At 42.4% G+C, this 57,671-nt stretch carries 47 protein-coding genes, 1 tRNA gene and 1 pseudogene (1 of these 49 running past the window's edge); 25 read left to right on the top strand and 24 right to left on the bottom strand.

Going from position 1 to position 57,671, the window contains the following annotated elements; genetic code table 11:
* From AC5JM2_RS03190 to AC5JM2_RS03210, 5 genes and pseudogenes are all read right to left on the bottom strand, one after another.
* Nucleotides 1-385, bottom strand: a 385-nt coding sequence (locus AC5JM2_RS03190; RefSeq protein ID WP_495833469.1) for a hypothetical protein, incomplete at its 3' end; no start/stop codon positions are given.
* Nucleotides 354-731, bottom strand: coding sequence for a hypothetical protein (locus AC5JM2_RS03195; protein ID WP_495833470.1), 378 nt, complete (start codon nt 729-731; stop codon nt 354-356). The genes AC5JM2_RS03195 and AC5JM2_RS03190, both read right to left, overlap by 32 nt.
* 280 nt (nt 732-1,011) lie before the next feature.
* A complete protein-coding gene (locus AC5JM2_RS03200) occupies nt 1,012-1,428 on the bottom strand; it encodes an alr0857 family protein (protein ID WP_495833471.1) in 417 nt (138 codons plus the stop codon).
* Nucleotides 1,429-1,463: 35 nt separating this feature from the next.
* A pseudogene (locus AC5JM2_RS03205) lies at nt 1,464-1,631 on the bottom strand (HNH endonuclease); the annotation flags it as partial.
* Between the two features lie 82 nt (nt 1,632-1,713).
* On the bottom strand, nt 1,714-1,950 hold the full coding sequence (locus tag AC5JM2_RS03210; protein ID WP_495833472.1) for a hypothetical protein: 237 nt from the start codon (nt 1,948-1,950) through the stop codon (nt 1,714-1,716).
* Nucleotides 1,951-2,032: 82 nt separating this feature from the next.
* Here AC5JM2_RS03210 and AC5JM2_RS03215 point away from each other — a divergent pair, with 82 nt between their 5' ends.
* From AC5JM2_RS03215 to AC5JM2_RS03225, 3 genes are all read left to right on the top strand, one after another.
* Complete coding sequence (locus AC5JM2_RS03215; protein ID WP_495833473.1) at nt 2,033-2,368, top strand: ribbon-helix-helix domain-containing protein; 336 nt, start codon at nt 2,033-2,035, stop codon at nt 2,366-2,368.
* A 732-nt stretch (nt 2,369-3,100) separates the two neighbouring features.
* Nucleotides 3,101-5,119 (top strand): GAF domain-containing sensor histidine kinase, encoded by a 2,019-nt coding sequence (locus tag AC5JM2_RS03220; RefSeq protein WP_495833474.1) that lies wholly within the window; start codon nt 3,101-3,103, stop codon nt 5,117-5,119.
* A 9-nt stretch (nt 5,120-5,128) separates the two neighbouring features.
* Nucleotides 5,129-5,713, top strand: coding sequence for an SRPBCC family protein (locus AC5JM2_RS03225; protein WP_495833523.1), 585 nt, complete (start codon nt 5,129-5,131; stop codon nt 5,711-5,713).
* 55 nt (nt 5,714-5,768) lie between these two features.
* On the opposite strand, the gene AC5JM2_RS03230 is transcribed toward AC5JM2_RS03225, so the two are convergent.
* Nucleotides 5,769-5,841: transfer RNA gene (locus tag AC5JM2_RS03230), tRNA-Glu, on the bottom strand.
* A gap of 383 nt (nt 5,842-6,224) precedes the next feature.
* Between AC5JM2_RS03230 and AC5JM2_RS03235 the strand changes: the two genes are divergently transcribed.
* Complete coding sequence (locus AC5JM2_RS03235) at nt 6,225-8,147, top strand: cation:proton antiporter (RefSeq protein ID WP_495833475.1); 1,923 nt, start codon at nt 6,225-6,227, stop codon at nt 8,145-8,147.
* 6 nt (nt 8,148-8,153) lie between these two features.
* Here AC5JM2_RS03235 and AC5JM2_RS03240 read toward each other — a convergent pair whose 3' ends face one another.
* Both AC5JM2_RS03240 and AC5JM2_RS03245 read right to left on the bottom strand, forming a co-directional pair.
* Nucleotides 8,154-8,810 (bottom strand): cytochrome b N-terminal domain-containing protein, encoded by a 657-nt coding sequence (locus AC5JM2_RS03240; RefSeq protein ID WP_495833476.1) that lies wholly within the window; start codon nt 8,808-8,810, stop codon nt 8,154-8,156.
* 96 nt (nt 8,811-8,906) lie between these two features.
* Nucleotides 8,907-9,602: an esterase/lipase family protein gene (locus AC5JM2_RS03245; RefSeq protein WP_495833477.1), complete on the bottom strand. Its 696-nt coding sequence runs from the start codon at nt 9,600-9,602 to the stop codon at nt 8,907-8,909.
* 319 nt (nt 9,603-9,921) lie between these two features.
* Between AC5JM2_RS03245 and AC5JM2_RS03250 the strand changes: the two genes are divergently transcribed.
* The gene (locus AC5JM2_RS03250) at nt 9,922-11,856 is read left to right on the top strand and encodes a hypothetical protein (protein WP_495833478.1); all 1,935 of its coding nucleotides are present in this window, start codon (nt 9,922-9,924) and stop codon (nt 11,854-11,856) included.
* 94 nt (nt 11,857-11,950) lie between these two features.
* On the opposite strand, the gene petJ is transcribed toward AC5JM2_RS03250, so the two are convergent.
* The 3 genes from petJ to psbV form a co-directional block, all read right to left on the bottom strand.
* Nucleotides 11,951-12,334 (bottom strand): cytochrome c6 PetJ, encoded by a 384-nt coding sequence (gene petJ / locus AC5JM2_RS03255; protein WP_495833479.1) that lies wholly within the window; start codon nt 12,332-12,334, stop codon nt 11,951-11,953.
* 361 nt (nt 12,335-12,695) lie between these two features.
* Nucleotides 12,696-13,115 carry a plastocyanin gene (gene petE, locus AC5JM2_RS03260; RefSeq protein ID WP_495833480.1) on the bottom strand — a complete coding sequence of 140 codons (420 nt, stop codon included), beginning with the start codon at nt 13,113-13,115 and terminating at the stop codon, nt 12,696-12,698.
* A gap of 501 nt (nt 13,116-13,616) precedes the next feature.
* Complete coding sequence (psbV, locus tag AC5JM2_RS03265) at nt 13,617-14,108, bottom strand: photosystem II cytochrome c-550 (protein WP_169265504.1); 492 nt, start codon at nt 14,106-14,108, stop codon at nt 13,617-13,619.
* A 1,074-nt stretch (nt 14,109-15,182) separates the two neighbouring features.
* On the opposite strand from psbV, the gene AC5JM2_RS03270 reads away from it, so the two are divergent.
* Nucleotides 15,183-16,856, top strand: coding sequence for an iron uptake porin (locus tag AC5JM2_RS03270; protein ID WP_495833481.1), 1,674 nt, complete (start codon nt 15,183-15,185; stop codon nt 16,854-16,856).
* Between the two features lie 326 nt (nt 16,857-17,182).
* On the opposite strand, the gene AC5JM2_RS03275 is transcribed toward AC5JM2_RS03270, so the two are convergent.
* From AC5JM2_RS03275 to AC5JM2_RS03285, 3 genes are all read right to left on the bottom strand, one after another.
* Entirely contained in the window at nt 17,183-18,919 is a 1,737-nt protein-coding gene (locus tag AC5JM2_RS03275; RefSeq protein ID WP_495833482.1) for an Rqc2 family fibronectin-binding protein, read from the bottom strand.
* Between the two features lie 266 nt (nt 18,920-19,185).
* Entirely contained in the window at nt 19,186-22,233 is a 3,048-nt protein-coding gene (locus tag AC5JM2_RS03280; protein ID WP_495833483.1) for a two-partner secretion domain-containing protein, read from the bottom strand.
* Nucleotides 22,234-22,738: 505 nt separating this feature from the next.
* A complete protein-coding gene (locus AC5JM2_RS03285; protein WP_495833484.1) occupies nt 22,739-24,046 on the bottom strand; it encodes a glycosyltransferase family 4 protein in 1,308 nt (435 codons plus the stop codon).
* A 994-nt stretch (nt 24,047-25,040) separates the two neighbouring features.
* Here AC5JM2_RS03285 and AC5JM2_RS03290 point away from each other — a divergent pair.
* Nucleotides 25,041-25,433, top strand: a complete 393-nt coding sequence (locus AC5JM2_RS03290) for a hypothetical protein (RefSeq protein ID WP_495833485.1) — start codon at nt 25,041-25,043, stop codon at nt 25,431-25,433.
* Nucleotides 25,434-25,504: 71 nt separating this feature from the next.
* Here the strand turns inward: AC5JM2_RS03290 and AC5JM2_RS03295 are convergent, their stop codons facing one another.
* Both AC5JM2_RS03295 and AC5JM2_RS03300 read right to left on the bottom strand, forming a co-directional pair.
* A complete protein-coding gene (locus tag AC5JM2_RS03295) occupies nt 25,505-26,008 on the bottom strand; it encodes an RNA recognition motif domain-containing protein (RefSeq protein ID WP_495833486.1) in 504 nt (167 codons plus the stop codon).
* A gap of 829 nt (nt 26,009-26,837) precedes the next feature.
* Nucleotides 26,838-27,527 carry a group II intron maturase-specific domain-containing protein gene (locus tag AC5JM2_RS03300; RefSeq protein ID WP_495833487.1) on the bottom strand — a complete coding sequence of 230 codons (690 nt, stop codon included), beginning with the start codon at nt 27,525-27,527 and terminating at the stop codon, nt 26,838-26,840.
* Between AC5JM2_RS03300 and AC5JM2_RS03305 the strand changes: the two genes are divergently transcribed.
* The 3 genes from AC5JM2_RS03305 to AC5JM2_RS03315 all read left to right on the top strand — a co-directional run bounded on the left by AC5JM2_RS03305 (nt 27,427) and on the right by AC5JM2_RS03315 (nt 29,420).
* The gene (locus AC5JM2_RS03305) at nt 27,427-27,654 is read left to right on the top strand and encodes a hypothetical protein (protein WP_495833526.1); all 228 of its coding nucleotides are present in this window, start codon (nt 27,427-27,429) and stop codon (nt 27,652-27,654) included. The two genes, AC5JM2_RS03300 and AC5JM2_RS03305, sit on opposite strands and share 101 nt — an antisense overlap.
* Before the next feature lie 671 nt (nt 27,655-28,325).
* Nucleotides 28,326-28,631 (top strand): urease subunit gamma, encoded by a 306-nt coding sequence (ureA, locus tag AC5JM2_RS03310; RefSeq protein WP_495833488.1) that lies wholly within the window; start codon nt 28,326-28,328, stop codon nt 28,629-28,631.
* Nucleotides 28,632-29,078: 447 nt separating this feature from the next.
* Complete coding sequence (locus AC5JM2_RS03315; protein ID WP_495833524.1) at nt 29,079-29,420, top strand: urease subunit beta; 342 nt, start codon at nt 29,079-29,081, stop codon at nt 29,418-29,420.
* A 50-nt stretch (nt 29,421-29,470) separates the two neighbouring features.
* Here the strand turns inward: AC5JM2_RS03315 and AC5JM2_RS03320 are convergent, their stop codons facing one another.
* Nucleotides 29,471-30,484, bottom strand: coding sequence for a WD40/YVTN/BNR-like repeat-containing protein (locus tag AC5JM2_RS03320; RefSeq protein WP_495833489.1), 1,014 nt, complete (start codon nt 30,482-30,484; stop codon nt 29,471-29,473).
* Nucleotides 30,485-30,827: 343 nt separating this feature from the next.
* Here AC5JM2_RS03320 and AC5JM2_RS03325 point away from each other — a divergent pair, with 343 nt between their 5' ends.
* From AC5JM2_RS03325 to ureC, 6 genes are all read left to right on the top strand, one after another.
* Complete coding sequence (locus AC5JM2_RS03325; protein ID WP_495833490.1) at nt 30,828-32,405, top strand: nuclease/transposase family protein; 1,578 nt, start codon at nt 30,828-30,830, stop codon at nt 32,403-32,405.
* Nucleotides 32,406-32,475: 70 nt separating this feature from the next.
* A complete protein-coding gene (gene ureG, locus AC5JM2_RS03330; RefSeq protein WP_495833491.1) occupies nt 32,476-33,153 on the top strand; it encodes an urease accessory protein UreG in 678 nt (225 codons plus the stop codon).
* Nucleotides 33,150-34,028 (top strand): urease accessory protein UreD, encoded by an 879-nt coding sequence (locus AC5JM2_RS03335; RefSeq protein ID WP_495833492.1) that lies wholly within the window; start codon nt 33,150-33,152, stop codon nt 34,026-34,028. The genes ureG and AC5JM2_RS03335 overlap by 4 nt, the downstream gene beginning before the upstream one ends.
* A complete protein-coding gene (locus AC5JM2_RS03340) occupies nt 34,025-34,573 on the top strand; it encodes an urease accessory protein UreE (protein ID WP_495833493.1) in 549 nt (182 codons plus the stop codon). The genes AC5JM2_RS03335 and AC5JM2_RS03340 overlap by 4 nt, the downstream gene beginning before the upstream one ends.
* Nucleotides 34,570-35,298 carry an urease accessory protein UreF gene (locus tag AC5JM2_RS03345; RefSeq protein ID WP_495833494.1) on the top strand — a complete coding sequence of 243 codons (729 nt, stop codon included), beginning with the start codon at nt 34,570-34,572 and terminating at the stop codon, nt 35,296-35,298. Before AC5JM2_RS03340 ends, AC5JM2_RS03345 begins: the two co-directional genes overlap by 4 nt.
* Nucleotides 35,299-35,600: 302 nt before the next feature.
* On the top strand, nt 35,601-37,334 hold the full coding sequence (gene ureC / locus AC5JM2_RS03350; RefSeq protein WP_495833495.1) for an urease subunit alpha: 1,734 nt from the start codon (nt 35,601-35,603) through the stop codon (nt 37,332-37,334).
* Here ureC and AC5JM2_RS03355 read toward each other — a convergent pair.
* The 3 genes from AC5JM2_RS03355 to AC5JM2_RS03365 form a co-directional block, all read right to left on the bottom strand.
* Nucleotides 37,331-38,923: a B12-binding domain-containing radical SAM protein gene (locus AC5JM2_RS03355; protein ID WP_495833496.1), complete on the bottom strand. Its 1,593-nt coding sequence runs from the start codon at nt 38,921-38,923 to the stop codon at nt 37,331-37,333. The two genes, ureC and AC5JM2_RS03355, sit on opposite strands and share 4 nt — an antisense overlap.
* A 370-nt stretch (nt 38,924-39,293) precedes the next feature.
* Nucleotides 39,294-40,427: an SAM-dependent methyltransferase gene (locus tag AC5JM2_RS03360; protein ID WP_495833497.1), complete on the bottom strand. Its 1,134-nt coding sequence runs from the start codon at nt 40,425-40,427 to the stop codon at nt 39,294-39,296.
* Nucleotides 40,428-41,234: 807 nt separating this feature from the next.
* A complete protein-coding gene (locus AC5JM2_RS03365; protein ID WP_495833498.1) occupies nt 41,235-42,140 on the bottom strand; it encodes an acyl-CoA desaturase in 906 nt (301 codons plus the stop codon).
* A gap of 1,458 nt (nt 42,141-43,598) precedes the next feature.
* Between AC5JM2_RS03365 and AC5JM2_RS03370 the strand changes: the two genes are divergently transcribed.
* Nucleotides 43,599-45,218: a GMC oxidoreductase gene (locus tag AC5JM2_RS03370; RefSeq protein WP_495833499.1), complete on the top strand. Its 1,620-nt coding sequence runs from the start codon at nt 43,599-43,601 to the stop codon at nt 45,216-45,218.
* A 167-nt stretch (nt 45,219-45,385) separates the two neighbouring features.
* On the opposite strand, the gene prfC is transcribed toward AC5JM2_RS03370, so the two are convergent.
* The gene (gene prfC / locus AC5JM2_RS03375) at nt 45,386-47,017 is read right to left on the bottom strand and encodes a peptide chain release factor 3 (RefSeq protein ID WP_495833500.1); all 1,632 of its coding nucleotides are present in this window, start codon (nt 47,015-47,017) and stop codon (nt 45,386-45,388) included.
* A 135-nt stretch (nt 47,018-47,152) separates the two neighbouring features.
* Here prfC and AC5JM2_RS03380 point away from each other — a divergent pair, with 135 nt between their 5' ends.
* The 8 genes from AC5JM2_RS03380 to AC5JM2_RS03415 all read left to right on the top strand — a co-directional run bounded on the left by AC5JM2_RS03380 (nt 47,153) and on the right by AC5JM2_RS03415 (nt 54,349).
* On the top strand, nt 47,153-47,494 hold the full coding sequence (locus AC5JM2_RS03380; RefSeq protein WP_495833501.1) for a DUF4870 domain-containing protein: 342 nt from the start codon (nt 47,153-47,155) through the stop codon (nt 47,492-47,494).
* A gap of 355 nt (nt 47,495-47,849) precedes the next feature.
* Complete coding sequence (hemB, locus tag AC5JM2_RS03385) at nt 47,850-48,830, top strand: porphobilinogen synthase (RefSeq protein WP_495833502.1); 981 nt, start codon at nt 47,850-47,852, stop codon at nt 48,828-48,830.
* A gap of 365 nt (nt 48,831-49,195) precedes the next feature.
* Nucleotides 49,196-49,540 (top strand): helix-turn-helix domain-containing protein, encoded by a 345-nt coding sequence (locus tag AC5JM2_RS03390; RefSeq protein ID WP_495833503.1) that lies wholly within the window; start codon nt 49,196-49,198, stop codon nt 49,538-49,540.
* 258 nt (nt 49,541-49,798) lie between these two features.
* Nucleotides 49,799-50,782: an alpha-ketoacid dehydrogenase subunit beta gene (locus AC5JM2_RS03395; protein WP_495833504.1), complete on the top strand. Its 984-nt coding sequence runs from the start codon at nt 49,799-49,801 to the stop codon at nt 50,780-50,782.
* 179 nt (nt 50,783-50,961) lie between these two features.
* The gene (secD, locus tag AC5JM2_RS03400) at nt 50,962-52,380 is read left to right on the top strand and encodes a protein translocase subunit SecD (protein WP_495833505.1); all 1,419 of its coding nucleotides are present in this window, start codon (nt 50,962-50,964) and stop codon (nt 52,378-52,380) included.
* Nucleotides 52,377-53,312, top strand: a complete 936-nt coding sequence (secF, locus tag AC5JM2_RS03405; protein WP_495833506.1) for a protein translocase subunit SecF — start codon at nt 52,377-52,379, stop codon at nt 53,310-53,312. The genes secD and secF overlap by 4 nt, the downstream gene beginning before the upstream one ends.
* A gap of 42 nt (nt 53,313-53,354) precedes the next feature.
* On the top strand, nt 53,355-53,768 hold the full coding sequence (locus AC5JM2_RS03410) for a hypothetical protein (RefSeq protein WP_495833507.1): 414 nt from the start codon (nt 53,355-53,357) through the stop codon (nt 53,766-53,768).
* 107 nt (nt 53,769-53,875) lie between these two features.
* Nucleotides 53,876-54,349 (top strand): GNAT family N-acetyltransferase, encoded by a 474-nt coding sequence (locus tag AC5JM2_RS03415; protein WP_495833508.1) that lies wholly within the window; start codon nt 53,876-53,878, stop codon nt 54,347-54,349.
* Here AC5JM2_RS03415 and AC5JM2_RS03420 read toward each other — a convergent pair.
* From AC5JM2_RS03420 to AC5JM2_RS03430, 3 genes are all read right to left on the bottom strand, one after another.
* Entirely contained in the window at nt 54,309-55,232 is a 924-nt protein-coding gene (locus tag AC5JM2_RS03420) for a sensor histidine kinase (protein WP_495833509.1), read from the bottom strand. The genes AC5JM2_RS03415 and AC5JM2_RS03420 overlap by 41 nt on opposite strands.
* The gene (locus tag AC5JM2_RS03425) at nt 55,229-55,357 is read right to left on the bottom strand and encodes a hypothetical protein (RefSeq protein ID WP_495833510.1); all 129 of its coding nucleotides are present in this window, start codon (nt 55,355-55,357) and stop codon (nt 55,229-55,231) included. Before AC5JM2_RS03425 ends, AC5JM2_RS03420 begins: the two co-directional genes overlap by 4 nt.
* 422 nt (nt 55,358-55,779) lie before the next feature.
* A protein-coding gene (locus AC5JM2_RS03430; protein WP_495833511.1) for a PhoX family protein crosses the window boundary here: on the bottom strand, nt 55,780-57,671 show its 3' portion. 469 nt of this gene lie beyond the right edge of the window; only the last 1,892 of its 2,361 coding nucleotides appear in the window; its start codon lies off the right edge, out of view — the gene reads right to left on this strand; it ends in the stop codon at nt 55,780-55,782.

Genomic DNA, 57,671 nt, shown 5'->3' on the forward strand with positions numbered 1-57,671 from the left:
TCGAGGTTTTGGGATTGAGATATTTATCCTCTTTTTTTGGCGAAGGTATTGCTATATGTATCAATTTATCAATCATTTTATCTAGGAAAGCAATACTAATCCTTACATAAGGATCGCCCAATCGCCAGTCAGGTAAGTGCGCTTTGCACAATTCCTCAGCATGTCTTGCCCAAAGACTCTGTGAAATGATAACTCTGCTCCTTGGGAGCAGGGAAGGCGTTTTGAAACAAACGCCTTGATCCTTACAGGTATTTTCTATGCCTTCGGCACGGCTGAGCACAAAGCGCACGCACTCACGTTCGCTGTAAGTCCTATTCGCAGGACTTACGGCGCGAAGCATTCGTAACCATGTGTTAGGACACATCTTTTTCATCCGATATTTCATCTACCGCAATTTCCCAAGGTATACCCTCTTTAGATGGAGGACAGAAACGGATTTTGGCAGTGTCAGAAAATAGCTTTAATTTGTTAGCCATCTGAGGAATAGCATTTGCTATATGCCAGTAACTTTCCATGTCATAGCTAACAATGATCAGTATTAAAGTGCCACCGTTTATTTGAAAATACCAGTGACAATTAGACAATAAAGATCGAGTCATTGAACCACAAGCTTTGAAAAAGCGTTTGCAGATAGCTTCTTCTAGTTGTCTTCGTAATAACTCATCAAGTTGTGTCACCCGAGTTGGAGGCAAATCATCTGGAGAAAGAGGAGGAAGAAAACGTCTGCTCATGGCACAAAATATTTACTATCAACGGAATAGCTTATACATAAATTCGCATTCAATTATGAGGGAACCTCAATTTCTCCAGATTTTTTTCCAAATTATAATAAGAAAATTCATAAAAATGGAATATTTTTTAACACATTGAAAATCTCTTTCCTTGTTCTATTTGTTATTAAATACACGCTCTAACTTATTCGATTGTACTTGTATAAGTGAGCTATAGGCATAAAAAAAGAACAATGACAGTTGTCAGCTTTCAGCAACCAGACTGAAAGCCAACAATTCATTATTCGCTCATCACAGAGGCTCTGTGTTGAGCTTCTTGCCAAAGTTTGTGGAGGAAAAACTCAGTAGGTGAAGCAGAGTGTTCACCATAAGATGAATCGCTGCTCGCGGTGATAAAAATGCCATCAGCATCTTGAGAACCATTTGATAGCCAATAACCTCGCAGAGTCACTTCCACACACTCATGATCACAATTGACAAGAGCGATAATTTCACTGTTCTCTCTATTGACAAGAGCTTTAAGTATTTCTACTCCTGGCAAATTAACAGGAAGTAAAAAGGAAGCAGTGCTGGGTTCAACACATAGAGATTGACCCACTCGCAGTGCCAAAATCACTCGCGCTTGCACCCATTCTTCCAACGATTGAACTAAACACTCTAAACAAAAACTCGCTTCAGTGTATGTTAATTTCAGCATTGCTTATGCTCTCCTGTTATTCCAGGTTTGCTTGAGCTGGGTGAGTGAACTTCCGATCCGCTTTGGCTAGAAAAATATAGTGGATCAGCTTTACCTGTTACTAACAATACAATCGCTTGCTCGATATTAACCCGACACAGTGGCAAATCATTTAGAGAAAACACCACCACGGATTGTTCTAAAACTTGCATCGCGCTTGTCACAGCTTGACTCCTTATAAACAAACCCCCGCTTCTTATTGAGTGGAAGCGGGGGTTAGAATTTGACCTTTAAGTCTTGGTGCTTCTATATCGGTACAGCATCCTGTTGCTTGTACATCCCGCTTCGTAGTTCTAGTTTTGCTACTGCATTCAGTGCACGAATGCTGGCATATTGAGAATCATAATTGCCTTGTGTGATTTGCCATTTATTCCAGCCACCGTCTCCCATAAATAAATACTCCACTCCCACAGCGGCTGATTCCCAACTAAATCGGCAGTTGACAACACGCAAGGAAGTAGAGATGGGGTAAACGGATTTCACAGAAAATTTCACCTATTGAACATTCCTTTAAACATACTACACTTGTATTACTATCCTGTCCATACTTTAAGGAGAAAAACTGATGCATACAATAGCTCGCACACCAACCACCGATATGGAAGTCACCAGCATCCGTCTAGAACGGGAATTGAAAGATAAACTCAAAGAATTAGCTGGAAATCAGGGATATCAAGCTCTGATTCGAGACATCCTCTGGAATTATGTGCAGCAAAAATCAGGTGAGTGGAAGCCCCGATTTTCGCGAGCCGATATTCGGGCTAGCATAGCCGCAACAGCACAACAAGAAGAACGCTGTGTACTAACAGGTCAACTCATTCAAGCAAAACAACCTATGTTACTAGGACTGACAAGAAATGGCGATATGGTTCCTCTGAGTGTCGAGAGTTTAGCTGGTTAAACTTTTTTTCTTTGTGAATGCAGCTCAGTTGTTCTATGTGATACTGCAACGGGCTGCATTCAGAATTTTGTTTTCTCTTATTTATCAGTAAATTTAATAGTTTAAGATATCAAATTATTAGACTCTTTAGTCCAATAGATTTGGATGCCTTGCAAAAGACTGAGGCTGTTTCAGTCGCAGGAGTTTCAACAACACTGAGGTATAAAAACCCTAAAGCTGGGTCAAAAGTAAAATTTTGTAAACAATTATGAGTAAGACTATAAATACCTAAAAAAAATTTGGCTTTTTGTAAAAGTAAGTCACACAGTTTCTCTAAAACTTTGTGGTGATAAGATTTTCTTCTACCTACACTAGCAGGGTTCATCCCACTCACAAAATGCATAATGATAAAGAAAAATACCTTCTTGCTAGAAATATATCAGTGTTAACGCGGATACATTTTACAGAGCTTTCGCCTTAAAACCAGAGAAATTACGGTTTGTATATGGAGGCTGGCAGGATATTCTAAGTCTAGGTTGGCTAGTTATTGAAGACGAACATACCCGAAATTCTTTGACGACAGCGTCTTGATTAATTTTTAATATTTTTTACATAAAAAGAAAATTTCTCACAAAGGATTTGACCATCTCCAATAGAAACGGGCTATAACAGGTAGCACAAGCTTTGGGTGAATCATGTTCCGAGAGGTTGCTTACGAAGAAAATGGGGTCAATATTCAAGAGTGTGGCAAGAATGAACAAACCTTTATCACCGTCCAAGTGTTTAGATGAAGTAAATCTACACAAACAATACTCGGTTAAGCTGATGCCGCATCAGGAAGATCCTGTCTACCAGTTAGTAAACAAAATTAACAAAATAATTGCCAATAGCTCAACTCCGACAAGGATGCTGCAAGATCTTGCCAAAGTCATAGGAGTTGCCTTTCAAGTCGATGGTTGTAGCTTAGTGACAGTATCAGGAGAAGTATCGAGTGAGGCAATAACTGCTAGCTGGTGTGCCCAAGAGAACTTAGAGTTGTCTGGTGCAGAAGATGAAATGTTTTCAATGGAAGAGCACTTAGACGTGGCGGTAATCGAATGTGCGTCTGAAAGATTCACCATTGAGGATATTCCAACCATTCAAAAATGTTTGGCTATTGGACGTCAATCTTTGCCACCGACAATCAAGGCGGTTTTAGCAATACCCACTCGATTTGGTGGTAAAAATAACGGTGTGATTAGTCTGATTAAATCGCAGCCATACATTTGGCGGGAATCAGAAAAACAGCTCTTAAAAGCTGTCGAGTCGTGTTGCGCGATCGCATTTTCTCAAGTCGCACAAACACAGCAGATTGCTGATCAAAATCACTACCTGCGAACTTGTGTACAGCATCAAAGCTTAATCAAGCGGCTAACTATTATAAGTCGCACCAATCTGGAGATTAATCAAATGCTTCGGCTGGCGCTCGCTTCCACAGCTGAGGCTCTCGAAGCAGATCGTGGTCTGCTTATACTGCTCAAGTATACCGATCCATTGTTTAGAAATCGACGACAACAACAAATTCCCCAAGCAAAAGCCTCTGTTGTGGCTCAGTGGAATGGAACGACAGAAACTCCCCTAATAAATCAGTTAGATATTTCACAAATTTCCTTTTCTCTAAGGGACTGTGGTCTATGCCAGCGTGCTTTCGTGAACTCTGGAAATCCATTAATTCTTAATAATGATGATACAAACTTAAAAGATACTTTAACAGTTAACCCAGTATTTGCTATAGAAGCGCTGCCTGTAGTGCTATTAATGCCATTAGAAATTCAAGGTAAAGTATTAGGATTTTTAGTGTTACAGCAAGCAGTAGCTCGCGATTGGCAAGCAACAGAATTAAATATAGTACAAATGGTCTGTGCTCAACTCAGCAACGCCATAATTCAAACACAAACACTACGCCAAGTCCAAACATTGGTAGATGAACGTACAGCACAACTGCAACGTAGTTTGGAAGTTCAAGCAAGACTTTACGAAGTGAAGCGTCAACAGACAGAACAATTACAAAAGCTTAATGATTTGAAGGATGAATTTTTAAGCAATATTAGCGATCGCTTGCGTCATCCACTGACAAGGATTAGTGTGGCTATCCGTAACTTACGTCAAATGGGGCAATTAAACGAACGTCAGACCAAATACGCCCATATGATCGAGCAAGATTGCACCGATGAGATTCATTTAATTAATGATTTATTAAAACTCCAAGAATTAGCCACTCATAATGAACGTCCGCAGTTAGAAACGACTGATTTAAATACAAGAATTCGTGATTTATCTGCCACTTTTGAGGCTAAACTAGCAGATAAGGGCATAAGCCTTTCCCTAGATTTTCCAGATTCGCCACTCACAGTGCAAACTGAAAGAGAGAGTTTTGACCGTATTTTGCAGGAGTTATTAACAAATGCTAGTAAATACTCAGAACATGACACTGTTGTCCATTTGCACGTCACTCATCAAGTCAATCAAGAGGTTGACCAAGTTATGATTAAAGTGAGCAACATCGGACGTGGCATCTCAGAAGAAGAAGCTAGTTACATATTTGACAGGTTTCGTCGGGGGAAAGGGAGATGGACTCCAGGGGCAGGCTTGGGACTTGCTCTGGTCAAGTCTTTAGTTCAACATCTCAATGGGACAATTGCAGTAGAAAGTACGCCCATAGAGGATTCTAGCTTCAGTACAATCTGCTTTACCCTGACACTGCCCCAATTTTCTGATAAAAATGACTCATAACTTGTGAAAGTGACTGAAGAACACAACATACAAGAGGGACTGGATTTGTCTGTTATTAGCGACGACATCGATCTAGAACGAAATGGAGCGACTCAAGCAGATGATTTACAAGCTGTAGACGTCGAAATCGAGAAAATAGCAGAACGAGTGCGACAAATCACGGCTTCGCTTCAAATTTCCCAACCAGTAGAACAAGTCTGGAAAGTACTCACAGATTATGAAGCTTTAGCTGACTTCATCCCCAATCTGACAAAAAGTCGCCTCCTTGAGCATCCTCAAGGAGGTATTCGTTTAGAACAAATAGGCGCTCAGCGGTTTCTACGCTTTAACTTTTGTGCCCGTGTTGTTCTGGACTTAGAAGAATCTTTTCCCAAGGAAATTAATTTCCGCATGGTAGAGGGAGATTTCAAAGACTTCTCTGGTAGCTGGCTATTAAAGCCTTACTCCTTTAGTGAAGATATGGGAACATATCTTTACTACACCGTGAAGGTTTGGCCTAAACGTACTATGCCAATCGCAATCATCGAGCGTCGTATAAGCGACGATATGCAGTTGAACCTTCTTGCCATTCGCCAACGAGTGTTAGAAGCATAAATAAAGAGCGAAGTAGAAATATTTGCAGATTTTCTACTTCGCTCTTTATTTTTTATACCCCCAGGGGAATTCGAATCCCCGTCGCCTCCGTGAAAGGGAGGTGTCCTAGGCCTCTAGACGATGGGGGCGCTAGATCCACACTTTCCATAATATATCTATTTTTCTTATTGATGTCAACAGCTTTTAAAAAAAACTTTCTAGCAAAATGAAAAATAGGGACATTCTAACTGTTTACCAGCAAAAATACTTAATAATAAGAATGGAGAATTCAGAGTATAGAAGAACTCCAGACTCTATAGCAGGGGTTGGGAACAAGGTTGCTTTGCCTGATAGTCAGAGGCAATCATCACTCTTAATTCACAACTCCAGCAAAAAAAGTATAATTAGTAACTAAATATGAAATCAGAACTCGATTTGGTCAGAAACTTTGGATGTGATGTTGCACGCAGTAAAATTAAGATTTACTATTCTTTACAAAAGATTTTGAAATATTTCGGTCAAAATCTACAGCATGGAAGCATCTTTTGAAATCACCCTGCAAATCGTGATTGCCGTGTTTGCAGGTATTTGCGCCCAGGTGCTGGCTGCATCCCTTCGGATACCCAGCATCGTCTTTTTGCTGATGTTTGGCATCCTGCTTGGCTCTGATGGCTTTGGGCTGTTAGACCCTCATATGCTAGGCACTGGTCTGGAAGTTATCGTCGCTTTGGCAACAGCAATTATTCTGTTTGAAGGCGGACTTAGCCTGGATCTTGAAGAGTTAAGCAAAGTTTCGACTAGCCTGCAACTGCTTGTGACCTTGGGAACGATGATCACGCTGCTTGGCGGTAGTATGGCTGTGCACTGGCTGGGTGAATTCCCTTGGCCAATTGCTTTTCTCTACGCTTCCTTAGTTGTGGTCACAGGACCAACTGTTGTTAGTCCTCTGCTCAAACAAATCAATGTGGATCGGCAGGTTGCAACGCTTTTGGAAGGGGAAGGCGTTCTTATTGACCCAGTAGGAGCTATCCTCGCCGTCGTGGTGCTCAACACGATATTAAACGACCATACCGACTTCATGACGGCAATGATCAGTCTCACGCTGCGCTTGGGTGTTGGTGGAATCATTGGTGCAGCAGGTGGCTGGCTGATGTCCTTAATTTCCAAACGTGCCAATTTTCTCTCGTTTGAACTAAAAAACCTGGTTGTTCTGGCGGGATTATGGGGCTTATTTGCTTTATCGCAAATGATTCGTAGCGAGTCGGGATTAATGACAGTTGTCGTTGCAGGAGTCGTTTTTGGAGCTTCCTCAGTGCCAGAAGAACGATTGTTGCGCCGTTTCAAAGGTCAACTGACTATTCTCAGCGTTTCGGTGTTGTTCATTTTGCTCGCTGCTGACTTATCTATTGCGAGTGTCTTTGCTTTGGGTTGGGGTGGTGTGTTCACGGTGCTGGTCTTGATGTTTGTCGTTCGCCCGATAAATATCCTCTTTTGTACTTGGAACAGTGAATTTAACTGGCGCCAGAAATTGTTTTTAAGTTGGGTTGCCCCACGCGGAATAGTTTCTGCCTCCGTTGCTTCTTTGTTTGCAATTTTACTGACTGATCGCGGAATTAACGGTGGTGAAGCTATCAAAGCTTTGGTGTTTCTCACAATTATTATGACTGTGTTCTGTCAAGGGTTAACGGCTGCTTGGTTTGCCAAGTGTCTGGAAATCACCTCAAAAGACACCATAGGGGCGGTGATTGTCGGTTGTAACCCCTTGAGTTTATTAATTGCTCGGTTGTTCCAAGAATGGGGAGAACCAGTGGTGATGATTGACACTGACGCACAACGTAGTGAACAAGCCCAAGCACAAAATCTGAGAGTTATCTCCAGCAGCGCCTTGGATACTGGTGTATTGGAAGAAGCAGGACTTGGCTCAATGGGAACTTTTTTAGCAATGACTAGTAATGGTGAGGTTAATTTTGTCTTAGCACAACGTGCGGCAGAAGAGTTTAATCCGCCGCGTGTCTTGGCTGTTTTCCCTCGTGATCCACAAGCAACAACCTCTACGAATGAGAATACGGTTAGTCAGGCTTTGATTCCAGATTTACCAATTAAAACCTGGAATGATTATGTGAATGACGGACAGGTTAAGTTGGGGACAACGACGCTGAATGAATCTAGTTTTGACCTTCAACAAGAGCATTTGAAGGCATTAATTAGAGCTGGCGAATTGATACCGCTATTGGTAGAACGAGAAGAACATCTTCAAGTTATGCCCGCAGCGCAAGAGTGGGAAGTTGGCGATCGCATTATCTACCTATTACACGATCCCAGACCACAATTATTAAAACGCTTGTCGGGTGCTAGCCAGTCCACTCGCCTCGCCCTTGAAAAATTACCGAAGGTTGAAGAAATACCGTTGGCAAAACTCTCTCAACTTTCTCGCAGCGATGCTCCCACACCTTAAAATTTATTATCCCTGAGCATTGGCTGGTTGCTGCTGTACTTTATCAGTCTGTGGGAGCGTTCCTTCTGAATACATTTTTTTCAATTGCAATTCTAGCCACAGCACACTCAATAAATGCACAACAGATAGAACTATGGCAGTAACCGAGATCAGATAACTATGTATTGTGTAAAGGTGCTGCACAGTGATGGTACTAATCGCTCCACCACCAGTCAAAATATCTCGCAGTATTGAACCAACCAAAGGAATAGCTTCTATGGTTCCCAGTTCGATGTTAAAACGCCAAAATCCTTCTTGATCCCAAGAGAGGATCATTGCTGTCCAACCCAATCCAATCGCACTTAGGGTAAAGAAAATCCCACTGATCCAAGCAGTCAGCCAACTCTTGCGAAATTGTCTGCTGACAAACATGATCACAACTTGGATCAGAGCAATGACAACAACTGCGTTACCAGCTATCTGGTGCGCTTTGTGGAATAACCAACCGTATGGAACTTCTGTGTCAATGATTTTCAATGACTGGTAAGCTCGACCTGCTGCTGGTTCATAGTAAAAGGACAACAAAATTCCGGTCGTAGCACCAACCAGGGTTAAAGTGATGATGACTACCGATAATATTGTTGTGATTCGCCGCAGAACCACATCTGACTGTGTGTTGTCCATGGCTAAGCACTTCCTTAATTATCTTTACTTGTATTACGAGTCTAACTAAGAATTATTAAGAATAGTTAGTTTTTGATAAGAATTAAAAAATATTTTTTATACTAAGTATTGAACCCAAGCTTTCAATGGTTCTGGTGAACCGTACCACAATCCAGAGCTTTTAGGAGAATGCCTGACTCCTTCTATAACAAGATTTTGGGCCCCTTCAAGATGAGCCGCTTCAATGGGTATAATTCCGTCACCCCACGTGTTACCTTTCCCACAAGTTAACTGATAGCTACTGTAAGCTAACCAACTGCCCCTCCGCCTTTGCCCAAAGATAGTTTTTCCAGCTACACAAACGTAGCGAACATTTTTGTAAAATGTTCCAGGATAGTTTTGATTAACAAAATCCAAATTCCAGCGTGTCCAGCGTTCTTGGCTGACATGAGGTGTACCCAATGTTATCAGAGTTGCAACCAGAGGATGAGCTTGCCATACAGATGATGTGACTTCACCACGTCCTGAGTAAGGTTTTTCTCCCAAGTAAATGCGAGAAAGCCAACCTCCGGCTGAGTGACCAATCAAGTTAATTTGAGACGTATTGTATTGCTGTAACATCTGGTTGACCGTCGCATGGAGTTGCTGCAAAATAGGTGTCACAGATCTTCCGCCAAGAGTGGGTATCCAGTCACGCCGTCGCAGTGCTACAGTCACAGCAGGAAAACCCAATTGCTGCAAAGATTGTTCTAGTGAGCGGTAAGCAACTCCGCTTTCTAGATATCCCGGCAAAATAACTGTCGGTAAAGGCATTTTTGATTTTGGATAGAGATTAGAGATGAAAAAGCGTCATTTTGGAAGCAGAATGTTAGCGATTGCAACTTTTGAGTAAAATATCCGTCATTTTTGAAAAAAATAACAAGTTAAAAAATTGGTGTTGTTCGGTGTTTTCAATTCTCAATAGAAAGCTATTATTTGAAGAGGGGCGCTTCCGTTCTACTACTATACTATATGTTACATGTTACCTCATAGATTTGACTGCTAGATAACTGCAACTGAGTCGAGTGAATGATAATAGCAAAGTAATAGATTGCTAGATAATTGCAACTGAGTCGAGTGAACGATAACAGCTATGTCCTACGTCTCCGTCCTAAAAAATATACCCGAATTCTTAAGCCAGCCGACTGGGATAGCAGTCCTAGCATCTCTTGGCATTCACAGTGCTATCGCGTTTCTCCTGCCGATAGTGCCAATGAATTCTTCTAAACCTAAGCAAGAACCATCATTAAAAAGCAGTGTTGGACTTGTTGAATTAAGTCAATCTGAAAAAAACCGTCTACCACAACCAGGCGTACCACAACTCTCCTCACAACCGCCAGCACCCGCATTACTTCCACAAGTTCCTTCGCCAAAGTTTGCTAATCAATCAATTCCATCATTACCGCCTTTACCACCATCACGGTCTTCTACTGCTCTGATATTACCCCCCCTGCCTACTAAAACGAATAATGTAGCCATTGCTTCGTTGCCTAAAAGTCAGTCTTTGCCAATTCTTTCCAAGAAAGATTTGCAACCTGATCCATCGTTAAGTACGAAAGTTAGACCATTGCCTCGTTATGCAGAACCTGACCCATCATTAAGTGCGAAAGTCAAACCATTGCCTCGTTTTCCAGAAGAAAAGGTACAATTACGAGAAGCTAAGCCACTGGCATCTTCTAGGATTCCTTACAATGTACCTCCAATACAGGCAGCTAACATAGCTCAGGAACAGGAACTCCTTAACACCTCTGCTCCTGTTTACCCTGACCAGATGCGTGCCGCTAGCGATGTAAGCAATGCTACACAAAACACTGCTCCTGGCAGCGAGGTATCACAAGGTGCGAATAATCAGCCGCTGGTAACCCCTGTTGTACAATCTCCACAAGTTGGAGATAACAGCATCGCTTTAGCAAGGCAAAACCTCCCGCAATTGCAGCAAGGTTCAAATTTGCAAGCTCCTGAGTTACCCCCACTAGCAACTGCCCGGTCGTTGTCAACACCGTTAATACCGTCAATACCGTCAACACCGTCAACACCTAAAACCTTTCCACAACGTTTGGCAGAAGCTAAACAGCAATATCCTAACTTAGAAACCAAACAGCCCATAGCTGAAACAGTTAATGGCAAAACAGCACAACAGGGCAACGTTGAAGGTGATTTGGTAGTCAATCGTCAAGGTCAAGTGGAGTCAATAGATTTCCGAAATAATGCTGTTTCACCTGAGTTGAAAACATCTGCTAGGCAATATCTCAGAGAATATTTCCAAAAAAATCCTGTGCAGGCAAATGGCAAGCCCAAGCTTTACCCATTTAACATTTCGTTCAAGCCTAACAGCAATATTTCTAAAATTCCTGCATCCGAACTGTCAACCTCATCTCAAGTCAGTCAAACGCAACCAGCAACCACCGCAGCACAACGCAGCTTAATTCAACGTTTGCGCTCAGTACCAGTCACCTCACTACCATCCAAAGAACCACAAAAAATCGAGATGACTCAGGGTTTGCGTCCCGACAAGGTCAATTTACAACCATCCAAACAACCGCAAAAAGTTAATTTGGCTCAGCGATCTAGCTCATTATCAACGAACCAACAACTATCCCAAAGCCAAACTCAGTCTGCACCGCAAGCAAATCTTGAACAACAAACTTCACGACGGCGACGGGTGGTTGTGATGCAGAATACGCCCGCACCACAAACTAATCAAGAAAAACAAACATCACAGCAACAGGTTGTTGTCAGACAATCTGCATCTTCTTTACAAACTGATAAACAACAACAAACATCACAGCAACAAGTTGTTGTCAGACAGTCTGCATCTTCTTTACAAACTGATAAACAACAACAAACATCACAGCAACGGGTTGTTATCAGACAAAGTACGTCGTCACCACAAGCTAATCTTAAACAAACTTCTGAGCAAGAAGCCAGTAGCAATCAAGCTTCTGCTTCTGGTCAAAATAGTCAAAAATTACTACAACAGTTGCGTCAAATTAGAGATACAAGACAAGGCGGCAATCAGGAAAAATAAAAACAGTAATCACTCAACTAAAGTTCCTGATCTTGCTTCCCATCAAGAAAAAACCCTCTGGTGTCCCAGAGGGTTTTCTTTTTGTATTGTATTTTTAGCTATCTTGCCAGCCTTGTTCTGCTTTTTCGACAATGTAAGCAGCTACGTCTATAATCTCCTGTTCACTTAACTTACTCTTGAATGCGGGCATAGCATTCTTACCATTTTGCACCTGGTAGATAATCGCTTGGATTGAGTCTGCATCATAATCCTCCAGGTACTTTGATAAAGCTTCCTTTTTCAAAGTTTTTTCGCTAATCAGGATGTTACCACCACCTATGTGACAAGAAGAGCAGTTAGCTTTAAAGATTTTGGCACCGTAGGATATTTCGGCTGCAAGTGCTGAATCAATAAATGTAAATTGGAACAAGGCGATGTTCCAGCAGGGAGCCGCCCAAAGGGCGATCGCCAATAAAGCTATAAATAAAACTATTCTCAAGAGATTCTCCTTGCAACTAGCCTCCAGCGACTCAAAAACAGTCTCCAGTAACTATTGTAAGGCTGCCAGAAGTCTCAAAGGAACTACTCTTTGATACAGTTGCTAACTTACTCGTGCGACTATGCCGTAATGCTCTAAATTATTTGTGACTAACGAGAGAATTTGTTTGTTTAGATACAAATTTTTTCAAAATTAGCGGTGACGAGTTTACCTCTGTTTGTTGCTATCAACTCTTGGACGAGGATAAAACTTGTCACCACTGATAACCCCTCATGTAAACATCCCAACATTAGGGTCTGTTTCTAAAAGCGTAATTCGCTCTTGTATAACACGATGAAGTTTTTCTGTCAACAGCTTAAATCTAGCCTTCGACAGTGACTTTGCCAACCATACCTGCGCCACGGTGAGGTTCGCAGTAGAAAGTGTATTCACCCGGAGCTGCGTCTGCTGGGATAGTTGTTGTTGTTTTTTGACCAGGACTCATGAGCAACTTCTTATGAGACAAATCTTTGGCAACTTCCTTACTCTTGGCAGGATTTTTGGCTGGATCAAACACAACATTATGAGGAGGAACTTTGTTGTTCAGCCATTCAATTGTGTCGCCTGGTTTAACTGTCAATTGCTTTGGCTGAAATACCAACATTCCTTTATCACTACCCAGTTTGACAGTATATGTTTCCGCTGAAGCACTGGGAGCAAAAACAGCTAAGCTACTGACAACGAAAAAAATTGTTAACAATGCTAGACTAAAGCGCCGTAAGCTTGACGCGATTATTTTCATGGCTTTCTCCTAACAGCAGGTTTTATCTTCCTTATCCATTTTAAATAAAATTAAGCCAAATATGACAATATGTCGTAGATGCAAATTTTTTTTTAATATTGGCGGATCATACTATTGTCATCAGCAATGACGACTTGACTATAAAACACAAAGATGTATATGATTCATCAGTCTTAAGTACTAAGTTCCAAAAAACTCTTTTTGTCCTCAATTCCAGCTCACTGACTCCAACTATTTTCCTAAGTGTTGTAACTGTTAATCAACCTCCATTAAAAATAGTTTGTAGTCATTAGTCAGTAGTACCGCGCTCGTCCCAAGGACAGACGCGTAGCGGTGAGGGGTATGTGTGTTTTATTTTGTTGGTGTGTAGTAGTGAATAAATCATTAGTCTCTATTTAGAGAGCTTCTAATGATCCAACAGCAGAGCCAGAGCCAGCACGAGGAAAACCTCGGTACAGCCCTGGCTCACTAATGACTAATAACTAAATCAAGCTACTCGTTTTAGTAATAAATTTTACCGCCTCCCCATCGTATAGGGTCAACCTTCGGTTGCACGAGAATATAACCAGCGATCGCCTCTAGGTCATCATCGGTCAGATTTCTCATTTCTGTGAAAATATCTGCGCTCTTGGTGCTGGGGTGTAATTCAGAAATTTCCTCTTCCCCGTCAAAGGTGGTAGGATTTTTCAGATAGTCCACCAAACCTTCAACATTGTTACGGTTTGGTGTCGCTAGGGCGAGTGTTTCAGGATCGAGTCCTATGTTTTGGTTTGTCTTGGTAATACCTCCAGGATGACACTGGGAGCAAGTGTTGTTAAATAAGCGTTTGCCTTCTTTGAGTTGTTTAAGGCTGACGACAGTAGTCTCGCCACCCTCATTTAATGTCACCGTGCGGGTCGTTTTATCTAGTTGCACTGCGGAGGCGCTACCGACAACGAATTGAAAGGTCAGCAAAATAGTTGCCGCAAAAATGCCAAACAATTTTCTAAACATTTTTCCCCTTAACGATTTTGATGCTCAACACAGCTAAGATGACAATGCTCAATCTCATTCGTGCTCATGGCTAATTGCTGAGTGTTAATATTGTTTGCTATTAGGCACGAGCTATAAGCAACTCAAGTCACTTCGGTTTCATTAACTCAGTTGCCAGTACCTTCTAAGTGTCCTTCAGACAGAATTTGGGAAATAATTGCCTTTGTATCCTAAGCGAGCCAAAGGGGTCTTAGGGTTTGTAGGCAATTAAAAGTTCGTCACACATAGACAACACCTTTTCCACAGGAACACTGTAGTCAGTGGCTATCTCGGCAATTGACAGATCCGCAAAAGCCATAACACTTCAGGTAGAGATAGAGCTGCTGTAATACCAATATCACAAAAGGCGACAGGGAAACTCATCAGTAGTAGGCTGACTCAGAAAGCTTGCCATGTCATGTTACGTGTGGGAGTGTCAATTATTGATGATGTTGATAGCGACGGAAGGCAGGATCTTAGGTTGCTAAAAGGTTTTGGGGCTAAAGTGCGACTTCTGGAACACCAATACAAACTCCGTTTGCATTGCCCCAAGCGATGCTCACAAAGGGCGACTCACCATGTGGATGTCATGGCAAACCTGTACGGGGGTCAATTTTTGTTTTCGGTGGTACTAAAATTCTACATTTTCTTCTACGTCTGGTGTCAGTCCAGCTCACTGTTTTGTCCTTACTGAAAACTGTTTGGTTTACTGTGTTTAAGTTTTGTTGATAATGAGATTTATTTTAAAGATTCTATGATAATGATTATTACATTGAATTTCCTGATTAGGTATTAGTAATAACAACAAAATTTTTCAAGAAGTACTGCTGTATGTACTTAGACTGAACAAATGTATATATTTATTCCGAGTGAACTCTTGTAATTTGTCGTGTAGGAGTTTTACTTTGATATATATGCAGATTTAATGATAATTTTTGAAATTTGTTGTTAAACCATTTGTTGATTACTGATAAATTAATGAAACTACTTTCTATAAAAAATGAGTTTTAAGAAAGCAGAGTGTGGCTACTAATTGAGAATTGGTGTGAGGAAAAAATGACAAACTTGTGGAAATCTTTGCTGGCTGGCCCAGCAGTTCTCGGGGCAATGTTAGCGATGAGTACCACTGCTGTTGCAGGGGAAACACCAGCCAATTTAGAAATCAAACAAGCTGAGAATACCACCCAAAACAAGACAAGGGCACAAGTCACTTCGGTGTCTCAGCTATCAGATGTACAACCCACAGATTGGGCTTTTCAAGCACTGCAATCCTTAGTGGAGCGCTATGGCTGTATTGCTGGATACCCGAATGGGACTTATCGCGGAAATCGAGCGATGACGCGATATGAATTCGCAGCTGGGTTGAATGCTTGTCTCAACCGAGTTAACGAACTCATAGCCACAGCTACAGCAGATTTGGTAAATAAACAAGATTTAGCGACATTACAAAGATTACAAGAAGAATTTGCAGCAGAACTGGCTACACTGCGAGGTCGTGTGGATACTTTGGAAGCAAAAGCTGCTGAGTTGGAGGCAAATCAATTTTCGACTACAACCAAACTCAACGCTGAAGCTGTGGTGACAGTGGCAGGAATTGCGACAGGAGAGAATGCAAGGGGAGAAAAAATAAGCCGGAATACTATCGTAGGAGATCGAATTCGCCTCAACTTTGACACAACCTTTAATGGCGAAGATTTACTCAGAACTCGACTACAGGCGAGCAACTTGAATGCTTTCTCTAGCACCTCTACGTTCACACCAGAAGGCGACTTCCGATTCGCAGGCGGCGCTTTCGATGACAGTAACAGTAATGATGTAGGGCTAGACGCACTGCTGTATCAGTTTAAGATTGGCGAGAAAACAACCGTTGTTGTTGAAGCCAATGCAGGTGCGATTGATGATTTTACCAATACAGTTAACCCTTTCCTGGATGGGGATGGTGGTACCGGTGCCCTTTCTCATTTTGGCACTCGCAACCCAATTTACTATCAGCTTAATGGTACTGGTTTAGGACTTAGGCACGAGTTCAGCAAGAACCTGGAACTTAGCTTAGGGTATTTAGCAAACGCCGCTGCCAATCCTGACAGGGGAAGTGGTCTGTTCAATGGTCCTTATGGCGCAATGGCACAGCTAACTATCAAACCAAGTGACAAATTTACCTTTGGTTTGACCTATGTGAATGCTTATAACAATGATTTCACTGCTAACGGTAGTACTGGTAGCAACCGTGCCAACCTACGATCAGCATTGGCAAATAATCCCAATCTACCAGATCGTTTAGCGACCTTCTCAGAGCTTGATGTACCAATTTCCAGTAATTCCTATGGTATAGAAGCATCCTTCCAGCTTAGCCCTAAGTTCGTTTTGGGTGGTTGGGCTGGTTATACCAATACTCGCACCTTGTCCTCTGTTGGTGGAACAATTCCCCGTGGGGAACTTGAGATTTGGAATTATGCTGTCACCCTAGCCTTTCCGGATTTAGGTAAAAAGGGTAACGTCGCAGGTATTATTGTGGGTATGGAGCCGAAAGTGACTGGTGTGAGTGATTCTCTGAGGAGGGCGATCGGCAAAGACGAAGACACTTCCTATCACATTGAAGCTTTCTACCAATATCAGGTGAGCGAAAATATTAGCATAACTCCAGGAGTCATTTGGCTGACAGCGCCAGATCATAACAGTAACAACGATGGTGTTGTGATCGGTGCAGTCAGAACCACCTTCAGTTTTTGAAAAGCACAAATTAAACAGTACAAAAAGACCAGCCTACCACAGCTGGTCTTTTTAAACATCTTAATTTGTGTTGTCTTCTCAAAACAGTTAACCCCAAGTTGCGCGTTCCCAAAACGCAACGGGATACTTTTCTTAACAATATTGTAACAGTCAGTACAAATTTTTTATGACATTTATCAAAAAAAGATATTTAGGAAGAAAATAAGTTTCCATCTTTAAGAAAAATTCTAAATATGGTATGTAGCCAGAAAATTATTTAAATTTTGAATTAAAAATCAAAAGTTAAATAATTTTTTTGTATTTTGAACAACAAATATACTCGCAACTCACGACTTAGGATTAAGCACCAACGACTGCGGTTGTCCCCAAATAATACGCTCTTGCTTGTAGATAGCAATTCCCGGTTTCGCTCCTTTGGGTTTATAAACATATTTTGGCTGAGTGTAAACAACTGGAACCTGTTCACTTTGACGACCACGACTGTAGTATGCTGTTAAGTTAGCAACATATTGCAAATCAGATTCTTCTGGGACACGACCTGCTTCCAGACGCAGTAACACGTGGCTACCTGGAATCTCTTGAGCATGGAACCATAAATCGTAATCGTTTGCCACACGAAAGCTTAATTGGTCATTTTGGCGGTTATTCCGACCAATTAAAACTTCAAAACCACTGGGAGTGCGATAATGATAAAAGTTCATGCTAGCAGCTTCCGTTGGACTGCGACGGCGATATTCTGAGTCTTCTAAATACCGCTGTTGAATAAGTTCCTCGCGGATTTCTTCAAGAGCTTGTAAATCTTCTGCTGTGTTGTAATTTTCTATCTGCGAAATGGCTGCTTCCACTTGCTCCAAATACTCAATTTCAGCACTGACTTCTGCCAATAAAGGTTCTACAGCAATGCGAGCGCGTTTGAGTTTTTGATGCTGCTTGTAGAGATTTTGGGCATTTTGGACGGCATTTTTATCTGGCTGTAAAGCGATTTTTACTGGTTCGCTAGTTTCAAAATCAGGGATAACAATTTCTGTCATTCCCACTTGCCATAGATGGAGATGCGCCATCAACAAATCAGCATTTTGTCGATATTCATCTGCTTTTTCTGACTGCTGCAAGCGTTGCTCAAAAGTAGCAGCTTTGACTCGTAATTTTTCCAAAAGATTATTCAGTTTTTGACTCAATTGATGGCGCAGTTGGGAAAATATTTGTTGATTGAGTTGATCCGTGTAGTAACGGTTGAGTAACTCTTGGATATTTTTCGCCCTCTTGTGGACACCCCAACCAATCACGGTGTAACCTTGTTGTGTCCAACCAGGTTCAAACTTCTGGCTTTCGACCTTTTGCAGCCATTCTTGCCAACGGTGAAACAACCGTTGCCAGTCATCGAGTTTGAGCGTGTCTGTGGAACTCTCTGGGTTGATGTCTGATACCAACAGCATTGATTGTATCAGTGAAGGAGAAACACCGCGATGGGTTTTGAGCAACTGACGCTTGATTGCTCCTGGTACTAAGCTAACTCGTTCTTGCCAGCGTTCTTGAGATTCACTCAAGCTGGGTGTTGCAGCGGTGAGACTGGGTGGTGTTTCATAAGGCTGTCCTGTCAGAATTGGACGGACACTAGATTGTTGTTGTTTGACTTGATGGGCAACCGTGATAATGCTGTTATTGGCATCGGTGAGAATTACGTTGCTGTACTTGCCCATGATTTCGACGTACAGGTGATACAGGGCGCTTTCTCCTGGACGACGGGCAAATTGCAAATCAACTACACGTTCCCAAGGAGCGATCGCCTCAAGCCCTACCAACGCCAAACCGCCCAACTGGTGCACTAGTTGTTGACTAAAAGTAAAGGTATCTGGTGTTCTTGGTGGTGGTTCACCAATGTGAAGGCGTGCTGCTTGAGGATGCCAAGAAATTTCCAGCCAACCCCGCTGCTTGAGGGTGCGGAGTGCTACGGCAATTGTGTAGCTGTTGCGTTGATAAACCTGCTCTACGCGCGATGGTAGCCAGTGAGCGCGGATGTCGCTACAAACAGCGGTAAGAGTTGTAAAGTCAAATGTTTGCACAACGGTTAGTCGCTGTTATTTAGGTATCGATTGTCAGTATAGCAATCTTAAATCATTCGTGAACAACAAGATACTTCTTAACAGGCAACAGGCAACAGGCAACAGGCAACAGGGGGTAGGTTGGGGAGGACAGTGCCGTGGACGGGTCTGTCTTAACGTTCAAACGTTTATTCCACGCTGATTTAACCCCACCCCTTACCCGAGGGGTAAGGGGTAGGGTTAGACAAAACCGGGGTGGGGTTATGCGAGAATTGTGGGCGACATCATTATCTGGTTGCAGCACAACTACTAGTTGGTGCTGGTGAGGAGCGTTGTGGGCCAGTTTTGGTAGGATCATAAGCTACCAGCACCACCTGACCTTTTTCGTTATATATCCAACCTTGGGCTGGTACTATCTTTTTGACAGTTGGCTGTTGAGATGCTTTCTTTTCTGTTGTACTTGTTGAACTTACCGTAATAGGAACAGGTTCAACTAAATCAACGCGCACATTATCACTACTGAGAATTTTATTGGGGTCAGATGGCAATCCGCCACGTCCTGTGATAGTGAAAGTACTACCAAAACCTTTTATACAGGGATTTAGGGCTATCTGCTGTGCAGGGTCGATCACAGTTTCTGTCAATTCAAATAATCCTTGAGTGGGGTCAATATCTGGGGTGACAATATTAACAGTACCACTCAAGTTTGGATTGTTTTGGGAAATAGCAGTGATGTCACTCGTAGGTAAGTTTTTTGGGTCTAGTTGAGTCGGATCTGTGGTGTTCAAACGTTGCTCAAGTTCTTGCCGACTGAGTGGGGCAATTCCAAAAAGACCTTGAGTTTTAATTGTGACTTTCCCACCGCTACCGTTGACAGCATTGGCAGTGATGTCACTATTTTCTAAGGGAAAAGCAACGATTAATGGGGAATTAATCGTAATGTTGCCGCCATCACCACCAGTATTATTACTACCTGCACTAGCAGAAATCCTGCTACCATTACGTAGTAGGAGTAAGTTAGCAACGTTGAGTTTAAGGTCGCCTCCATTACCAGAGGAACTGGTTGCTGAGAACTTACTTTGATGATCAAGCTTAATGGTGTCAGCCGAAATGTTCAAATTACCAGCATTAGCATTGCCAGAAGATCTAGTAGTTATTTCACTTGTACTACTGGCCAAAGTTAATGGACCTTTAACAGTAATGTTGATGTCTCCAGCATCACCTTTACCAAAAGTAGTTGTAGATATAACTGCTGTAGCTGGTGGAATTTGTAGTAGTTCCAGAGAGTTTGCGTTAATGTTGATGACTCCACCCTTACCTGTGCTACCTTGCTCCGCCTGGCTAAGAATCTCTCCTTTAAGCTGAAAAGAATTTGCTTTGATATTAATTGTTCCAGCGTCACCCGTACCAAAAGTATTGGTTTTTATACCGGCTCCGTTGATCGTAAGAGAGTCTGCGACATTAAAGTTGATTTCTCCAGCTTGACCTGTCTTTGTCGCAGTACTAGAGACACTCGTGCCGTTAATTTGCAAAGAATTTGCATTTATCTTGATTTTGCCAGCATTACCCGCACCAGTGGATTCGGTACTTATAGAACCGGCTATAGTCAATGGACCTTTAACAGTAATGTTGATGTCTCCAGCGTCACCTTTACTAGAAGTGGCTGTAGATATAAGACCTTTGAGTAATCCCAAAGAACCTATGGTAATGTTGATATTTCCACCCCGACCTGTGCTACTTGCCTGCGGCTCGCTTTTAATTTCTCCTTCAAACCGAAAAGAATTTGCATTGATGTTGATTGCGCCAGCATTACCCGTCGTGTCAAAGGTGTTGGTAATTATCCTTGAACCCTTGATGACAAGAGAGTCTGCGACATTAAAGTTGATTTCTCCAGCTTGACCTGTGTTTGTCGCCTTGCTAGAGATATACGTGCCGTCAATCTGCAAAGAATTTGCATTTATCTTGATTTTGCCAGCATTACCCGCACCAGTGGATTCCGCACTTATTGGACGGGCTACAGTCAATGGACCTTTAACAGTAATGTTGATGTCTCCAGCGTTACCTTTACTAGAAGTGGCTGTAGATATAACACCATCGTTACGGAATTCCAAAGAACCTGTGGTAATATTGATTTGTCCACTCCGACCCGTGCTATCTTTTTGAGCTTCGCTTTTAATAACTCCTTCAAGCCCAAAAGAATTTGCACTAATGTTGATGTCTCCGGCTTTACCCTTGTCCCATGTCTGAATGGTTAGAGTACTGCTATCCTTAAACTCGATGTTGTTGGTGGCATCCAGTTTTATTCGTCCACTGTCCCCGGAACTGAAGGTGTTAGAGAAGACGCCAGACCGATTGAAATTTATAGAGTCACCGACAATGCTAATTTCTCCCCCATTTTTCTGGCCAAGCGTATTAGCTAATAAAACTGATTCAGAGTTGAAATTAATAGTCCTACCTTTGATCGCAATAGAACCACTGCCATCTCCTGTGACATTCGCGAACGATTTCTTAGAAAACTCGATGTCTCGAAAACTGGGTGTGCCTTGATACGCTAGTGAAAAACCTTCAGATTGTGCTGGGACGAGATTAACAACCTGGTTGCTGTCAAAACTGCCGATTTCAATACGTCCTCCTTGTGACCTGAGTACACCACGCTCAAGGGAGACATTCCCTCCTACAAGTGCTAAGGTTTTTCCGGGTTCGACTTGCAATCCTGTAACGTTCGGGTCAATATTTTGACGATTTGTAACAGTAAAATCACCAAAGTTAAGTCCGTGCCCTAATCCAGTTACCTGAATCGGTTGAGGATTATCCCGAAACCTCAACCCAATCGGAACATTTATTGTTAACAGTGGCGGTGCTTGCGGGTTAGTGGCGCTAAACTCAAATCCATTGTCAAATAAGAAACTGTGCGCTGTAGTTCCTAAAAAGGAACCACCAATATTCAAACTGGCATTTGGTCCAAAAATAATCCCGGCTGGATTGAGTAAGAATACGTTCGCTGCGCCATTTGCTTTAATCAAACCATCAATATTAGAAATAGAACCACCCGTGACTCGGTTGATAATGTTTTGTATATTGGCTGCATTGTTAAAGTTAGCCGAACCACCTGTGGGTACAGAAAATTCTTTGAAGCTGTGAAAAAGGTTTCCTCCTCTTGTTGTACCATCATTGATGTTGAAGTTTTTACCATCAGGAGTGGTAACTGTGGTGGATACAGTTCCATCTGCAGAAACTTGCGCAACTGCGGTGGTGATAGTCGCAAGAGTTGCTATGGTTGCTAGGGGTAAGGTGAGGAAAAAGAGAATATGATGCACCAGTTTTATTCTCAGCATTTTAGAATTTTTTGATGATGGGGTTAGCTTTGGGGAGCACAGCAATGGTGTGCCCTTATCATCTGGTTTGCAGTTATGCCAATGAAAAGTGATCTAGAAACAGTAAAATATCTCGAAAGAGTAAAATAGTAGATCTTGAGTATTAATACCACGTTTGTAGACTATGTAACCTTTTTGTAGGTTTTTGTTACAAAACGTTGTCATTTTTACAGATTCAATTCTGTATCTCTTGGAATTCTTGAGCAGATTGGATTTGAACTACTTATAACTAACCGTATTGTGCTATAGACCAATATTCTTGAACAACTAAAAATACATAATTCATAAAAATAGAGAAAAAATAAAAAGACTTCATAAAGAAGTCTGATCCTAAACACGTATGTTAAAAATATAAAATGTACGATCGCAAGTTGTGTCTCAACGAGAGATAATCGATATTCGTCGAAGTGTAAGAAGTTAACAATAAAAAGTTTAGTTTTTTAATGTTAACTTCTTACATTTGATATTAACTCGCTAAGATTGCTTCTTTTGGTGTTTCTTCGGGGGAAATTTCCGGTTGTGTTATTTCAGGTTTATCGTCTAACAATTGAGTGTAAAGTTGAGCAAGATCAGATGCAACTCCTTCCCAACTGAACTTTGTTTCAACGCGCTTTCTTGCGGCTTCACCCAACTGGTCTCGCCATTGGGAACTGCTCAGAATTCGGTCAATTGCAGTAGAGAAAGCAGCGACATCTTGTGGTGGTGCAAGTAAACCAGTTTCTTCAGAGACAACTGTAAACTGAAGTCCACCGACATCACTAGCTACCACTGGTGTTCTACTTGCCATAGCTTCAATGGCCACTAGTCCAAATGGTTCGTAGTGACTGGGAACAACACAAATATCAGCAGCCGCGTAGTAATATGGCAGCAGTTCTTGCTCGACACGACCGGGGAAAGTCGTAAAGTCGCTCATCCCTAATTCGGCGACAATACTTTCGATGCGATCGCGTTCGATTCCATCGCTTTGACCTGGGCGGCTACCACCAGCAATCATTAACTGCAGCTTTGAAGAAGGTCCTCGCAACTGAGACTGTCCTACAGCACGCACTAGTGTTTCTATGCCTTTGCGTGGGTCAAAACGTCCTACATACATGACAAGTTTCGCTTCTGGGTCGATTCCCAACTTAGCTCTTGCTGCTTGTCGATCTATACAACCAAACTGTGCGATATCTGTACCGCAGGGAATAATGTCGATGCTTCCTTCTGTGGAAACAAACGATCGCATATGTTCTTTTTCCTGCGGACTTGTTGCAACGATTCGTTCGGCTGTCTCTAACACCTGTTTTTCTACTGCTAGCCTGGTTGCAGCAACCAAAGGAATCACATCAATCGTGTTGTACTTAACAGCTCCTAAGGAGTGGTATGTGTGAACCTGCTTGCTCCCTTGTTTTTCTTTCAACTGCATTCCTACCCAACTAGAAAGCCAGTAGTTTGTATGAACCAAAGGGTATACGAAGCCATTTTCTTGCTGGAATTGGAGAAATTTATCTACAAATTCTGGCAAGTTTGCGAACAAATCGTCTCGCGGTACAAATTCAACAGGGCCAGCTTCCAAGCGAATCGTTCGACAGTTTGGGCTATGTTGAACTATTGTTTCTTGTTGTGCACTCACTTTGCGAGTAAACATATCTACTTGCCATCCAAGCTTGGCTAGTGCTTCTCCTACTTGGCGCACGTAAACGTTTTGTCCTCCAGCCTCTTCTTTCCCAATCTCAACAGCCGGATCACCGTGTACGGAAATTAGGGCGACGCGTTGTTCAGTTCTAGAGTTCATAGTTTGTTGGTGTCTTCTGGTTAAGAGGTACTAAGCAAATTGCGTATGCAACTAGACTTTTACCTTTCGCAAAATTTAATTAATCTTTATTATATTTTAAGATTACAACACTTTTATACATCTGCTACTAGAGGTAATCTTCCTATTTCAGTACTAACACTTAGAATATATATCGCTTGGCTATATTTGTATCTTAATTCTTTCAAGAAACACAGGGGTGTAAGGGTGTAGGGGTGTAGGGGAGCCAGTACTGCAGGAGGGTCTCCCTCCGTAGGTATCTGGCGTGAAAAGAGTGTTTTTTTCATTCGTAGCGGGTGGCACGCCGCCTGTAGGGCTGCTCTTAAGAAAAAAAATATATTTTTTGTCATCAGGATGACATGTATAGGACTCCTGTTTGATTTTTGAAAAAAACTCAGTATACCTTATATTGCTTTTTCTCTGTTAAGCGTTAAGCCTTAAGCGTTAAGCGCCCTAACGAGTTGTTCACCCTATGGCTAACGCCACGCCTTACGGTGAGTCCAGCGCTGCGGGAGGGTCTCCCTCTGCAGCACTGGTCTCACCAAATCAAACCGGATTCCTATATAGAGTTTTATCGATTTAAAGTACCGTATTATTTCATCGAAAATCTTTTCAAATCAAGTATACAAACAGACTTCTTTACTATAAATAGTTGCTTTTTATAATTAACAAAACCTAGCAGGTGGACTAATAAGTTTCCAAGGACAACTTCCCAAGGTAAGAGTCTTATTGAACAAATATGACTTACGAAAACTTGTTAATGATAATTTAAAGTTATTAATAACACTTAATTTTCAGCGATGCGTCTCTTCATGTCTTATTTTTTACTCCGTTAGTCAAGACAAAAAGTTAAAATCAACCATCTGTTAATTTCTAGCTAGGGATATCTCAACAAATGGTAAGTTAATTGACGACATAAGCAATCTGACAAAATGATTCGAGACTTCAATCTCCGGCACACTCTGAAAGATACTGTATGCAATTAGAATTTGTTCCTGTGGAAGAATTTTACTTTGTCCTAACTTTGGCGGTTCGGACTTTGGAAGAATTGGTAAAACCTGGTCTTGTCGAACAAGTGCGATCGCGACTGTTGGTAGAATGTGGACAACCCTCTACTGTCGCTCCTGGTAAACAAAATACTTTCAACTATGTATTCCGTGTACAAGGTGTAGACAATAGCCCTGCTTCTGGACTTGTCGTTTCCATTTCAGATTGGCAAGACAAGCTGCGTCTGAGTAGCGACTATGGATGGACGCTAGATCAAGAACGTAAGCCTATTCGCACACAAAGGTATAGCCAGCGATCAGATTTTTCCCAAGAATTGCGATCGCACTTACAAGTATGGTTACAGCTTCCCATTAATACTTAAGGGATATCTAGATTAAAAATTAAAAATCAAACAAGCTTGACTTTTAATTTTTAATCTTTCCTGGTTTAAGTTTAAGTCGTCGTTTGTGCAGCAAGCATTTGCTTGAGTTTTTCCAACTCATTAGCCCACCTGGGATCTGGACGAATCGCGTCGTCGCTAGTGGCGGCTGTTGGTGTGTTTTCCCGAACACCGCCACCACGACGAGACTTCTTCGAGCTTTTCTCTCTACGGTTGTTTTCTTTTGCTGGAGTTGGACTAGAGTTACTAGTTGTAGGATGACTAATAACTTTAGTTGGTTGCTCCTCGTTATTTTCCTCTCCTTTGGTACGAGGTAATGCTTTTTCGAGTTTGATCGCAGTGTCTTTGAACAACTGACCGTTGTACTTTTCAATAATTTGGTCTGCTTGTTCGTCATTATTGACTGTAAGAAAACCAAAACCACGACACTTGCCGGTTTTTCGGTCTTTAATCAGTTTAGTAGTAACAGCATCGCCTTCTGCTGCAAAAACTGCTTGCAGTTCTTGACGATCTATTTCTTCTTTGGGCAAATTACCTATGTATAGGCGAATGGACATGAACTAAACCTCCACAAGTTGAGTGAAAACGACCAGGCAAAAAACAGTAGCTTGGCTCTGGCTTTCTATAGATACTGTTGACCAATTCTGCCACAAACCAATTTTTCTCTCCGAACTGTTAACCTATACAATACAGTTTTTTACCAGGATAAAGCTTGCTTAATACAAAAGCGTACAATTCTAACAACACCTTTATTCTAGGAATTTTGAATTTTCTTGCGTACTGCTTATAACTCGAAAGTTCTTCTACACTTTATTTTTCCAAACAATTAAACACTCTTCCCTAGATTATCACGCTATTTTACACGCAGCCAGTTCATATTAGACATTTCTGGCAATACCATAATTGCATAGTAGCATCAAATACAGTTTTTCCACAGTTTTATATCATAATAAACAAAAACCAGCCAGTTACTGGCTGATTAACTGCTGTGTTGGGGAGAAAAAAACTATATATCCCAAGTCGCCGCACAGATAAGCAAACTTGGAAGCCAAGCTATATCGGCTGTTGCTGTTAATATAAAGAATAGTAACATTTGATTGAGAATTGTGCCACTTGTGTTTACAAATCGCCGTGCGAAGTTATGAAGTGTAGAGTAAAAAGTCAAATCACTAACCTTTTAAAAAAATCAGGACTTACGCACGAACAACGTAACCATAGTCATTGCGACCTCTGGGAAGCAATCGCAACCCACTGTTTTTAGTAGCGCGTGCGTAAGTCCTAAAAATGTATGCTCCCCAAGCCTTCGTTACAACGGCTAAAACGGTAGACCAAATGGGATGAAGACTGTAGATGGTTGTACCGCTATGAGTTTGCAGAGTGTGGACGTCAATCCAAGGTGTTGTTCCTCGCGCTGCTTTTTAAGAGGATCGCCGCAGGCGGGGGGATCTTATCCGAACCGTATTGGGGATGTACCACATTGTCGTAAGGTGACTTCTCACCTTGTACAATGATGTGACTATTTTCACTGTATGAGACTTTAGGGAATGCCTTATCCAGTAGTATTTTACTAGATATTTTGGTGTTGTTTTTCTCACCGTTGAACACATTAAATGTTCTCTTTTGCATGTAGTAAATCCGGTTTTCGGTTACTTTCATCTGACAAAATCGGTGATAATTTCGCCACCCTCTAACTAGCGGTGCGAGCTTTTCGGCTTTTTCGCTAGAACCAATGTCTGAGCGTCTGACGATGTTCTTTACCTTCTGGCGGAATTTTTGGTAGTTGTCCTCTGAGGGGTAAGTTCTAAATTTTCTGTTACTTTGCACTTTAAAGTGCCAGCCTAGAAAGTCGAAACCATCTGTCGCTGCCGTGATTCTGGTCTTCTGTTCGCTAATTCTCATGCCTCTGGTGGCTAAGAACTCTCTGATTCTTTCAAGTATCTCTTGTGGGTTATCTTTTGGTTGTACGATGATAACCATGTCAGTGGAACAATGGTTTAGTATTTTGCAGCGTAAACGTTTACGAATAGCAGATTTTGCTGATAAAAAGCAATTAGGCGATCGCTTGAGTGCGTTCATTGCTGAGTGGAACCTCGTGGCACATCCTTTTAATTGGAGCAGTAAGTCTGTACTTAAAGTGATAGCGAAATGCCAGGTTGAACATCCTCAAACAGATGCCTCCACCAACCAACCTATTGCTGCATGATTTCCGTACCTCTTTTATGGTGACGCGTACTTAGGGGCTAGAAAATTCTCTGTTTCCCCTACACCCTTACACACGCCCTATGGCTAACGCCACGCCTTACGGCTATCGGGGATGACCTATGCTCTGCGGGCACGCTGCGCATAGGTCACGCTAGCCCCTAAGGGGGCGCTACGCAAACGCGCTCCGCAGTCGCCTAGGTCGGGAGAGCCTTCTACAGCGCTGTCTCACCAGATACCTTTGTCGGGAAACACTATGGCACAAAGTGGCACGCTGCGCGAACAGTACTGGCTCACGCCACATGCACGCCACTTGCTACAACGGGGGGAACCCCCGCAACGCAGTGGCTCCTCAACGCGCTTAACCCGCGCACGGCAGTGGCTCCCCTATACCCCTACACCTCGTTTTTAGTATAAAAATATATTAAAAAGTAATGAGACGGCGGGACAACTATCGTCGCATCCCCCACTGGGGTAAAATTGGTTAATTCAGACAAGTATAGGTAATTTAACAAAGAATGCTTACTTCGGTTGCCCAAAATTTTTCAAATACAATTTTTCCCAACACTGAAGCTAAAATTATCACTACAAATAATACGCTGATCAACGCGGGAGCATGATAGCCCCGAAGTGAATCTATCAATAAATTAAATGACTCATTAAAGGAAAACTTTTATGCAACTATCACCTCAAGAAAAAGATAAACTGCTCATTTTCACGGCGGCTCTAGTAGCAGAAAGACGTAAGGACAAGGGGTTAAAGCTAAATTACCCCGAAGCAGTGGCGTATATATCTGCTGCTATTTTAGAAGGTGCTAGAGAAGGAAAAACTGTGAGTCAATTAATGAGTGAGGGTGGAAAGCTGCTGAAAAAGGATGATGTTATGGATGGAATAGCAGAAATGATCCATGAAGTGCAAGTAGAAGCAACTTTTCCTGACGGAACAAAATTAGTAACAGTACATAATCCGATTCAAGACTAAAATCTCTGAAAAAACACAGGGGTGTAAGGGTGTAAAAGTGTAAGGGTGTAAGGGAAAAAGTGTTTATTTAATCCATAACAAGTGGTGTGCCGTTATAGTGCGCCTCCTCCCAAAAAAAATGCAGAATTTTAGATTATGAGTTGACAGCAAGGGAAATTATAAATGTATACAATTAACAAAGTAGTGATTTATGAAGCTCCTAACTACAAGGGAAATCACAAGGAACTGGGAGAGGGGGAGTATAAGATTTGCGATTTGGGAATTGGTGACAAAAAGCTGAGTTCCTTAACAGTGCCAGCAGGCATGAAAGTCACGATATACGAAGACGAGGAATTTAGGGGTAGGAGTAAAACCTTTACTAGTAATGTAGGTGATCTGAAAAATGTTAAAGTTGAGGGAAAAAACTTTAACAACGAGGCTTCCTCGATTAAAGTCGAAAAAATAACAATGACTCCAGGACAAATAATAGTTACTAAATCAGAACCAATCGAACTCAATGCTGGGCGAGAAATGACCAAAATCCGAGTCAGTAATCAAGGCGATCGCCCAATTCAAGTTGGTTCTCATTTCCACTTTTATGAAGTTAATGACGGCAGTCAAGACAAGAAAGGTCTACAATTTGACCGCCAGAAAGCTTACGGTAAGCGCTTAAATATTCCAGCCGGGACAGCAATCAGATTTGAACCAGGAGATGAAAAAGAAGTCGAGTTAGTCCCATTCGGTGGTAGCCGTGAAATCTATGGTTTTAATGGATTAGTGAATGGGTCTTTAGAGAAACAGAAAAAATGATTGTAAAACGGGTAAGGGCGCAAGCAAGAGCGCCCCTATTGTGCTGTAATTTATTTGTTGGAAGTCGCCATAAGATTCAGACAGCAGATTGAAGCCAAATCTGCTGCAACTTGCTTCCACGTAATCCCAGCATCGTCCGAGAAAAAGACCTGACCGTCACTGGTTCCAAAAGCAGCCAGATTCCCTGATGTAGAAAGAGTTGCCGTGTTGATATTGTGATCGAACCACTCCGGTAGCCCTCGTTCACATTTCTCGAAGGCTCCTGGCTTGTCAAGTGGGTGTCGATAGATGGCTGCTTTGTGACCACTAGGACCTGTAGAAGCTGTCATCAAAATGGTTTCTTCACACACAGCTATGGCTCGTGCGTAAGCAGCATGTAGGTTTTCATGTGAAAAGCTCCAAGAATTCCCTCTGTCTTTACTCACAGCCAGCCCCTTAGCTGTAGCCGCCAACACAAGATCCGGATGAGATGGAACTGTCCGTACTTCATGGACATCTGCATCAACGTCGATAGTGGATTGCCATGACTTACCTTGGTCATCAGAGCGCAAAATGCCTCCAACGTGCACATTCACGTAGAGTTCACCAGATTGACCTATAGCCATCGAACGAACATCTGGAGGACCACCCCACGGCGTATACCACTCATCTCGTCCCTCAGCCGTCTCAAAGCAATTGATGCGATGAGTGCTTCCGTCTGCAATGCGGATGAGATGAGCTTGTGATGTCCCGACTAGAACTGAGCCATTGTAAGGAAGGATGCAGTTCAGCTGTAAATCATCAATTAAAGTTATTTGGTGCCACTCGCCTTCTGGGTTGCGATGCCATACCGAGTTGCGATCAACTATAACCCACAACCCATCCGGACTTGAGGCAAGAGCAGTGATAGAATGACCTTCAAGTTCAACATATTGCCTGGAATCGAGAAACAGCAAGCCATCAGATGTTCCTGCTATTATTAGGGGTTTCTGTATCGTCGCAGAGGCATTGGCAAAATCTGTATCTGTTTGCTTGTGCGAAGTCGGCTCAACCTGCTCGACTATTTGCTGTAGAGTATTATCCATTGTTTGAACCTCCAAACCTCATCGGTGCTGCCACTATGAGCATCTGTTACACTAAATGGCTCACTCCTTCAGCACTTACTTCTTAATCTACTGTAGTGAATTCGTTCAACCCTGAACTCAGTCCTAAGCATGAGGATAAGTATCCATCATTTTGAACAGTGATGTCGTAACGGTCTTATTCAAACAAATCATATTGCCTGTGCTATTGTAGTCTGGATTCGACTTAAGGATTTAGGCTACATAACTAACTGAGTGTATATGTAACAACTAGTGTAGAATAATGTTGACGCGAATTCATAATAAGATATTAACAGTAATGAAAAAAAAAGAGGAGGTGATTTAATTGGCTCGGAGCACAACATCATCTATAACAGAAGTCCCGTTAATTGTAGACACCAAGCAGGAAGCAGAATTACTGTCTCGTCTTCAAGCAGGAAGGCAGCTATATAATGCCTGTTTGAATGAAGCGATGAAGCGGCTAGAACTAGTACGCAACTCCGAGCTATATAGTGCTGCTAGAAAGATTTCTAGAACCAAAAAGAAAGAGCGGAGCGAAGCTTTTAATAAAGCAAGAGAGCAGTACAGATACTCTGAGTATGACTTGCATAGTTTTGCAACGATAAGCAGTAAAAATGCCAAGTGGATAGCTGAAAAAGTTGATTCTACTGCCCAACAAAAATTAGCTACGCGAGCATTCAAAGCAAGTGAACGAGTTATGCTGGGTTTTGCGAAAAACGTAAGGTACAAAGTACCTAGCCGATTTCGTTCAATTGAGGGAAAATCCAATAAGCAAGGTATTCGGTGGAAAGATGATTGTCTGGTATGGGGGAAGCTCATGCTGAAACCAATCATTGATCCAACCAATCAGGTCATTCGACATGGACTAGAATCTCCAGTTAAGTATGTTCGTTTGTTGTGGCGTATCTTGAATGGTAAACGTCATTGGTATTGTCAACTAATCAATGAAGGATTGCCTTACCAGAAACCTCACCAATTTGTTTATGATGGTTTAATTGGTTTAGACTTGAATATCAGTAACATTGCTTTTGTTGGTGATAGCCATGCTGACTTGCTACCTTTTGCGGAAAATGTGCCCACTTTTCAAAAAGAGATAGCAGCACTACAAAGAAAGATGCAGCGTTCTCAACGTGTTAACAACCCAGACAACTTTGAACCAAACTTCAAGGCAAGAAAGGGACGCAAAACCGTTGTTAAAAAAGGTAAAGTAAAGATTGGTAAAAGTCAGTGGAATAAGTCCAGTAATTACCACAAAACTGCTGCCAAGAAGCGTGAATTAGAACGCAGAAAAACCGCGTATGCTAAAACCCAGAATCGCCGCGCTGTTAACGAGATTCTCAGACATGGCAAAGACATCAAAACCAAGAATGTCTCGGTAAAAGGATGGCAGAAAATATATGGAAAAGCCATATCTGCCAAGTCTCCAGGTTTTGTACAATCAGAACTGAAACGTAAAGCTGAAAAAGCTGGCGGTTCGTTCACGAAGTTCTCTACTTCAAAAACCGCGTTAAGCCAAACGCATTTAGACGGCACGCGCATCAAAAAATCACTGTCCCAACGAGTTCACCGCGATGTAACGGGTATTCCAGAGCATCATCGTGATTTGTTTAGCGCGTTTTTGAGTAGGTCAGTCAATCAGGATAAGTTGGTGAGCAGCGCCTTGCGGGGGTTCCCCCCGTTGTGGCGACTGCGAACCCGTAGGGTGCTGCAAGGTGCTCAAGACGAGTATCTAAGGTTGGAACCAGCCTTGTTGGAGGCGCATCAACGACATTTAACCCGCAAACGAGTAGGCAAGTCCGAAAGTAGGTCGTCTGATTCGCCCTTAGAGTGGGTTTCCAACGAGTTACTAACCACTGACCAGATAACCAATAAGGGTCAAAAGTCAGATGGGGATGTGGCGTGATTCTGCGTACCGCGATAGTCGCAGAGGGTTCAATAGCAGTCTCCAAGAGTTCAAGCAGGATAGATTAGCCATGCTAAAGTCAGCAGCTCGACTGGGGATTGGGGGACCAGTAGGAAGCGGAAAAACAGCTCTAATAGAGTCTATAGTCCCAACATTGATGAATCAAGGTATTGAAGTAGCCGTTGTTACCAATGACTTACTTACTACGGAAGATGCAGATCGACTCAAAAGTCGCGGGTTTTTGCCAGCACAAAGGATTATAGGAGTAGAAACGGGTAGCTGTCCACACACAGCAATTCGGGAAGATCCAACGATGAATCTTTTAGCGGTGAAGGATTTTGAGTTACTGATTCCGGAATTAGACTTAATCTTGATTGAAAGTGGTGGTGATAATCTTGCCTCCACTTTTAGCTATGATTTGGTGGATTCCTATATTTTTGTGATTGATGTAGGTGCGGGAGATGATATCCCCCGTAAAAATGGTCCTGGCTTTGTACAAGCTGATTTAGCGGTGGTGAATAAAATTGATATTGCTCCTTATGTTGGTGCTGATTTGGAGTTAATCCGCAAAGAAGCGCCGATATACCGTCGAGGCAAACCTATTGCATATACTAATTGCAAGACGGGAGAAGGATTGGACGAGGTAATCGATTTTATTTTGGAGACAGTTCTGTTTCGCAGTGCTTCCGCAACACATCAAAGAGTTGAGGAACCGCAGATGGACGCCGAAGTAGATGGACGCAGATGAATGCAGATGAGAAGCGCTGTAATTTGGAGTTAAGACTGAAGTGCGTTACGCCTTTAGGCGTCTGCCCTTCGGGCAATCGCTTTGGTCAAACTATTCTCAGCCATCAATACACAGCTTATCCTTTGAGGGTATCTCCGGTATTTTATCTCGATGATGCTGATTTTCAGCGTGCTTATCTCTATGTTATGAGCACATCTCCAGGTTTACTGGCACAAGATAAGTTGAATATATCTTTGCAACTAGCAGATCATACTAGCGTTTATCTTACGGAACAAGCTGCAACTAAAGTTCATTCGATGCCTATAGCAGGCTCAAAAGCGACAACCAATTATGAAATTGAAATTGGGGAAGGAGCAACGTTAGAATTTGTCCCAGAACCATTAATTTTGTTTGCTGATGCAAGTTTGGAGCAAACTATAAATATTAAGATTCATCCGACTGGAAGATTATTTTTGAGTGAAATGATTCTACCTGGAAGGTTGGCAAGGGGAGAATTTTACCAGTTTCAATACTACTTCAGCCGCCTGCAAGTGACTTCTACTTGTGGAGAGCTATGGTTTACTGATGCGATGCGCTTAGAAGGAAAGCGAAATCCCTTTACTAAAACTAACCTCTTTGCCTCTTCACCTGTCCTTGGTAATGTGATTATAGTTTTACCTGAAACAAATCTGGAATTATTAAGTAAAAGTGTAGAAGACTTAGAAGCAGCTAACTGCTCCGGTCTGACTGTAGCAAGCTCAATCTTACCCCGAAACAAGGGTCTGTTGATTAGAGCTATGGCTAGTGGAACTCACGAACTCAAAAATTATTTAAAATACGCCTTAAACTGTGTGCGTAGCTCGATTCATCAACCTTCTTTACCCAATGATTTATGACTGAGTTAGCAGAAATTTACCTGGGCAATTCAAAAGAAAATGTCAGCTTATCTGAACGAATAGAAAAAGCTCGTGTTTCAGCACTTTGCTTGGAAGTTCATATTAGTCAAACTGATAGCCACAAAGGTCGAATTCACGCTCACACTACCACTGGTGTGGCTGTAGGAATCGTGAAAAGTCGAGATTGGGCATTGCGGGAAGGAGATGTTTTAGAAACGGAAGAAGGTAAACTAGTGCTGATTCATCTGCAAGAGCAAAAAGTCATGGTACTTAGTTTTACTAAGCCAGTTACTGAGCATGCTATTGAATTAATTCATCTGGGTCATGTCTTGGGTAATCACCATTGGCCTATTATCGTACAAGATGGTAAACTCTACGTTCAACTAGCAGCAGATATGGAAGTTATGGAATCAACTGTTCGGGATTTTCAGATTCCTGGCTTACAGATTAACTACGAATTGCGTTCGCGAAGCGGCTCCAGAGGAGCATCGCCCCAACAACATCTCGACTTTTCTCCACACACTCATCACGATCACGGCTCATGAGTTTACCTGCATCTGCGTTCGCGAAGGGGCTCCAGAGGAGCATCGCCCAACAACTCGCCTTAATGCAGTTGTCTGATTCTTTCTTCCCCTCTGGCTCTTTTACTTTATCTCACGGGTTAGAATCCTTAGTCCAAGAAAATCAACTGCGTGGATCAGAAGATTTGCAAACTTTTTTGCGGCTATTATTGCGTAATAAGGTAGGAGTTACAGATACAGTAGCGCTGATTCATGCTTACCGGGGAAGTTCGATCGCTGATTTAGAAGCAGTACGAGCTGCAGATGCTCGACTATTTGCTCAAACCCTAGTCGAGAAAACGCGCGAAACCCAGCGCAAAAGCGGACGGGCGTTGCTCATGGTTGCCAGTTTGACTTGGGAAGATTCTCAATTAGAGATTTTAAATCAAGATGCTGCCAAAGGTAAAATTCATTGCTTGCATCCAGTTGTCTTTGCTGTAGTTGGTAGAGCAGCTCTTTTGAGTGAACAGGATACAGTGCTGGGTTTTTTGCATAGCTTCGTGACTGGGTTGTTGGGGGCTGCGATCCGTTTGAGTGTTGTGGGACATTTGCAAGCACAACGAGTTTTGCTTCAGTTAGCACCAGAAATTGAGACAGCTTACCAAACTGCTGCATCAATGAGTCTGGAGGAAATGTGGTCTTGTACTCCTACTATAGATATTGCCCAAATGCGGCATCAAAAACTGGCTCAGAGATTATTTGCCAGTTAATTGTTCTTAATATTAAGGCTTACGCAAGAACTCTCTAAAATTCTTATTTCTTTGTGTCCTTTGCGGTTCGTTTATTGTTTCAAATTTTCAAATCACGATTTTTAACTTGATGTAGGGTTCAGCGCAACGCAACCCAACAAAACCAAGTGGATGTTGGGTTTCGTTCCTCAACCCAACCTACTAGCTATTATTTCCGAACCGCCAGAAGAATAACTATTTTTGAACCGCAGAGGCGCAGAGGACACAGAGAGAGGAGTAATGTAGAGATTACGTTTCTACACATCACTAGAAAGATATTAAACATGAGTTATTTTATGAACCGACGGGAATATACCAATACTTTTGGTCCTACGATTGGCGATCGCATTCGTCTTGCTGATACGGATTTGTTCATTGAAGTGGAACAAGACTACACAACCTATGGTGGTACGGTTTACGGCGAAGAGGTTAAATTCGGTGGTGGTAAGGTGATTCGGGATGGTATGGGACAATCCCCGATTTCAAATGCTGATGGTGCAGTAGATGTGGTGATCACCAACGCCTTGATTCTTGATTGGTCAGGCATTATTAAAGCAGATGTTGGCATTAAAGACGGGAAGATTTTTAAAATTGGTAAAGCAGGCAATCCCTACACACAAGACAATATAGATATTATTATTGGTCCTGGTACGGAAGCGATCGCAGGAGAAGGCAAAATTCTGACTGCTGGGGCGATTGATACCCACATTCACTTTATCTGTCCTCAGCAAATTGAAACTGCGATCGCCTCTGGTACGACTACTTTAATTGGGGGTGGTACTGGTTCTGCTACGGGTACTCTCGCGACGACTTGTACCCCTGGTCCTTGGAATATTTACCGCATGCTACAAGCGGCTGATGGTTTCCCTGTCAATGTTGGTTTCTTAGGCAAAGGTAATACTAGCAAACCTGAAGGATTGATAGAGCAAGTTGCTGCGGGAGTTATGGGTTTAAAGCTGCATGAAGATTGGGGAACCACCGCAAATGCGATTGATACTTGTCTTTCGGTTGCAGATGAATACGACGTACAAGTCGCAATTCACACCGACTCCCTGAATGAAGCAGGATTTGTGGAAAATACCATTGCTGCTTTTAAAAACCGTGTGATTCACACTTTCCATACAGAAGGTGCAGGTGGTGGTCATGCGCCTGATATTCTGAAAGTCTGTAGTCTAGCTAATGTTTTGCCCGCTTCTACTAATCCCACTCGTCCCTACACCATCAATACTTTTGATGAACATCTTGATATGTTGATGGTATGTCATCACCTCGATAAAAACATTCGTGAAGATGTCAAATTTGCCGAATCGAGAATTCGCAAGGAAACGATTGCGGCTGAGGACATTTTGCATGATATGGGGATTATCAGCATTATGTCTTCCGATTCTCAAGCAATGGGAAGGGTAGGGGAAGTGATTACTCGCACCTGGCAAACTGCCCATAAGATGAAAGTACAGAAGGGATTATTACCGAATCCTGGTCATCCTCACCAAACCCATGATAATTTTAGGGCAAAACGCTACATCGCCAAATACACCATTAACCCTGCGATCGCTCACGGCGTTGCAGATCATATAGGTTCCGTTGAAGAAGGAAAGCTAGCAGATTTGTGTTTGTGGAAGCCAGCATTTTTTGGCGTCAAACCAGAGACTGTGATCAAAGGAGGAATGATCGCTTACTCACAAATGGGCGATCCTAATGCTAGTATCTCCACCCCCGAACCAGTTCATATGCGTCCGATGTTTGGTAGCTTTGGCGGTGCAATGGCAGAAACTTCTATAACTTTCGTTTCCAACGAAGCCTTGAAACAGGGTATACCCGAAAAACTTGGTTTAAAAACTCGAACAGTCGCAGTTTCCAAAACACGTGAGTTGAAAAAAGCAGATTTGAAGCTCAACGATGCTACCCCACAAATAGAGGTTGATCCAGAAACTTTCGATGTGAGGGTAGATGGGAAGTTGTTAACTTGTGAACCTGCTAGCTCTTTACCTATGACACAACGTTATTTCTTGTTTTAATTAGAAATTAAGCTTTTTGTTGATTCCAGTGTCAAGGATTCGGGCAGTGCCAGTGGATCGTAACCTAGCTGCTGGGTAATGCGTTCTCTCGCTAAAACACGGTACTCCCAGAAATGTTCCCCAGCAGCACACAAGCCCAGATACATATTAAGAACTTGAGGTTTAGTACGTAGGATTGTCCACAGTTGTTGCCAAAATTGCACCCGGATTTCAGAGCGTTGCCAACCTTGATGCCAAATTAATTGTGCTACTAGTCGCAGTCCCTTGCCCGCAGGGAAGCGCATGGTCTGCCTTTTCTCTGGAGGCTGCCCAATGTTGAGGCATTGTTGAAAGCAGCGTCTGAGATAGTTAGCTGGTTCGTACAACGTCCAGAAACCTTGTACATACTCTCTACCAATCTCGCTGAGTGGTCGGGTAGGTTTGAAGTTCATCAAAGTATTTTGGTCTCCCACCTCTACGCCTCCGATACCTTCTAATAAACGTTGCTCTGCTTTCAGGCGATTCCAGAGAGCGGTATTGGGCAACGCTTGTAGTATCCCAAGCATCGGTTGAGGAATACTGGTTTGTTCAACAAAAGTTTGAATCCTCTCGCCAGCGCCAGAGCGTTCTCCATCAAAGCCGAGAATAAATCCGGCATAAATCAGTAATCCGGCTGAGTTAATCTGGCGACAGGCTTCTAACAGTGAATTGCGGGTATTTTGAAACTTCTGAGTGACTTTGAGGCTATCTTGGTCTGGGGTTTCAATGCCGAGAAAGACAGCGTTGAAACCAGCTTCTACCATTAGATGCAGCAGTTCCGCATCTTCTGCCAGATTGACAGAAGCTTCAGTGATGAAAGTGAAGGGATAGTTGCGCTCTTTCATCCAAGGAATCAATGAAACCAGAAACCGTTTGACATTACGCTGGTTTCCAATAAAGTTGTCATCGACAATAAAAAGTGGTCCTCTCCAGCCTAAGTCATAGAGGGTTTGCAACTCTGCTAAGGTTTGACTCGGTTCCTTAGTACGCGGTTTGCGACCATAAAGAGTGATAATGTCACAGAATTCGCAGTTGAAGGGACAGCCCCGAGAAAACTGAATCGCCATCATGAAGTAGGCATCTAGCTTCAACAGGTCGAAGCGGGGAATGGGGCTTTTTGTAACGTCAGGTTTGTCACTAGCGCGAAAGATTCCTTGGTCTTTACCTTGGGCAAGTGCTTCCAGAAATTGCGGGATAGTGAGCTCTCCCTCATCCAATACCAAGTAATGAGCTCCAGAAGCAAGAGAATCTTGAGGAATCGACGTTGGATAAGGACCACCCACTACCACCTTCTTGCCCAATCGCACAGCTTTTTGAATCAGGGCGTGGAAGTCAGGTTTTTGAACCAACATTGCAGACAGAATAACCATGTCACACCACTGCCAATCATCATCTGTTTCTGGGTTGACATTACGGTCAAAAAATCTAATTTCCCAATCCTTTGGTAACAATGCGGCAATTGTAATAATTCCCAATGGAGGAATGAAAGCTTTAAGTCCAGCTATTTTTAGAAATCGGTCATAAGACCAAAAAGACTGGGGAAAACAAGGGTAGAGTAACAGCGTTTTCATTCGCTCAGTCCTCAAATTAATTACTTGTTTCTGATGCGGAATTTACTTATCTCTGCTTTAGCATTTATTAGCTAGTTACTAAAGGAAAAAAGCAAATTCTGCAACAATTATTTGCAATGTGTCCGAACTGAGTGGAGCCAACTTGAAGGGGGCGAAGCCGTTGGGTATTTCTTAATTGCCTGGTCTAAACTTCAGTTCGCAGTCCCTTGCCCAGAGGGAAGCGCATGGTCTGCTTTTGCTCTGGAGGCTCCCCAATGTTGAGGCATTGTTGAAAAATACTTCTAGTATCCCAAACATCCTCTGAGGAATACTGCTTTGTTCGACAAAAACTTGAATCCGTTCGCAGGTTAAGAATCTGCTTTTCGCTCAATTACGTGTGAACCATAAGATATTGACCATTCCCATTATATTCACCATCGCACGTCGCAAAAATCGTCCCCAGCATCAGCAAGTAGAATCGCCAAATGCGACGGAACTTGGCATAGTCCATGCCATAGTCTAAGTGTTTGATGCTCTCTTGATGGTCGTCAAATCGCCGTAACCAATCTGTCAGCGTTTTGTGATAATTCATGCCGTTTATGTACCACTGACTGATGGTTTTCAGGTCTCGATTGTGGTTTGGAATAGCATCATAATTCCAGTAGCGACCATGTGGAAAAATATACTTATGCGTGAAGCCAGACGACATATTGTTAGGAATGCGAGCGGTGATGATGTGAATAAACACTCTACCGCCACTCTTTAAGAGGGATGCCAGTTTTTGGAAGGCATTGGTGAGATTGCCAACATGTTCAAAGACACCAATTGAGAGAATTTTGTCGAAATTCTCTGCAAATTGAGCATCATTTAGATCGCCTTCATAAAGCGTGAACCGACCAGAACTCAAATAGCTCTCAGGGTCTTGCATTTTACTGCGCATGTACTCACATTGTTCATGGCTCAAATTCAATCCGGTAAATCGCACATTGGGAAACTTAGACAGAATGTAGTTAGGTACGCAACCCCAGCCGCAGCCAAAATCCAAAATGTTATCGCCATCTTTTATTTCTAGCCGCTCAATTATTTGATCGATCATGTGCTTTTGAGATTCTTCTAAATCGACAGCGCCACGCTCCCACAATCCCATGCTGTACTTAGGGTAAATTAATTTCCAATCTCCCAACATTTGGTTCAGCATTGCTTGTGGTAAGTCATATTGAACCTTCATTAGTTCGCGCGAGCCTTCAGCAATATGATCCGTTTCGTTTAAGACCCATTCGTAGGGAGCAAGCAGACCAGGACAATGCTGAAATAACAGCGGCATGGAGGAATTGATTAGCGAGCGATAGACTGAATCTGGTATTTCTAATCCATTAACGTAGGCTTCTCCCAATGCCATTTGAGCTGCGTTGATCACTCTGGCTGCTCCTCGCGTTGCCTTATAGGCGATCAGCGTTTTGAGATTGATATCGCCCATGATGGGAAGATACTTTTGAATATTTCTAAATGTGTTTGCAGATGTCATTTTTGCTTCTCTCCACTTAAAGTACTGGTCAGTTAATCACTTGTGCAGTCCATTGTGGGACAACGAATAAAAACATCAGGTGAGGAAGACTCTGGTACTTGCATCGCGCTCAAAGAATGTTTCTAGAACTTACGCATTGACGTAAAGCTCGCCGGAGGAAGCTTCCCCCGGCAGACTTTACAAAATTTTGATTGTGTGAAAATCACCATAGTCGGCATAAATCACTTCAATAAAGTCGGGGTTATTACCTTGTGAGGACATAAGCCTTCCTTCTACTTCTTATTTAGATGTAAGTGAAATCAACTTATGCACACTGCGGAAGATTCATATCTTGCACCTATCCGTATAACCCTAGGCTTAGTCAAAAATAGCGCAAGAAAGTTACATCGTTTTTCTTGGTTTTTCTGAGGAAAACATAGGATTCAAGATTAGTACTGAGTTTTAAAATAACATTAATTTTTTTATGCAAGACGTAAGAAGATGAACGTGGATTGTAGATAGAGTCAAGCATTTTGCCGCTGTAGTACAATAGATCCGCAAATACAAACAATATTTCCACGCGTTCGCGCGCGTTATGCATAATCCAGTCTTTTTGTACAGTGCGTAAGTCCTAGTTTCATCTTTCGAGAGATTATAGACACCTTGATTATAGACACCTTGAAGGATTACGTAACTGCAATAGGACTTACGCACTCGCGACGAAAAATAAGGCTTTGCGATTGCTTCCCTATGCCTAACGGCACGCGCAAGGGACGGTCGCAATGACAGAAGTGCGTTATTTTTGCGTAAGTCCTGTGCAAGCAAGATTTAGATCGATATCTCCACTTCAGTTCCAAGTGCTAAGTGTTGATGGTTCCGGTCTTTAGCGCGAGCAATAAGTTCTGTTTCAGACGGCACTCTAATCTTTGATGCTAGATTAAGAAATTCAAGCAGTTTGATCAACCAAAATGTTGGATCTGGCAAATAAACAACTTGACCTACTCGCAAGGTTATACCGTGTCGGGCTGATGATTGAAATGCATGATGCAGATTATGCCAGCCTTCACCCAAAGTCAGAACTGCGACGAGCCAGTTGTTTCGACTGTAATCGTTGGTGCTAAACGGTTGATCACCAGCGGTGTGGGTCAGTGAGTTAACCGTTGCGACTCCGTGAAAGAGGAGGGTTGTGCTGAGGAAAAAAGCAGTAAGATAGTCTACTCCACCCATAAGGTACGAGATTGCACCGAGCGCAATCATGGGAATGAAGTGCAATCGATCAACCATCCTCAAAACCACATCATTTTCAACATCAGCAGGCAACTTTGCAGGTAAAAACTCTGAAGAGAACAGCCATCCAGCTTGAGACCACCAGAAGCCTTTGATCCCTTTAAACGGTCGATACGGCGAATGCGGGTCGTGATCCTGGTCGGAAAATTGATGATGCTTTGTATGGTGAGCTTTCCACCAACTCGGTCCCATTTGTCCACCAGCAGCAGCGACAATGCTACCAATCCATAGCACTAGCGCTGGAGCTTGATAGCTTTTGTGTGTCAGCAACCTGTGGTAAATGCTAGTAGTGGCAAACATTCGGATGACATACAGTAACAATGTCCAAGTGATCGCCCCCCAGGATAAGCCAGTGAAAATCACGAGTAGTGCACCAACATGACTCACGACGATCAACGTAGGACCGATGATGTAAGAAATAACAGTGAGTTGAGAATACGGCTTCATTAAGCGTTTAGTTTCCTTAAACTGCAAGCCACAGAGCCAGTCCAGTAGAAGTAATTGACGTGAAATGCAGAATATGCAAGTGTGTTGAAATCCAATATTTAGGCGCTCAGTTTTAATGCGATACGCTTTGCGTCAAGCAAGCGGGCTTATCGCTCTTAACCAGACCGAAAAATTTAACTACAAATAGGCGTTTTGACCGGATCACATCATTTTTTTTGTCAACATATATTAGTGGACTGGCGCTCTAGGAATACAATATCCAAATTCTGCCTAGTTGACTTGTACCGCGCGGCGTAAATACGCTTACCATTTTTTTGTAGTCTGTATACAAGAAATTTGAGTCAAAATAATGGTTGGTTTACTTCCGCCATATTGTAGCATTTTTTGGCAAATTAATCAATGAAAATAGCAAATTATGTAACTTTTATTTGCAAAGTATTTGAACGAAGCTAACTTGAAGAAGTAACCACGGCAATACCCTATAGCAATTCCAAAAAAAGTACTATAAAACACTAAAAGTGAAAGCTTTAAAATGTCTTTTCACAAATCAATAACGCTCATTTACATAATTAATAAAAAACAAGCAAAAATTATTTTTTAAATAAAGTATATTTGACTGAAAAAGAGGATAAGTAAGATAAGTGGGATAAGTAAGTATCTTATACAAACTATTGATTTGCCAGAAAATTCATGATATGTCTAAAAAAAACAGTGGCCGTACAACTTTTTCATTAAATATTTACCGAATAAAATAATTATAAAAAAAATCTTTTGATTATATTCTTTTTGGTATTTTCTGCCGAAAATATTTAGTTAAGGAGTTGACAATAAAGCTGAATAAATCTTTTGTAATCCTAGTAGTTGGTATGTTTTCTGTATCAACGCTCTCTTTGTTCATGAATTTCAATTTAGGTTCATCATGGAGTGCGTTCGATAATATTTCGCGCACTTAGAGGATGTTAGAAAAGTCGGCTACAGAGTCAAAAAAACTCTCAACGAAGACAGAGCAGTTTGAACGAAGCTAGAGGGAGCCAAACAGGTACTTTAGAGGTTAAACAGATGGCAAAACTGCCTCGGTTGTAACCATTTTTTGGGTAGATGGCGGTTTATGATAGCAATCCGTTTATGCAATGGGTGATAAATCTTGTCACTGGATTGTATAGGTGGTGCTGTGACTGCAATGGTTCAAGCCTTTTGTCTTATTACCCAAACAGTGGGTAGTGGAGGGTACCAAAAGCTTGCTCAATCTGTGTCAGAGTTTGAACAAAGACTACAACCTATTACCGCTAAACAGTAGAAATATTTGTCTACATTGCCATGATGCGTATTGTGGTGAGGCGATTGGCATGACTTTTTTCCCTTAATGACTTTTCAAACATCCTTTTAGAACTTGGCTGATAGACATTACAGATCATTGACTTTTTCTATTTTGTAAACCAAGGTAAGCAAGAAATTAATATGAGATTTTCTGATCTGAGTCAGTTTGAGGATGATTTGTTAATTGAAACAGATTTATGTATAGTTGGTAGCGGACCGGCTGGTCTATCTATTGCAAAAGAGTTTGCTGGGACGAAGATTCAAGTGTGGATTTTAGAAAGCGGTGGCTTTGAGAAAGAGGGTGATACGGAAGCCTTGTGTAAAATCGAAAATGTAGGAGTTTCACGAAAAGACAATACTCGTAATCGGCTTTATGGTGGAACCTCACATACATGGACAGGTAGATGCGCCCCTTTTAATCCCACTGATTTTCAAAAACGATCTTGGATCCCCTACTCAGGATGGGATCTTAAATACGAGGAATTAGAACCATTCTTAGAACGAGCAGGAAAAAATTTGGGACTTGGACCAAATTGTTATGACAATCGACTTTGGGAGTTGTTTAAAGTTTTGCCTGCTACACCTAATATAGACTCAAAATTTTTAGACACGACATTCTGGCAATTCAGTAAGAGTCTTAAGGAACGAGGAGAACCAATAAGGTTTGGACGCGATTTTTTCATTGATAATAGTCCAAATATTGAAGTTCTTTTGCATGCCAATGTAACCCATATTAATACAAATGAATTGGGGACTTGCTTTGAATCAGTTGAAGTGAGAACCTTAGAGGGTAAGCGTGCGTTTGTGAAAGCAAAAGCTTTAGTGCTATCCTGTGGCGGGATTGAAAATGCGCGACTACTTTTAGCCTCCAACCGAACCATTCCTAATGGAATAGGGAATCAAAATGATGTGGTTGGTAGATTTTTAATGGATCATAGTTTGTGTGTCATTGGTTCTTTTGCTCATCACTCTGCCTACAGTGTACGAAATAGATTTGGACATTATTTGATAAAAAATAAACAACAGACTCATGTTTATCTACATGGATTATCACTAAGTCCAAAAATTCAGGAGCAAGAAAACCTATTGAGATGTGATGCTTATCTAGAAGAATACAATCCACTACCAAACGATTCTTGGTCAGCAATGAGGCGACTTAAAAGTACTCTCCGAAAACGAGAGTTGATCAAGCAATCAACTCAAGATATATTCACGATCTTGTCTAGTTTTAGGGAGATAAGCTCAGGCTTTCACCGCCGTTACGTCAAGCGCCGTCCTCCACTCATCAAAGTTGAACGTATTGAACTTCACTGTATGCTAGAGCAGTTACCTGATCCAGAAAGTCGTATTACTCTTTCTAGCAACCAAAAAGATAGATTGAATATGCCACTAGCCAAGGTAAATTGGAAAGTAAATTCGTTGGAACGACAAACTGCTCAAAGAATGAGTCAATTAATTACGCAAGAATTTCAAAGAATTGGCTTTCCTGCACCGCATCTTTCTAGTTGGTTAAACAAGGAAGAAAATTGGCAGGAAAACTTTGAGGATAAAGCCCACCACACGGGGACAACGCGGATGTCAGCTAACCCGAAGGAAGGTGTTGTGAATTTAAATTCTCAGGTTCATGAAGTAAATGGTCTGTTTGTTGCGGGAAGCTCTACATTTCCTACTTCAGGTACTGCTAATTCTACGTTAATGATTGTTGCGTTAGCATTGCGTTTAGCAGATCATTTAAAATACAACTACTTTAGAGCCTCATAAAAAATGGTGTTGCGTAATGCATGAATCAAAAATACCATCCATTTGTTCGCTTAAGTGCAAAATGTAGGGTCTAAACTTCAGTCTTAAACGAACCGTATTAACCAGACTCCCGTGTTGAGCAACGGTTCACACGGGAGTCTGGTTAGTCGTTTGTTAATCACTAACGACTAACTATTTGAATTTGTCGGTTGTCCGGAAACAACGGGAGCAATAGTACTCAATTTCAATTCTGGATGGTCTTCCTGTAATTGGTTACAATTCCATTCATTGCGGAATAATAACACTGGACGCCCCATGCTGTCTTTTACTGTTGTTGTATTAAAGACACGTCCGATTTTATTCAAGGCTTCCCAGCCGCCCTCAACCCAACGCGCGACACTGTAAGGCAACAACTCTAGCAGAGTTTCCACTCCATACTCATTTTGCAACCGAAACTGTACCACTTCAAATTGCAACTGACCGACTGCAGCCAAAATTGGGTCGCGTTTGGCTTCATCCACTGAGTACATAATTTGTACAGCCCCTTCTTCGCGCAATTCTGAAACACCTTTTTGAAACTGCTTGAATTTAGAAGGGTTTGGGTTACGCAAGACTGCAAATAACTCAGGCGAGAAATAAGGAATACCCTCATACTCCAACTTTTGCCCAGTATAAATGGTATCACCTATCGCAAACACACCAGGATTATTCAAACCAATCACATCACCAGCGTAAGCAACATCTATAGATTCCCGTTCTTGAGCAAATAATTTCTGTGGACGGGATAAGCGAATCGTTTTGCCAGTGCGGGCGTGACTGACTGTCATATCTTTTTCAAACTTGCCTGTACAAACACGGATAAAGGCGACGCGATCGCGATGTTTCGGATCCATGTTTGCCTGAAGTTTGAAGACAAACCCAGAAAACTCTGGGTATATAGGTGTAACTTCGCCAACACTGCTGCTATGAGGACCAGGTTTGAGGGCATAATTAAGAAAGTCTTTCAAGAATAACTCAACCCCGAAGTTGGTCATGGCACTACCAAAGAAAACGGGCGTCATTTTGCCTTGATGAACCAATTCCAAATCTAATTCGGGTCCCACTCCTTCTAAAAGTTCTATATCGTTTTTGAGTTGGTAGTACAAATCTTGTTCTAAAAGTTCTTCTATTCTGGCATCGCCTAAGTCAACGACTGTATCGACAGCTTCGCGACTTCCGTGGGCGCTTCTTTCAAACAGGTGTATTTGTTGTTCTTTGCGATCGTACACACCTTTGAAGCGATCGCCCATGCCAATGGGCCAATTAACAGCATAAGTTATCAGGCCCAATTCCTGCTCAATTTCGTCCAACAATTCCAAAGGTTCCCTTCCTGGACGATCCAGCTTATTCACAAACGTGAAGATGGGTATACCGCGCAGCTTACACACTTCAAACAACTTCCGTGTCTGGGGTTCTAAACCTTTTGCCACGTCAATAAGCATCACAGCATTATCTGCCGCTGCCAAGGTACGATAGGTATCTTCACTAAAATCCTGGTGTCCAGGCGTATCCAATAAATTTATCTGACAGTCCTGATATTCAAACTGCAATACTGTAGAGGTAATCGAAATACCTCTTTGCTGTTCCATTGCCATCCAGTCAGAGGTTGCTTTACGCTGTGCCCGTCTAGCCTTAACTGCGCCAGCTTCATGAATGGCTCCTCCGTACAATAATAGCTTTTCTGTCAGTGTCGTTTTCCCAGCATCTGGGTGAGAAATAATTGCAAAGTTGCGACGGCTATCAACTGCTTTGTGTAGTTCTGACTCAAGTTCAGTAGACATAATGCTATTTGATTACTTGTAACTTAACTTAACTTAACTTTTTTCAACTTTAGTAAGTCTTTTAATCTTAAGACAACAACGCCTATGTAGTGGTCGTTATATAATAACCAAGTCAAACTGAAGGAGAAAAAAACAGTGTACGATCCAGATAAGCGAAAGATTTTATCAGCACTGAGTCATGGTGCAATTTTCTTGAGCGCTACCTTTGTGTCTGTAGGTCTACCCATCGCTATACTCTTTGTGTCTGAAGATCCAGTTGTCAGGGAAAATGCTAAAGAATCCATTAACTTCCACTTTAATGTATGGCTTTATGGAGCTATTGTGACAGGATTGATGTGGATCACCTTCGGTTTGCTGTTACCACTAGCAGGTCTATGGTTTCTAGTCCATTGGGGACTCACAATTTGGGCGGTTTACCATGTTCTTACCGATCCAGATCTACCCTTCCGCTATCCCTACATTTTCCGGGTTTTTTAGTTATTTGTCATCAGCCACTCGTTAGTCATTCATCAAAAAACTCGCGCGACTAGTGAGCTTTTCATATTGGACTAATTACGCGCACATCACCATTAAATTTTAATTACGTCCAAAAGGAGAAATAGAGGTAATTTTTAAGATTTTTGTTTGACGATATAGCTGTAAAATACAAAATTACCCCACAGCGTTACAAACAGTAGGGCAGAGGAGCTACCGGGGGTTTGCCCCGACTTTTTGCAAATTGCGTGACAATTAAGCGCTTTTTGCACAATCTCTGACTACAAAGCGTTTGTGTCCTATGATTTGTGACGCTTTGTTTTGTGTCCATTTTGTATTACTCAGTTCACAAAAATTTATGTTTCCTACCCATCGCCCTCGTCGTCTGCGTACCCATCCACAACTACGCCGCATGGTACGCGAAACTGTTTTAACCACTAATGATTTAATTTACCCTCTGTTTGCTGTACCAGGTGAAGGAATCGCGAATGAAGTCAGATCGATGCCTGGAGTCTACCAACTTTCGATAGACAAAATAGTGGAAGAGGCAAAGGAAGTTTATGACTTAGGAATTCCTGCCATTATTTTGTTTGGTATTCCTGCAGATAAAGATGTTGATGCCACTGGCGCATGGCATGATTGCGGTATTGTTCAAAAAGCAGCGACTGCTGTCAAAGAAGCAGTACCAGACTTGATTGTGATTGCTGATACTTGTCTGTGCGAGTACACCAGTCATGGACACTGCGGTTATCTACAAGTGGGTGATTTAACCGGACGAGTTTTGAATGATCCAACGCTGGATTTACTTGGAAAAACAGCAGTTTCCCAAGCTAAGGCTGGGGCAGACATCATTGCTCCTTCTGGAATGATGGATGGCTTTGTACAGGCAATTCGTAGCGCTTTGGATGAAGCGGGATTTCATGATACCCCGATTTTGTCGTATGCTGCGAAATATGCTTCAGCTTACTATGGCCCATTTCGAGATGCAGCAGATTCTGCCCCACAGTTTGGCGATCGCCGCACATACCAAATGGACCCCGGTAACTCTCGTGAAGCTCTAAAAGAAATTGGGCTAGATATCGCCGAAGGTGCGGATATGCTCATGGTGAAGCCAGCTTTGGCATACATGGATGTTATCTGCCGTGTTAAGGAAGCTTGCAACCTGCCTGTTGCCGCTTATAACGTCTCTGGTGAGTATTCTATGGTGAAAGCTGCAGCTTTAAACGGCTGGATTGATGAACAGCGTGTGGTGATGGAAACTCTGATCGGCTTTAAACGCGCTGGAGCAGACTTGATTTTAACTTACCATGCCAAAGATGCAGCGCGGTGGTTGCGATAGGCGGTGAGTTTTGCCTCAAGTGCTACAACGTGAAGTTTTAATAACTTTGCTTGATAATCTCACATCAAACCGCTAGGGCAAAGAGCAAATCTAGGTGTCTTTGTGGCTGGGTGTGAGATTATCCTTTAACTGGAAGATAAATTTGAATGCCAATACTTTTTCGACGACAGATAAATTTACACTATTAGTAGGGCAAACGTTGTCAACTAGCAACTTTTGGCGGGGGTGAGGGCGATCGCCCGTTTGCCAAATACGTAACTAATAGATTATAAAATAATATAGTTAACAAATAATCCTCAGTTGGCTTTTTTACGTCAATTGATTTAATAAATAAGTACTATAGTTTTTTAAAGGGAGCATTGGCTATGGATATGCAAGTCCTGAGAGAGCGTGCGGGACTTAGCCGCGCAGAAGTTGCCTTCAGGCTTGCAATAAGTGAAACGAGTGTGCGCAACTGGGAAGCAGGGCGTACAGAACCAACCATGACACCCAAAAAATATTTAGATGCATTGCGGCTGTTTAAATGCACACCAGAAGAACTGGCTGCTGCTAGCGAAAAATCCATCAATCAACGACATAAGCGTAAACCAGGAAGACCCAGAAGATTTCCTGAAAGTTCAGTTAATTCGTCTCCTCCGGTGAATCAGGTAACCCAGGTTAATCAAGTTAATGATTCCCCGAGTTTCCACTTAAATGAAGTTGGATATTAATCAGGGAAGAGGGAACAGGCAACAGGCAACAGGAAAGAGGGAACAGGGAACAGGGAACAGGGAACAAACACTGGTCAGTGGTAACTGGTAACTGCTAACTGTTCAAGTACTTGCTGTCACATCGCCTATAATTTTAAACGCAAGACAAGCAACTCGTGCGTTCGCGTGCGTAGCGGCATACTTTGCAGCATCGCTCACCATCTTAGGGAGCAGATGCGCGTTAAGATTCTAAAACAATAGTCGCAATATAAAAGTCTAATGGCAGAAACACTGTTCTTCAACGCTTTACGGGAAGCCATTGATGAAGAAATGGCCCATGACGCAACTGTATTTGTTCTTGGTGAAGACGTAGGACACTATGGTGGTTCCTACAAAGTGACCAAAGACTTGTACAAAAAATATGGCGATCTCCGGCTTCTAGACACCCCGATCGCCGAAAACAGCTTTATGGGTTTAGCAGTTGGGGCAGCAATGACTGGGTTGCGACCAATTGTTGAAGGTATGAACATGGGTTTCTTGCTTCTTGCCTTCAACCAAATATCTAATAACGCCGGAATGCTGCGTTATACTTCTGGCGGTAACTTTAAAATTCCAATGGTTATTCGTGGTCCTGGAGGTGTGGGCAAGCAGCTTGGTGCAGAACATTCCCAGCGTCTAGAAGCATACTTCCAAGCTGTACCAGGGTTAAAGATTGTTGCCTGCTCTACAGCTTACAACGCCAAAGGATTGCTCAAATCAGCTATTCGTGATGATAACCCAGTGTTGTTCTTTGAACACGTTCTGCTTTACAACTTAAAAGAAGATTTGCCAGAAAAAGAATATCTGCTGCCTTTGGATAAAGCAGAAGTTGTACGTTCGGGCATTGATGTCACAATCCTGACTTACTCACGCATGCGACATCATGTAATGCAAGCTGTCAAAACATTGGAAAAAGAAGGTTATGATCCAGAAGTCATTGACCTGATATCACTCAAACCGCTAGATTTTGATACTATTGGTGCATCTGTAAGAAAAACTCATCGAGTAATTATTGTGGAAGAGTGCATGAGAACAGGGGGCATTGGAGCGGAATTAACTGCCTCTATTAATGAACGCTTGTTTGATGAATTGGATGCACCTGTATTGCGACTTTCTTCCCAAGATATTCCCACACCTTACAATGGAACTTTAGAAAGATTAACTATCGTTCAACCAGAACAAATTGTTGAGGCTGTGGAAAAAATGGTAGCTTTGCGCGTTTAGGAGGTGGAATTGGGGAGTGGTTAGGAGTGAGTAGTTGATGATGTAAAATATCAACAGCAAAAGACTAACAATCTACAATCCCCAATTCTTTGTAAAAGTTGTCACTCAAAACTGTTAACTTATAGGTCACAACTCTTCCAAAGAGCGCTATCATAGCCTTTGTCGCAGCAAGTAAGGGTATGCAAAGACAGCGATCGCTATTAGTTTTAATTTTAGTTTTGGTAATCGCCGCAATTGCGGTGATTGCTACAATTCCTGTCTCTCTGGGATTAGACTTGCGGGGAGGCTCACAACTCACAATTCAAGTAAAAACGACACCGGAAATTAAACAAATCACCGACCGAGAATTAGAGGCTGTCAAAAAAGTCGTCGAAGGTCGCATCAATGGTCTAGGCGTTTCGGAACCAGTTATCCAAACTGCAGGTCAAGACAAAATATTAGTACAATTGCCGGGGGTCAACGACCCACAGCAAGCAGAACGAGTACTGGGAGGTACAGCGCAGTTAGAGTTCAAAAAGCAAAAGCCAAACACAGAAATTCAACTGAATACATTTTTCGCATCAAAAACACAATTGAAAGCAAAGCAAGCAGAACTACGAAAGACTAACGACAAAGCTACAATTGAAAAAAATCAGCAAGAACTACAAAAGAGTAATTCAGCGATCGCTGAATTATTTGAAAGCACAAACCCACCACTAATTGGTAAGTACCTCAAGGACGCTTATGGTGAACCAACTCAAAGCAACAACTGGAATGTAGCCATTCGCTTCGATGATAAAGGTGGTGAATTATTTGGCGAACTGACAAAACAACTTGCTGGTACTGGGCGCAGCATAGGTATCTTTCTAGATAACGAACTGATCAGCTATCCTACCGTCGGTCCGGAATTTGCCGCATCTGGTATCAGTGGAGGAGCTGCTGTGATTACAGGTCGATTTACTTCACAGGAAGCCAATGACTTAGGCGTACAGCTACGCGGTGGTGCACTACCTGTACCTGTGGAAATCGTAGAAAATCGTACAGTAGGAGCGACCTTAGGTAAAGATAGCATTCAACGTAGCATCTATGCTGGCATAGGTGGTCTGGTGTTAGTATTAATCTTTATGGTGGCGTACTATCGACTACCAGGTATAATTGCTGATATTGCTTTAGTCATCTACGCCTTGCTAACATATGCAACCTTCGTTCTACTGGCTGTCACTTTAACTCTTCCTGGCATTGCTGGATTCATCCTTAGTATCGGGATGGCAGTTGATGCTAACGTGCTGATTTTTGAGCGCACTCGTGAAGAACTACGAGCTGGCAAAAGCCTGTATCGTTCGGTAGAGGCTGGATTTTACAGAGCTTGGTCTAGTATTTTAGACTCTCACGTGACAACTTTAATTTCCTGTGCAACGCTTTTTTGGCTTGGGGCAGGTTTAGTCAAAGGCTTTGCTCTAACATTGGCATTAGGATTGCTCGTGAACTTGTTTACATCCATCACTTGTAGTCGTACGTTGCTGTTGGTGGCAATCGGATTTCCTAACTTGCGCAAGCCGGAACTGTTTTGTCCTAATCTGGCAATGTATACTAAGTCTGAGCCGGAGGCGGTACAATGAAAATTAGTGTCATCAAACAGCGTTTTCTATGGTGGGCACTTTCCGGTGCTCTCATTCTCAGCGGTATCATTGCGATGGTGATTTCTTGGCAGACGTTAGGCGCACCTCTTCGTCCTAGTCTGGACTTTGTGGGTGGTACGCGCTTAGTGTTTGAACGGGATTGCACAATTGCGCAAAACTGTGCAAAGCCAATTGAACTTTCATCTGTGCGGGAAGTAATGGATGCTCAAGGATTAGGCAACAGCAGCATCCAAGTTGTCGGTCAAAACCAACAGGCAGTATCAGTCCGCACTGAGACGTTAAATGTTGAGGCACGCACAAAGTTACAAACAGCTTTGAGCGAAAAATTGGGAGCATTTGACCCCAAAGCAACTCAGATTGAGACTGTTGGTCCTACTCTGGGTCAGGAATTGTTTACCAGTGGAATAACCGCTTTAATTGTCTCGTTTCTCGGCATTATTATTTACCTGAGCGTGCGCTTCAAAACCGATTATGCCGTGATTGCGATTATTGCCTTGTTGCATGATGTCCTAATTACGACGGGAATTTTCTCGATTTTGGGATTAGTACAAGGTGTTGAGGTTGACAGCCTGTTTGTCGTTGCGATATTGACGATTACTGGTTTTTCGGTGACAGATACGGTAGTCATTTATGACCGGATTCGGGAAATTCTCAACCAACATCCGAATGACCCTATTAACCAAGTTGTAGATGATGCCATCAATCAGACACTGACGCGATCGCTTAACACCACTTTCACGGTGCTGCTGACCTTGTTTGCCTTATTCATATTTGGCGGCGAAACCTTGAGAAACTTTGCCCTCGCTTTGATTATTGGTTTTGCAGTGGGCGCTTATTCTAGTATTTTTGTCGCTGGTCCCTTGCTCGCTTTATGGCGGGGAAGATCACCAACGCGAATCAATCCGACATAATAGATGATTCATCATGATTAGTTATTAGTCACTCCTTAATCTATGGCTCAACCGGAAGAACCACCAAAAACTAGCTGGTACACAGACGAAAGTGATGCGTCTTTTGCAAAACAAGTACAAAAGCTACACCAGCTAGAGGTGTATAGCAGGTGGTTGTTTGTTGGCTTTTTATGGTTGACAATCGCGCCTTTTTGTGTATGGGAGTTACGAGGCGAAATTGTTCTGTGGCGACAATATTTTACCTGGGTAGCTGTGCGATACGGGCTGTACTACCATTTATTGGCTAGTCTTGGTCTGTTTTTTTGTCTTGGTATGACCGTTGCGGTTCTGATTTGGCAAAGTCGGAATATTCTATTCGGACTACCACTGCAGGAAAAGGAACGCTTAGAACAACAGGTTTTCCGGATACGTCAGCAAGGACCAAGTCATCCTTTCTGGAAATGGGTTTGTAGTTAAATGAAAATATTAACTTTTTTTAAGATTACAATTGATACAGGTATAGCACTATCTTACAAAATCGGATAAAAAGGTAGCGAATATACTCCAACGATTCGGTAACATCCATGAACTCTAGTCACAATCAGATTCGATTTAGCGATCGCAAGTCTAAAATGGACCTTTATCAGATTCAACAGCTGCTAAACATTTCTGCTTTCTGGGCAAATAATCGCAGCATTGAAGATTTAGGCATCGCCATTGCAAACAGCGACCCTGTGATTACCGTTTGGGATGGAGAACGATTAATTGGTTTTGCCAGAGCAACATCTGATTGTGTTTATCGCGCAACTATTTGGGATGTTGCCATTCATCCAGAGTACCGTGATACTGGACTGGGAAGTAAGTTGGTGGAAACTGTTTTGAGCCACCCGCGCATGAATCGTGTTGAGCGTGTTTATTTGATGACAACTCACAAGCAGCGGTTCTACGAAAGGATTGGTTTCCAACAGAATTCTACCACCACAATGGTCTTATATAACCAACCTAAATTTAATTCTCTTAGTGTAGATGCTCAACTTCAGGAATCACTAGGGGGATAGAGACTTGTAGCCTCGTCACTTCATCAGCTTGTTCCTCAAGGGCGGGAGAGGGAACTACTTGTAACTTTCCCCCCATGACTTCCAAAAGAGTTTGATTGAGTAGAAGCTTCATTCCTGGCAAGAGAATATCATTTTTATTGTCAGTTTCAGGTGAGTTGTTTTTCGGCGTCATGAAATCTATCGGTTCACTTAGGGAAGTTGCATGGGTTGGTACATCCAACCAAATATGAACGCAATCACTTGTGTGCCCAACATGAGCAGAAATACAGATGCTGCCTTCCTCCATTTGATCAATGCAACTTTCCACTAAAGTGACTAATACTTGTCGCAGCCAGTAGGGATCTGCAAGTATATATATTTCTGGATTTGGCGGTAGAACTTGAAAGGGGAAATTGCGATTTTCCGCCAGCATATAAGTCAAATCATGAACTTCTTGCAACAATTCGGATAAGTTTAAAGGCTGAATGTGTAATTTGTTTGTACCATGTTCGACTCTAGCAACGCTAAGAATTTCATCAATCAGCTTGAGCAACTTTAGCGCTCGCTCATGAGCTTGAGCGATAAACTCTCGTTCTTCCTCTGGATTTTCACATAGATCAGATAAGATTAACTGATGCAAGCCAATCAGACCATTTAAGGGCGATCGCAACACATGAGTCGTTCGCGCCAAAAACCCCGCCTTAAACTGGCTTATTTCTCGTGTCATATGATACGCTAGCTGCGTTTGCTTCATCTGTTGCAGGAGTATTGGCGTAGCCTGTTGTTCATCTTCCGATAAGACTGTCGATGAGCTAGAAGATACCTTTACCTGTGCAAATAACCCACGAACAGCAATCCCTATTGCTAGTCCTGCTCCTAGATAGACCCAGTTTCCAACATTCATAATTTAGCAATAATGACCTTTTTCATTGACCATACAGACATAAGACAAAGTTCCGAAGTTTCCATTTCACCAGTTTCCAACAAAGTCCTCAAAGACTGGATTTCTAGGTACAGATGAAAGTTCATCTGTTTCTCATCCAGTTTGAGGCTGAACAGAAAACTTGAAATTGTTTATACACAGCACTTTGTTCTGAACACTGCGATGATCCTTATTCTTAATACTGAGTTGATGGGGAGCATCCGACAAACCAAGCTTACATCCGACATTCCCCACTCCCCACTGTCATAATCTGTTTGATCGTATTTATATTTATAATTATGGATGTATTTTATACGAAAGTGGAGTTATTTGGGATACCTATCGCCAATTTCCAAATCTTCAAAGGTTCAAAATTCCTAGTGCTCGACTTTAGGGTGCGGAATGTGGGTTACAAGTAACAAAAAATCCAGCTGTAGGATACGGCTGGATTTTTATTTTTTGGATTTTCCTTAAAAACATGGAAGTCATCTTCCATGCTTATGCGAACGGTTAACTAAAGTTATACAGGCTAGAAAAATCTACCCTTAGAATTTTTACGGTGAATGCCAATGACTGCTGGACGCGGTATACCTGTTGCTTGATTGCTACCACCATCACTAGCAGGAATATTGCTTGGCCAGCTACTACCACGGGGTACCGTGCGTGTCTGGTCGAAGGTAGTACCGCTCAAATCCAATAGCTGGAGACTGCGACTCAGTTGTGTACCATCGTTCACTGGAGAGTCTTCGCCGGGATGCTGTACGGAAAGAAACAGTGTATCACCGACTAAAGTTGGTCCGGTCATCTCACAACGAACTGGACCTTGAGCGAAGGGTATCACAACTCCTGCATTGGGACCACTGGTGGGAATGCAGAAAAACCAGTTATTACCGAAGACGCCGGTAAAAGTGGAAACGTTACCTGTAGCGGAGTGGTCAATTTTATTTTCAGTTGGAATTGCACCGACAGTAAAACCGTTGTGGGTATCGGTGGACATATCAATACAACCCCAGACGTTTCCTTGATCGTCAATTACGAGGTTATCCACATTGGCAAAACCAGCGCCGTACTCAGAACCAGCTTCCCCGCCCTGGGCGAATCTCTCCCAGCGGAAAGTCGTACCTGTACCGTCTTGACTATCGTCAATAATCTTGTAAAGTCCCCCAGATTGTTGAGTCGCATTATTGTCAGCACTTAACTTAGCAACTTGGAAGATGCGCGAATCAGGGTAGCCATCGCTTCCAGGTGCGCCGTCGGTGTAAGCAATAAACACTTCTTTGGTGCGTGGATGTACTTCTAGATCTTCGGGACGTGCTGTGGGGGTTCCTCCAGCTAAGTTAGCAGCTAAGAAGGCGTCAGCAAGAACAGCACCTTGAGTGGGGTAGAAGTCGGAAAGCTTTTTGTTTTGATAATCGCTGAGGGCAGTTGCTTCGTTTTTGCGATCGCAGTTGAAAGCACCACCATCAGTTGTTTGTTCAGCAATGCCTTTACGTCTAGGCAGTTTCAATAGACCATCTCTTTGTGCTGAGCCTAAAGCGTCGTATTCTACAGAAGATATCACTGATGGGGCAATCGGATTGGTAGGAGTCTGTAGGTTTAAAGCGATCCACTCGCCAGTACCATCTGGATTGAAACGAGCAACGTAGAGAGTACCACTTTCCCACAACTGGCTATTGCTTCTATCTTCGAGTGAGGAGATTGTACCATTGCTGACAAATTTCCAGGTGTGTCCGCCGCGTCTGTCATCTCCCATGTAGGCGACTAACTTGTTTCCCGCTTCAGCACGGACACCAACGTTTTCGTGGCGGAAGCGACCTAAGGATGTATGCTTACGTGGACGGAAATTGGGGTCTTCAGGAGCAACTTCTACAATCCATCCGTATTTTTCTCCAACTAGACCAAAGGTTTCACCAGTAGTTCCTTTGGTGTAGGCTGTTTGTGTGCCATCAGGTTTGACAAACTCTGTGACACCAACGAAAGATTCCTCACTTCCTTGGAAGTTTTCTTCTCCAGAGAGGATTGTACCCCAAGGAGTTGTACCACCAGAACAGTTATACCCTGTACCAATGATTTTCTCACCCAGTCCATCGGAACTGAGAGGAAAAACTTCCTTTGCAGCAGGTCCAGTTCCAATGAGATACTTGTCATCACCTTGTTGGTAACTCAAACCTCCCCAAGAGGTGACTTTCTCATAGCCATCTTTACGTTCTTTGTTGATTCCTAAGCCAGAAAGACCGTGAACACGACGGTTCTTGGAGTCTTTAACGACGCGGTAACGCCCATCAGCGTTACCGCGTCGAGAAATGCGGACAATCGAGCCACCAACGTTGTATAAAAATTCTCCATCAACTTCAATATTTCTGGTGGTAGGTAAAGCCCGCCCAATCACTTGAGCAAAGACACCAGGAGTTTCTTTGAGAT

The organism is Brasilonema angustatum (assembly GCF_059505445.1).

What these genes read in the sequence shown, in the direction of transcription:
- ureC (WP_495833495.1), top strand. Translation starts at nt 35,601, where the DNA reads ATGAGTTATTTTATGAACCGACGGGAATATACCAATACTTTTGGTCCT.
- AC5JM2_RS03250 (WP_495833478.1), top strand. Translation starts at nt 9,922, where the DNA reads ATGTCCTACGTCTCCGTCCTAAAAAATATACCCGAATTCTTAAGCCAG.
- AC5JM2_RS03235 (WP_495833475.1), top strand. Translation starts at nt 6,225, where the DNA reads ATGGAAGCATCTTTTGAAATCACCCTGCAAATCGTGATTGCCGTGTTT.
- petE (WP_495833480.1), bottom strand. Translation starts at nt 13,115, where the DNA reads ATGAAAATAATCGCGTCAAGCTTACGGCGCTTTAGTCTAGCATTGTTA.
- secD (WP_495833505.1), top strand. Translation starts at nt 50,962, where the DNA reads ATGCAAAGACAGCGATCGCTATTAGTTTTAATTTTAGTTTTGGTAATC.
- AC5JM2_RS03285 (WP_495833484.1), bottom strand. Translation starts at nt 24,046, where the DNA reads ATGAACTCTAGAACTGAACAACGCGTCGCCCTAATTTCCGTACACGGT.
- AC5JM2_RS03280 (WP_495833483.1), bottom strand. Translation starts at nt 22,233, where the DNA reads ATGCTGAGAATAAAACTGGTGCATCATATTCTCTTTTTCCTCACCTTA.
- AC5JM2_RS03220 (WP_495833474.1), top strand. Translation starts at nt 3,101, where the DNA reads ATGAACAAACCTTTATCACCGTCCAAGTGTTTAGATGAAGTAAATCTA.
- AC5JM2_RS03215 (WP_495833473.1), top strand. Translation starts at nt 2,033, where the DNA reads ATGCATACAATAGCTCGCACACCAACCACCGATATGGAAGTCACCAGC.
- ureA (WP_495833488.1), top strand. Translation starts at nt 28,326, where the DNA reads ATGCAACTATCACCTCAAGAAAAAGATAAACTGCTCATTTTCACGGCG.
- AC5JM2_RS03270 (WP_495833481.1), top strand. Translation starts at nt 15,183, where the DNA reads ATGACAAACTTGTGGAAATCTTTGCTGGCTGGCCCAGCAGTTCTCGGG.
- AC5JM2_RS03240 (WP_495833476.1), bottom strand. Translation starts at nt 8,810, where the DNA reads ATGGACAACACACAGTCAGATGTGGTTCTGCGGCGAATCACAACAATA.
- secF (WP_495833506.1), top strand. Translation starts at nt 52,377, where the DNA reads ATGAAAATTAGTGTCATCAAACAGCGTTTTCTATGGTGGGCACTTTCC.
- AC5JM2_RS03425 (WP_495833510.1), bottom strand. Translation starts at nt 55,357, where the DNA reads ATGAACTTTCATCTGTACCTAGAAATCCAGTCTTTGAGGACTTTGTTG.
- AC5JM2_RS03345 (WP_495833494.1), top strand. Translation starts at nt 34,570, where the DNA reads ATGAGTTTACCTGCATCTGCGTTCGCGAAGGGGCTCCAGAGGAGCATC.
- AC5JM2_RS03290 (WP_495833485.1), top strand. Translation starts at nt 25,041, where the DNA reads ATGCAATTAGAATTTGTTCCTGTGGAAGAATTTTACTTTGTCCTAACT.
- hemB (WP_495833502.1), top strand. Translation starts at nt 47,850, where the DNA reads ATGTTTCCTACCCATCGCCCTCGTCGTCTGCGTACCCATCCACAACTA.
- AC5JM2_RS03315 (WP_495833524.1), top strand. Translation starts at nt 29,079, where the DNA reads ATGACTCCAGGACAAATAATAGTTACTAAATCAGAACCAATCGAACTC.
- AC5JM2_RS03395 (WP_495833504.1), top strand. Translation starts at nt 49,799, where the DNA reads ATGGCAGAAACACTGTTCTTCAACGCTTTACGGGAAGCCATTGATGAA.
- AC5JM2_RS03245 (WP_495833477.1), bottom strand. Translation starts at nt 9,602, where the DNA reads ATGCCTTTACCGACAGTTATTTTGCCGGGATATCTAGAAAGCGGAGTT.
- AC5JM2_RS03420 (WP_495833509.1), bottom strand. Translation starts at nt 55,232, where the DNA reads ATGAATGTTGGAAACTGGGTCTATCTAGGAGCAGGACTAGCAATAGGG.
- AC5JM2_RS03300 (WP_495833487.1), bottom strand. Translation starts at nt 27,527, where the DNA reads ATGAACGCACTCAAGCGATCGCCTAATTGCTTTTTATCAGCAAAATCT.
- AC5JM2_RS03200 (WP_495833471.1), bottom strand. Translation starts at nt 1,428, where the DNA reads ATGCTGAAATTAACATACACTGAAGCGAGTTTTTGTTTAGAGTGTTTA.
- AC5JM2_RS03340 (WP_495833493.1), top strand. Translation starts at nt 34,025, where the DNA reads ATGACTGAGTTAGCAGAAATTTACCTGGGCAATTCAAAAGAAAATGTC.
- AC5JM2_RS03410 (WP_495833507.1), top strand. Translation starts at nt 53,355, where the DNA reads ATGGCTCAACCGGAAGAACCACCAAAAACTAGCTGGTACACAGACGAA.
- AC5JM2_RS03390 (WP_495833503.1), top strand. Translation starts at nt 49,196, where the DNA reads ATGGATATGCAAGTCCTGAGAGAGCGTGCGGGACTTAGCCGCGCAGAA.
- AC5JM2_RS03295 (WP_495833486.1), bottom strand. Translation starts at nt 26,008, where the DNA reads ATGTCCATTCGCCTATACATAGGTAATTTGCCCAAAGAAGAAATAGAT.
- AC5JM2_RS03415 (WP_495833508.1), top strand. Translation starts at nt 53,876, where the DNA reads ATGAACTCTAGTCACAATCAGATTCGATTTAGCGATCGCAAGTCTAAA.
- AC5JM2_RS03320 (WP_495833489.1), bottom strand. Translation starts at nt 30,484, where the DNA reads ATGGATAATACTCTACAGCAAATAGTCGAGCAGGTTGAGCCGACTTCG.
- AC5JM2_RS03195 (WP_495833470.1), bottom strand. Translation starts at nt 731, where the DNA reads ATGAGCAGACGTTTTCTTCCTCCTCTTTCTCCAGATGATTTGCCTCCA.
- prfC (WP_495833500.1), bottom strand. Translation starts at nt 47,017, where the DNA reads ATGTCTACTGAACTTGAGTCAGAACTACACAAAGCAGTTGATAGCCGT.
- AC5JM2_RS03305 (WP_495833526.1), top strand. Translation starts at nt 27,427, where the DNA reads ATGTCAGTGGAACAATGGTTTAGTATTTTGCAGCGTAAACGTTTACGA.
- ureG (WP_495833491.1), top strand. Translation starts at nt 32,476, where the DNA reads ATGCTAAAGTCAGCAGCTCGACTGGGGATTGGGGGACCAGTAGGAAGC.
- AC5JM2_RS03335 (WP_495833492.1), top strand. Translation starts at nt 33,150, where the DNA reads ATGAATGCAGATGAGAAGCGCTGTAATTTGGAGTTAAGACTGAAGTGC.
- psbV (WP_169265504.1), bottom strand. Translation starts at nt 14,108, where the DNA reads ATGTTTAGAAAATTGTTTGGCATTTTTGCGGCAACTATTTTGCTGACC.
- AC5JM2_RS03370 (WP_495833499.1), top strand. Translation starts at nt 43,599, where the DNA reads ATGAGATTTTCTGATCTGAGTCAGTTTGAGGATGATTTGTTAATTGAA.
- AC5JM2_RS03360 (WP_495833497.1), bottom strand. Translation starts at nt 40,427, where the DNA reads ATGACATCTGCAAACACATTTAGAAATATTCAAAAGTATCTTCCCATC.
- AC5JM2_RS03365 (WP_495833498.1), bottom strand. Translation starts at nt 42,140, where the DNA reads ATGAAGCCGTATTCTCAACTCACTGTTATTTCTTACATCATCGGTCCT.
- AC5JM2_RS03355 (WP_495833496.1), bottom strand. Translation starts at nt 38,923, where the DNA reads ATGAAAACGCTGTTACTCTACCCTTGTTTTCCCCAGTCTTTTTGGTCT.